Origin of the sequence: Puerhibacterium puerhi, assembly GCF_009846865.1 — a bacterium.
Taxonomy (GTDB): Bacteria; Actinomycetota; Actinomycetes; order Actinomycetales; family Cellulomonadaceae; genus Puerhibacterium; species Puerhibacterium puerhi.
This window is the reverse complement of sequence record NZ_WUWN01000011.1, coordinates 56,010-105,321: the sequence shown is the minus strand read 5'-3', so window position 1 is coordinate 105,321 and position 49,312 is coordinate 56,010. Positions and strand designations below refer to the sequence as shown.

The following is a 49,312-nucleotide window of genomic DNA, read 5'->3' as shown; positions in this document are numbered from 1 at the left end:
GGGCCCGGCGCGGGCCCGGCGCGGGCCCGGCGCGGGCCCGGCGCGGGGGTCAGTGGGGCGGCAGCAGGTGCAGCCACCGCTCCGTGACCAGGTAGCCGAGCGCCTCGTTCGCCCGGCGGGAGGCCTCGTTGACGCCGGCGCCGCCGGTGCCGAACAGCTCGTGGCCCTGGGCCGCGAGGTCGAGCACCGCGGCGGCCTTGACGGCGGTCGCCAGGCCGCGGCCGCGCACGGCGGCGCGGGTCACGGTGAAGTCGGTCTCCACCATGGCCGCCTCCCGGCCCACCGACGGGTACAGCACCGTGACGGCGTCGAGCCTGCCGTCGGCGGCGGCCGCGCCGTAGGCCCACCGCGCGCCCGAGCGCAGGTCGCGCTCCAGCGCCGCGGCGTCGGGCACGTCATGACGGGTGGCCGCGGTGTCCGGGTAGTCGGCCGCGCACGCGGCGTCGAGGGCGACGACCGCCGCGGCGTCGTGCGGGCCGAGGACGAGCAGCTCCCAACCGGCGTCGGTCGCCGCGGTGACCGCCGCGGCGCACCGCCCCAGCACGGCCGCGGTGACGCGCAGCCGCGCGCCCCAGGACTCCGCCGCGACCGTCCAGCCGTCGGCCGAGAGCGCCGCCACGGCGGGGTCGCCGTCGCGCAGGACCCGCACCTCGGCGCCGGCGGGGGACGCGGCCCCGGCCGCGGGGGCCGGCGAGCGCGGCGCGCTCACGCCTTCGCGGTGGTGCGCCGGCTGCCGGACGTCGCCGCGGCGACCTTCTTCTTGCCCGCCTTCGCGCCGCCCGCCTCGCCGGCGCGGCCCGCGGCGGGCGCCTTGCGGGCGCGGCGCGGCCGGGCGGGCTGCTCCACCGGCGGGTGCGCGGCGAGGACCTCGGCGAGGAACCGGCCGGTGTGGCTGGCCTCGACGGCGGCGACGTCCTCGGGCGTCCCCTGGGCGACCACCGTGCCGCCGCCGGAGCCGCCCTCGGGGCCCATGTCGATGACCCAGTCGGCGCTCTTGATGACGTCGAGGTTGTGCTCGATGACGATCACCGAGTTGCCCTTGTCGACCAGCCCCTGGAGCACGCCGAGGAGCTTGCGGATGTCCTCGAAGTGCAGGCCCGTCGTCGGCTCGTCGAGCACGTAGACCGTGCGGCCGGTCGAGCGCCGCTGCAGCTCGCTGGCGAGCTTCACGCGCTGCGCCTCGCCGCCCGAGAGGGTCGGCGCGGGCTGGCCGAGCCGCACGTAGCCGAGGCCGACGTCCACGAGCGTCTGCAGGTAGCGCGAGATCGCCGGGAACGCCGCGAAGAACTCGGCGGCCTCGGAGATCGGCATGTCCAGCACGTCGGCGACGGTCTTGCCCTTGAAGTGCACCTCGAGCGTCTCGCGGTTGTACCGCGCCCCGTGGCACACCTCGCACGGCACGTAGACGTCCGGCAGGAAGTTCATCTCGATCTTCAGCGTGCCGTCGCCGGAGCAGGCCTCGCAGCGCCCGCCCTTGACGTTGAACGAGAAGCGACCCGGGCCGTAGCCGCGGACCTTGGCCTCCTCCGTCTCCGCGAAGATCTTGCGGATCCGGTCCCACACGCCGGTGTAGGTGGCCGGGTTGGAGCGCGGCGTGCGGCCGATCGGGCCCTGGTCGACGTGCACGACCTTGTCGAGCTGGTCGAGGCCGGTGACGCGCGTGTGGCGGCCCGCCACCTGGCGCGCGCCGTTGAGCTCGTTGGCCATGACCGTGTACAGGATCGAGTTCACGAGCGTGGACTTGCCCGACCCGGAGACGCCGGTCACCGCGGTGAGCACGCCGAGCGGGAAGTCGACGTCGACGTTCTTGAGGTTGTGCTCGCGCGCGCCGACGACCGTGACCTGGCGGTCGGGGTCGACCGGGCGGCGGGCGGCGGGCGCCGGGATCTGCCGGCGGCCCGACAGGTAGGCGCCCGTCAGCGACTCGGGGGCCTCGAGCAGGCCCGCGTAGTCGCCGGAGTGCACCACCCGGCCGCCGTGCTCGCCGGCGCCGGGGCCGATGTCGACGATCCAGTCCGCCGTGCGGATCGTGTCCTCGTCGTGCTCCACCACGATGAGCGTGTTGCCGAGGTCGCGCAGGCGCGTCAGCGTGTCGATCAGGCGCCGGTTGTCGCGCTGGTGCAGGCCGATGCTGGGCTCGTCGAGCACGTACAGCACGCCCACGAGGCCTGAGCCGATCTGCGTGGCCAGGCGGATGCGCTGTGCCTCGCCGCCCGACAGCGTGCCGGCCGGCCGCTCGAGCGAGAGGTAGTCGAGGCCGACGTCGAGCAGGAACCCGAGCCGGGCGTGGATCTCCTTGAGCACCTCGGCGGCGATCTGCCGCTCCCGCTCCCCCAGCTCGAGCGTCTTGAGGAAGGCGGCGGCGTCCTCGATGGACATCCGGCAGATGTCCCAGATCGACCGGTCGCCGACCTTGACGGCGAGCACCTCGGGCTTGAGCCGCGCGCCCTTGCACACGGGGCACGGGACCTCCCGCATGAAGCCCTCGTACCGCTCCTTGGACCACTCCGACTCGGTCTCGGCGTGCCGGCGCTCCACGAACGTCACGGCGCCCTCGAAGCCGGTCGAGTACTGCCGCTCGCGGCCCCACCGGTTGCGGTACTTGACGTGCACCTCGTGGTTGCGGCCGTGCAGGATCGCCTGCCGGGCGCGCTCGGGCAGGGCACGCCACGGCACGTCCATGGAGAAGCTCATCTCCTCCGCGAGCGCCGTGAGCACCCGGGTGAAGTACTCGCTGGACGTCTGCGACCACGGCGCGACCGCGCCCTCGGCCAGCGACTTCTCCGGGTCCGGCACGATGAGCTCGGGGTCGACCTCGAGGCGGAACCCGATGCCGGTGCACTCCGGGCACGCGCCGTACGGGGCGTTGAACGAGAACGTGCGCGGCTCGATCTCGTCGAGCGTCAGCGGGTGGTCGTTGGGGCAGGCGCGCTTCTCGGAGAACTTCCGGACCCGGTCCGGGTCGTCGACGTCGGCGTCGACGAGCTCGATCATCATCAGGCCGCCCGCCAGGGACAGGGCGGTCTCGACGGAGTCGGTGAGCCGGCGCTGGACGCCCTCGCGGGACACCAGGCGGTCGACGACGACCTCGATGTCGTGCTTGAGCTTCTTCTCCAGCTGCGGCGGGCTGGACAGCTGCACGACCTCGCCGTCGACGCGGGCGCGCGCGAAGCCCTTGGTCTGCAGCTCCTTGAACAGGTCCGCGTACTCGCCCTTGCGGCCGCGCACGACCGGCGCGAGCACCTGGTAGCGGGTGCCCTCGGGCAGCTCGAGCAGCTTGTCGACGATCTGCTGGGGCGTCTGCGACTGCACGACCTCGCCGCAGACCGGGCAGTGCTGGGTCCCGGCCCGGGCGAACAGCAGGCGCAGGTAGTCGTAGACCTCGGTGATGGTGCCGACCGTCGAGCGCGGGTTGCGGTTGGTCGACTTCTGGTCGATGGAGACCGCCGGGCTCAGGCCCTCGATGAAGTCGACGTCCGGCTTGTCCATCTGCCCGAGGAACTGCCGGGCGTACGCCGAGAGGGACTCGACGTAGCGCCGCTGGCCCTCGGCGAAGATGGTGTCGAACGCGAGCGACGACTTGCCGGAGCCCGACAGCCCGGTGAAGACGATGAGCCGGTCCCTCGGGAGGTCGAGGTCGACGTTGCGAAGGTTGTGCTCGCGTGCGCCGGAGATGACGAGTCGGTTGCTCACCCCAGCATGGTAGTGGCCCCTCCTGACAGTCGTACAGACGTTCGAGGGAGTTCGCCGGACGGTGCGACCGATCTCACGCCGGGCGTGCTTGGATGGCGCCCATGCCCGTGTTCGCCGTCACCTACGTCTACGCCCCCGACAGCGCCGCGCGCCGCGACGTCGTCCGCCCGGAGCACCGCGACTTCCTGCGCGGGCTGCACGAGCAGGGCCGCGTGCGGCTCTCCGGCCCGCTGCCCGCGACGGGCGATCAGCCCGACGGCGCCCTGATCCTCGTCGAGGCCGACGACGCGGACGGCGCCCTGGCGCTGCTGGACGCCGACCCGTTCCGCCGCGAGGGCCTCGTGGGCACCCGCACCGCCCGGGAGTTCGTCCCCGTGATCGGCTCCCTCGCCGGCTGACACGCCCCGCCGCAGCCGAACCCCGCTGACGACGACGCAGGCCCGGCCCCCGTGCGGGGGCCGGGCCTGCGTGCGCCGCGGCCGGTCGTGCCGGCCGACGTGCCGAGCGCGGGGCTCAGGCGTCGACCGCGGCGGCCTCGCGCCGCGTCTTGGCCAGGCTCGCGACCGTGGCGATCGCGAGCGACGCGAGGATGACCACGAGCGAGAGCCAGATGGGCACCTCGGGCACCGCGTGGATGCCCTGGCCGCCGTTGATGAACGGCAGCGTGTTCTCGTGCAACGCCTCGAGGATCAGCTTGACGCCGATGAACCCGAGGATGACCGCCAGCGCGATCGGCAGGTAGACCAGCCGCTCGAGCAGCCCGCCGAGCAGGAAGTACAGCTGGCGCAGGCCCATCAGCGCGAACACGTTCGCGGTGAAGACGATGAACGGGTCCTTGGTGAGGCCGAAGATCGCGGGGATCGAGTCGAACGCGAACAGCAGGTCCGTCGAGCCGATGGCGAGGAACACCACGATCATCGGCGTCCACAGGCGCTTGCCGTCCACCGTCGTGCGGATCCTGCCCTCGTCGTAGTGCGCCGAGAGGGGCAGCACGCGGCGCAGCGAGCGGATGACGGCGTTCTCCTTGAACTCCTCGTCCTCCTCGCCGCCGGCGACCAGCTTGACGGCCGTGTAGATGAGGAACGCGCCGAACAGGTAGAAGACCCACACGAACTGGTTGATCACCGCGGCGCCGACCAGGATGAAGATCGCGCGCAGCACCAGCGCGGTGATGATGCCGACCATCAGCACCTTCTGCTGGTACTGCCTCGGCACGGCGAACTTCGTCATGATGATGACGAAGACGAAGAGGTTGTCGACGCTGAGGGAGTACTCCGTCAGCCAGCCGGCGAAGAACTCGCCGGCCGGCGCTCCCCCGCCGACGAGCCACACCACGACCCCGAAGACGATCGCCAGCGCGACGTAGAAGGCGACCCAGAGGCCGGACTCCTTCATCGAGGGCACGTGGGGTCTGCGCCCGACGATGAGGAGGTCGGCGGCCAGCAGGACCACCACGGCGACGAGGGAGGCGGCCTCGAAGACGTAGGGCAGCTCGTGGGTCATTCAGCGTCCTTCGTGAGTGCGGCGGGGTCCGCCGCCCTGCGGTTCGCGCGGTCGCGCAGCAGGGAGGCGACCGTCGTGATGGCCAGCACCACGACGATGAACCCGAGGGAGAGCGAGGTGGGGATCTCGGGGATGGCGTGCACCGCGTGACCGCCGTTGATGAAGGCGAGCTCGTTGGTGTGCAGCGCGTGGATGACCAGCTTGACGCCGATGAACCCCAGGATCGCGGCCAGGCCGTAGCTGAGGTACACCAGGCGGTCGAGCAGGCCGTCGATGAGGAAGTACAGCTGGCGCAGGCCCAGCAGCGAGAAGGCGTTCGCGGTGAAGACCAGGTAGGTCTCCTGGGTCAGGCCGAAGATCGCGGGGATCGAGTCGACGGCGAACAGCAGGTCGGCCGAGCCGATGGCGACCATCACGATGAGCATCGGCGTGACGAACCGCTTGCCGTCGATCTTCGTGATCATCTTGTCGCCGACGTACGAGTCGGTGGTGGGCAGCAGCCGGCGGGTGAGCCGCAGGACGCCGTTCTCCTTGAACTCCTCGTCCTCGTCGCCCGCGTGCCGCGCCTGGGCGATCGCCGTCCAGATCAGGAAGGCGCCGAAGATGTAGAAGACCCAGGAGAAGTTCGCGATCATCGCGGCGCCGGCGACGATGAACGCCGTGCGCATGAGCAGCGCGATGGTGATGCCGATGAGCAGCACCTTCTGCTGGTACTCCCGGGGCACCCGGAAGCTGGTCATGATCAGGACGAAGACGAAGAGGTTGTCGACGCTGAGCGACTTCTCGGTCACGTAGCCGGCGAAGTACTCGCCGCCGTACCGGCCGCCCCAGACGGCCCAGACGACCAGGCCGAAGACGACGGCGATCGCGACGTACACGATCGACCAGCGGGTGGCCTCGCGCAGCGAGGGGGCGTGCGGGGTGCGGACGTGGCCGAGGTAGTCGACGGCGAGCATCGCGACGATGGCGGCGACGGTGACGACCCAGACCCAGACGGGCACGTTCATCGAGGGACCTCCGGTGGATAGCAGGATTCACCGGACGTCTTCTCCGCCTGCGCCGCGGCCCGTGCCACGGCGTCGGCGGGTGAGGCCGGACCGGCACCGACGCCGGTCGTGATGACGACCTCACCGCTCAGGGAGTACTCCCGCCCAACGGGGACCCAGCATACGGCACGGCGCCCTGGCGCACCGTCGGTGTCCGGCGGCGCGCCGGCGTGTCGCAGTGGCAGCGGGAGCGGCACGGCCGAGCCCACGGCGACGTCAGGCCGTGGCCGCCTGCATCTGCCGCAGCTCCTTCTTCAGCCCCGAGATCTCGTCCCGCAGGCGGGCGGCCACCTCGAACTGCAGCTCCGCGGCGGCGGTGTGCATCTGGTCGGTGAGCTCCTGGATGAGCTCGGCGAGGTCGCTCGCGGCCGCGCCGGCGAGCCGGTTGGCCGTCGTCGCGCCCTCCTTCGGCGCCCCCGGCACGGAGGCGGTCCCCTTGCCCCGGCGGCCGCCGTCCACCGGCTTGCGGTACCCGCCGGCCAGCAGCTCCTGGGTGTCGAGGTCCTCGCGGGCGAGCATGTCGGTGACGTCGGCGATCCGCTTGCGCAGCGGCGTCGGGTCGATCCCGTGCTCGGCGTTGTAGGCGAGCTGCTTCTCGCGGCGGCGGTTGGTCTCGTCGAGGGCGTACCGCATCGCGGGCGTGGTCTTGTCCGCGTACATGTGCACCTGCCCGGAGACGTTGCGGGCCGCGCGGCCGATCGTCTGGATCAGCGAGCGCTCCGAGCGCAGGAAGCCCTCCTTGTCCGCGTCCAGGATCGCCACCAGGGACACCTCGGGCAGGTCCAGGCCCTCGCGCAGCAGGTTGATGCCGACCAGCACGTCGTACTCGCCCATGCGCAGCTCGCGCAGCAGCTCCACGCGCCGCAGCGTGTCCACCTCCGAGTGCAGGTACCGCACCCGCACGTCCTTCTCGAGGAAGTAGTCGGTGAGGTCCTCGGCCATCTTCTTGGTCAGCGTGGTGACCAGCACGCGCTCGTTGCGCTCCACGCGCTGGCGGATCTCGTGCAGCAGGTCGTCGATCTGGCCCTTGGTCGGCTTGACCACGACCTCGGGGTCCACGAGGCCGGTCGGGCGGATGACCTGCTCCACGACGCCGTCGGACAGCGACAGCTCGTAGTCGCCTGGGGTGGCGGACAGGTACACCGTCTGGCCGATGCGCTCGGTGAACTCCTCCCACCGCAACGGCCGGTTGTCCATGGCCGACGGCAGGCGGAAGCCGTGCTCGACGAGCGAGCGCTTGCGCGACATGTCGCCCTCGAACATCGCGCCGATCTGCGGCACCGTCTGGTGCGACTCGTCGATGACGAGCAGGAAGTCCTCGGGGAAGTAGTCGAGCAGCGTGTTCGGCGGCGAGCCGGCCTCGCGGCCGTCGATGTGCCGCGAGTAGTTCTCGATGCCGTTGCAGCTGCCGATCTGCCGCATCATCTCGATGTCGTAGGTGGTGCGCATGCGCAGCCGCTGCGCCTCGAGCAGCTTGTTCTGGCGCTCCAGCTCGGCCAGCCGCTCGGCCAGCTCCGCCTCGATCGAGGCGATGGCACGCTCCATGCGCTCCGGGCCCGCCACGTAGTGGGTGGCCGGGAACAGGTAGATGCTCTGCTCGCTGCGGACCACCTCGCCGGTCAGCGGGTGCAGGGTCTGGATCGCCTCGATCTCGTCGCCGAAGAACTCGATCCGCACGGCGAGCTCCTCGTAGACCGGGATGATCTCCACGGTGTCGCCGCGCACCCGGAAGGTGCCGCGCGTGAACGCCATGTCGTTGCGGGTGTACTGCATCTGCACGAACCGGCGGAGCATCTCGTCGCGGTCGACGACGTCGCCGACGTCGAGCCGGACCATGCGGTCGACGTACTCCTGCGGCGTGCCCAGGCCGTAGATGCACGACACCGAGGCGACCACGACGACGTCGCGCCGGGTCAGCAGCGAGCTGGTGGCCGAGTGCCGCAGCCGCTCGACCTCGTCGTTGATCGACGAGTCCTTCTCGATGTAGGTGTCCGTCTGCGCGATGTACGCCTCGGGCTGGTAGTAGTCGTAGTACGACACGAAGTACTCGACGGCGTTGTTGGGCAGCAGCTCGCGGAACTCCGAGGCCAGCTGCGCCGCGAGCGTCTTGTTCGGCGCCATGACCAGCGTGGGGCGCTGCAGCTTCTCGATGAGCCACGCGGTCGTCGCGCTCTTGCCGGTGCCCGTGGCGCCCAGCAGCACGACGTCCTTCTCCCCCGCCTGGACGCGCCGGGTGAGCTCGGCGATGGCCGCGGGCTGGTCGCCCGACGGCTCGTACTCGCTGATGACCTCGAACGGGGCCACCGCGCGCTGCAGGTCGGTCACGGGTCGCATGCCTCTACGGTAGGCCGACCCACCGACACTCGGGCACGGTGGCCGGGGTCCGCGAACGCCCGGCCGGCCGGACGCTACTCCTCGCCGACGCCGGCCTCCGCCGCGACCTCCGCGGTCACGCGGTCCCACAGGGCGTCCACCTGCGCCCGGAGATCCGTGTCGGTGCCGGTGCCGTCGAGCACGACGTCCGCGACGGCGAGCCGCGCGTCGTCGGACGCCTGCGCCGCGACCCGGGCGCGAGCGTCGTCGGCGGCCAGCCCGCGCGTCGCGACGAGCCGCTCGGTGCGCAGCGCCGCCGGCGCGTGCACGACGACGACCAGCCCGAACCGGTCGGCCTGCCCCGTCTCGACGAGCAGCGGGATGTCGTGCACGACGACGGCGCGCGGGTCGGCCGCGACCGCGGCGGCCTCGCGCTCGGCGGACAGACGTCGCACCTCGGGGTGCACGATCCCCTCCAGCCGGCGCCGCGCGGCCTCGTCGCCGAACACCACCGCACCCAGGGCCGGCCGGTCGAGCGAGCCGTCCGCCAGCAGCACCCCGTCCCCGAACGCCTCGACGACGCGCGCGAGCCCCACCGAGCCGGGCGCGACCGCCTCGCGGGCGAGGACGTCGTGGTCGACGACGACGGCACCCAGCTCGGCCAGGCGCCGCGCCGCCACGGACTTGCCGGCGGCGATGCCGCCCGTCAGGCCGATGCGGAGCATGGGCCCATCCTGCCCCAGCCGGGCTCAGCGGGCGGCGTCGTCGGCGGCCGCGGCGTCGGCGGCCGCCGCGGCGTCGTCGGCCTCGCCGCTGACCACCCGCAGCATGCGCAGCAGCTCCTCGCGCTCGGCGGGCTCGAGGCGGGCGAGCCGGGCCGCGGCGCCCTGGCGCCGCTCCGCCCACACCCGCGCCAGGGCCGCCCGGCCGGCGTCGGTGAGCTCGACGAGGCGGGCCCGCCGGTCGTGCGGGTCTGGCAGCCGGCGCACGTACCCGTCGCCCTCGGCCTGGTCCACCTTGGTGGTCACCGAGCGCGGTGCCACGTCGAGGCGCGCGGCGAGGTCGACGGCGCGCAGCGGGCCGTCGGCGTGGGCCAGCACGCGCAGCAGGCGCGCCTGGCCGGGCGTGAGCGGGTCGCCCAGCGCGGCGGCGTCGCGGCGCAGCCCCCGCAGCGTGGCGTGCAGGAGCTCCACGAGCGTCGCCGCGTCGTCGTGGACGTGCGGCGCGGCGTCGGGGGTCACGTCCCTCACGTCGGTCACGCGGCCAGCGTAGCCGATCTGGAGAGCCACACACATAGTGAGGTATGCTCAGCATCTGCTCGTGTCCCCGAACCCCTGGAGGCGACCGTGAGCATGCCCCACCCTGGCCACGGGATGCGGTCCTTCACCCAGGACTCCTCGGTGACCGAGCACCGGATCGCGCGCCGCACGCTGCGCCGGGTGCTGTCGTTCGCCCGCCCCTACCGCGGCCGGCTGGCCGTGTTCCTGCTGCTGCTGGCGCTCGACGCCGCCGCCGGCGCGGCCACGCCGCTGCTGTTCCGCCACCTCATCGACGACGGCATCGCGGCCGGCGACCGCGGCCTGATCGTGCTGCTCGCCTCCGGCGCGGCGGTCCTGGCCCTCGTCTCCGCCGGCCTGGCCGTCGCCGAGCGCTGGGTCTCCTCGCACGTCGGCGAGGGGCTCATCCTCGACCTGCGCACCGCCGTCTTCGACCACGTGCAGCGCATGCCGCTCGCGTTCTTCTCCCGCACGCGCACCGGCGCGCTCGTCCAGCGGCTCAACGGCGACGTGCTGGGCGCCCAGCAGGCGTTCACCTCCACCCTGCAGACGGTGGTCTCCAACGGCCTGACGATCGTCTTCACGCTGGCCGCGATGCTCGCGATGTCCTGGCAGCTCACCACGCTGGCCCTCGTGCTCGTGCCGCTCTTCGTGCTGCCGGCCCGCTGGTTCGGGCGGCGCCTGGCCACCATGACCCGCGAGGGCTACGAGCTCAACGCCGAGGCCGGCCAGCTCATGAACGAGCGGTTCAACGTCGCGGGGGCGCACCTGGCGAAGGTGTTCGGCGACCCCGAGCGCGAGAACGCCCGGTACGGCGAGCAGGTGCGCCGGCTGCGCGACCTGGGCGTGCGGCGCGCCCTGGTGAGCACCTGGTTCCGCGTCGGCCTCACGACGCTCGCCTCGGTCGCGATCGCCGCGGTGTACGGGCTCGGCGGCCTGCAGGCGGTCGCGGGCGAGCTGACCGTGGGCGTCGTCGTCGCGCTCACCGCCTACCTCGGCCGCCTGTACGGCCCGCTGACCGCGATGAGCAACGTGCAGGTCGACGTCATGACCGCGCTGGTGAGCTTCGAGAGGGTGCTCGAGGTGCTCGACCTCGTGCCCTCCGTCGCGCAGAAGCCCGACGCCGCCGACCTGCGCACCGCCGTCGCGACCCGCGGCGCGGGCGTGGAGCTCGACGGCGTGACCTTCCGCTACCCGAGCGCCGACGAGGTGTCGCTCGCCTCGCTCGAGTCGGTCGCCGCCCTGCGCACCGACCCCACCGGGGACACGCTGCGCGACGTGTCGTTCAGCGTGCCGGCCGGCGCGATGGTCGCGCTCGTCGGCCCGTCCGGCGCCGGCAAGACGACGGTCTCGCAGCTCGTGTCGCGCATGTACGACCCGACCGCCGGCGCGGTGCGCATCGCCGGCGCCGACCTGCGCGACGTCACGCTCGACTCGCTGCGCGCCACGGTGGGGGTGGTCTCCCAGGAGGCGCACCTGTTCCACGACACCATCGCCGAGAACCTGCGCTACGCCCGGCCGGACGCGACCGACGCCGACCTCGAGGCGGCGCTGCGCGCCGCCCGGATCTGGGACCTCGTCGAGCGGCTCCCGGACGGCGTCGAGACCGTCGTCGGCGACCGCGGCTACCGGCTGTCGGGCGGCGAGCGGCAGCGCCTGGCCATCGCCCGGCTGCTGCTCAAGGCGCCCGACGTCGTCGTGCTCGACGAGGCGACGGCACACCTGGACTCCGAGTCGGAGGTCGCGGTGCAGGCCGCCCTCGACGAGGCGCTGGTCGGCCGCACGTCCCTCGTGATCGCCCACCGCCTGTCGACGGTGCGCGAGGCGGACCTCATCGTGGTGCTCGAGCAGGGCCGCGTCGTCGAGCAGGGCACGCACCTGGAGCTGCTCCAGGCCAGCGGCCTGTACGCCGAGCTCTACCGCACGCAGTTCGCCCCGGCGGAGCCGGCCCCGGCCGCCTGACGACCGGCGGCCCCGCCGCACCCGGGCCGCCCGCCCGGCGGGCGCCCGGGCGGCTCAGGCGAGGCGGCCGAGGTGCGCCGCGGCGAACGCCAGCGCGGCGACCGTCTCGCCGTCGCGGAGCCGGCCGCCGGCGAGCATGGCCACCACGTCGGCGAACGGCACCCAGCGCGTGGCGCCGATGCCCTCCTCCTGCTGGGTGCGCGCGAGCTCGGGCCCGCCGACGGCGGGTCGCACCCCGCGGGCGAGGAACACGTGCTCGGGCGCGACGCAGATGCCGTTGAGCGCGTCCATGCGTCCCACCTCGGCCCAGTCGTCGGCCTCCAGCCCGGCCTCCTCGCGCAGCTCGCGCTGCGCGGCCGCGAGCGGGTCCTCGCCGTCGCTGCCGCCGGCCACGACCTCCCACGAGCGCCCGACCGTGTACCGGTCGACCTCGACCAGCAGGACGCGGTCCGCGTCGTCGAGCGCCACGACGAACACCGCCGGGTGGCGGACCTCCACGACGCCGTAGACGCCGTCCGCGCCGTCGGGCGTCACCACGGCGTCCTCGCGGACGCTGATCCAGGGGTTGGCGTACACGGTGCGCGACGAGCGGGTCTGCCAGGCCATGCCGTCACCCTACGGGCGCGCCCCGGGCCCGGCCGCGTGCGGGCCGCTCCGGCGGCCGCGTGCGGGCCCCGCGCCCGGACGACGACGGAGGCCCGCCACCCTCGCGGGTGACGGGCCTCCGTGGTGCGGCGCCGGACGCGGCCGGCGTCAGCGACCAGCCGTGACTCAGTTGCCGGTGAGCTTCTCGCGCAGGGCGGCGAGAGCCTCGTCCGACGCGAGCGTGCCCGTGGCCTCCTGGGCCGGAGCCGAGGAGTAGGTCGACGCCGACGCGGCCGGCGCGTCGCCCGAGGCCTCGGCGTCGGCCGCCTGGGCCGAGCGCACCTGCTCGCGGTGGGCCTCCCAGCGGGCGTGGGCCTTGGCGTACTCCGCCTCCCAGGCCTCGCGCTGCGCCTCGTAGCCCTCGAGCCACTCGTTGGTCTCCGGGTCGAAGCCCTCGGGGTACTTGTACTCGCCGTTCTCGTCGTACTCGGCCGCCATGCCGTACAGCGCGGGGTCGAAGTCCTCCGACTCGGGGTCCATGCCCTCGTTGGCCTGCTTGAGCGACAGCGAGATGCGGCGGCGCTCCAGGTCGATGTCGATGACCTTGACGAACACCTCCTGACCCACCGTGACGACCTGCTCGGGCAGCTCGACGTGACGCTGCGCCAGCTCCGAGATGTGCACGAGGCCCTCGATGCCGTCCTCGACGCGGACGAACGCGCCGAACGGGACGAGCTTGGTGACCTTGCCCGGCACGACCTGACCGATGGCGTGGGTGCGGGCGAAGGTCTGCCAGGGGTCCTCCTGCGTCGCCTTCAGCGACAGCGAGACGCGCTCGCGGTCGAAGTCGACGTCGAGCACCTCGACGGTGACCTCCTGGCCCACCTCGACGACCTCGGACGGGTGGTCGATGTGCTTCCAGGACAGCTCGGAGACGTGCACCAGACCGTCGACGCCGCCGAGGTCCACGAACGCACCGAAGTTGACGATCGACGAGACCACACCGGTGCGGACCTGGCCCTTCTGCAGGGTCTGCAGGAAGGTCGAGCGCACCTCGGACTGCGTCTGCTCGAGCCAGGCACGGCGCGAGAGCACGACGTTGTTGCGGTTCTTGTCGAGCTCGATGATCTTGGCCTCGATCTCCCGGCCGACGTACGGCTGGAGGTCGCGGACACGACGCATCTCCACGAGCGAGGCGGGCAGGAAGCCGCGCAGGCCGATGTCGAGGATGAGGCCACCCTTGACGACCTCGATGACGGTGCCGGTGACGACGCCGTCCTCCTCCTTGATCTTCTCGATCGTGCCCCAGGCGCGCTCGTACTGGGCGCGCTTCTTGGACAGGATCAGGCGACCCTCCTTGTCCTCCTTCTGGAGGACCAGGGCCTCGACGGCGTCACCGACGGCGACAACCTCGCCGGGGTCGACGTCGTGCTTGATGGAAAGCTCGCGCGAGGGGATGACACCCTCGGTCTTGTAGCCGATGTCGAGGAGGACCTCATCGCGGTCGACCTTGACGATCGTGCCCTCGACGATGTCACCGTCGTTGAAGTACTTGATGGTGGCGTCGACGGCGGCAAGGAAGTCGTCCTCGGTGCCGATGTCGTTGACGGCGACCTGGGGCGCGGACTTCGTGGTGGAGATGGTCATGAAGTGAAAGCTCCGATGCGGACAGGTTGAGTCGAGCGGACAGGGACTGTGGTGGCTCGCGCACCTGCCCGCCGGACCTGATCGACGACCCGCCGAGGGAACCGCTGACGGGCGCACTGCACCGCATGCGATCTTAGCGGTGGCCAGTCGGGAGGGTCAACGCGCCGCCGGGCGCCCGCGCGCGGCGGCGGACCGGGGCAGAGGCCGACACGGAACCGGCACGGGCGACTGCGCAGGACAGGCGCGCCGATCCGCCCCGGACCGGCAGGATGGTCCCCGTGAGCGACGCCATCTCCCCGGACGAGGTCCACTCCGTCGGGTACCGCGACGTGCCCGACGACGCGGGCGGCGGCGCCGGGCGCCGCTGGTGGGACGCCAACGCCGCCGAGTACCTGGACGACCACCGCGACTTCCTCGGCGACGCCGGCTTCCGCTGGGGCCCCGAGGGCCTGACGGAGGCCGAGGCCGGGCTGCTGGGCGACGTCGACGGCGCGCGCGTGCTGGAGGTCGGGGCCGGCGCCGCCCAGTGCGCGCGCTGGCTCGCGACCCGCGGCGCCGCCGTCGTCGCCACCGACGTCTCGGGAGGGATGCTCGCGCAGGCGGCCCGCCTCGACGCCGCCACCGGCGTGCGGGTGCCCGCCGTGCAGGCGGACGCCCGCGCCCTGCCCTTCGCCGACGCGTCGTTCGACGTCGTCTTCACCTCGTTCGGCGCGATCCCGTTCGTGCCCGACGCCCACCGGGTGCACGCCGAGGCCGCAAGGGTGCTGCGCCCCGGCGGCCGCTGGGCGTTCGCGGTGACGCACCCGCTGCGCTGGGCGTTCCCGGACGACCCCACGGCGCGCGGGCTGACCGCCGTCCGCTCGTACTTCGACCGCCGCCCCTACGTCGAGCAGGCCGCCGACGGCGCCGTGCTCTACGCCGAGTACCACCGCACCCTCGGCGACCACGTGCGCGACGTCGTCGCCGCCGGCCTGCGGCTGCGCGACGTCGTCGAGCCGGAGTGGCCGGCGTGGAACGACCAGGTCTGGGGCGGCTGGGGCCCCGAGCGCGGGCGCCTGCTGCCGGGCACGGCGGTGTTCGTCGCGACGAAGGACTGAGCCACGGCGTCCGCCCCGCTGCGAGCACCGGACGCCCTGCCTAGCGTCGTGGGCACCACCCGTCCCCGACGAGCAGGAGCTTTCACCGTGCGCATCGGCTACACGCTCATGACCGAGCAGAGCGCTCCCCGCGACCTGGTGCGGTACGCGCAGGCCGCGGAGGACGTCGGCTTCGACCTCCTGGTCTCGAGCGACCACTACAGCCCGTGGATCACCGAGCAGGGCCACGCCCCGAACGCGTGGGTGACGCTGGGCGCTGTCGCCCAGGCGACCTCGCGCGCCGAGCTCATGACGTACGTGACGTGCCCGACCATGCGCTACCACCCCGCCGTCGTGGCGCAGCAGGCGGCCACGCTGCAGCTGCTCTCCGAGGGCCGGTTCACCCTGGGCCTCGGCGCCGGGGAGAACCTCAACGAGCACGTGGTCGGCGAGGGCTGGCCGAGCGTCGCCGTGCGCCACGAGATGCTCGCCGAGGCCATCGAGATCATCCGCGAGCTGCACACCGGCGAGCTCGTCACCTGGGAGGGCGAGTACTTCCGCGTCGACTCCGCGCGGATCTGGGACGCCCCCGACGACGGCGTGCCGCTCGGCGTGGCGGTCTCGGGGGCGCGCTCGATCGAGCGGTTCGCGCCGCTGGGCGACCACCTCGTCACGACCGTGCCGGACCCCGACATCGTCAGGCAGTGGTCGCAGAAGCACGACGGGCCCTCGCGCGTGATCGGCCAGCTGCCGGTGTGCTGGGACCCGGACAAGGACGCCGCGGTGCAGCGGGCGCACGAGCAGTTCCGCTGGTTCGCCGGCGGCTGGCACGTCAACGCCGACCTGCCGACGCCCGCGGGCTTCCACGCGGCCACCCAGTTCGTGCGCCCCGAGGACGTCGCGGAGTCCATCGCGTGCGGCCCGGACCTCGACGAGCTGGCCGAGAGCGCCCGGCCGTTCCTCGAGGCCGGGTTCACCGACCTGGCGATCGTGCAGGTCGGGGACGAGGGGCAGGAGCGGTTCCTCGCCGTGGCCGCCGGCCCGCGGCGGGAGGGGCGGCGCGCGCTCTGAGGCGCCGCCGGCACGGGACGCCGCGGGGCCCGGACCGTCCGGTCCGGGCCCCGCGGCGTCCCGTGCCGGCCGTCGGCGGGTCAGTGCCCCGCGTCGTGCCAGGTCGCGCCCGTGCCGACGGAGACGTCGAGCGGCACGTCGAGGGCGAACGCGGAGCCCATCTGCGTGCGCAGCACGTCCTCGGCCTCGTCCCGCTCCCCCGGCGCCACCTCGACGACGAGCTCGTCGTGCACCTGCAGCAGCAGGCGCGAGCGCAGGCCGCGGCGCTCCAGCTCGGCCTGCACGCGCAGCATGGCGAGCTTGATGATGTCCGCCGCGCTGCCCTGGATCGGGGCGTTGAGCGCCATCCGCTCGGCCATCTGGCGGCGCTGGCGGTTGTCGCTGGTGAGGTCGGGCAGGTAGCGACGGCGCCCGAGGATGGTGGCGGTGAAGCCGGTGGCCCGCGCCTCCTCCACGACGCCGTCGAGGTACTCGCGCACCCCGCCGAAGCGCGTGAAGTAGTCGTCCATGAGCGTCTGCGCCTCGCTCGTGGCGATGCTCAGCTGCTGCGACAGGCCGAACGCGGACAGGCCGTACGCCAGCCCGTAGCTCATCGCCTTGACCTTGGACCGCATCTCGGGCGTCACGTCCGCCGGCGCCACGTCGAACACCCGCGAGCCCACGTACCGGTGCAGGTCCTCGCCGGTGCGGAACGCCTCGATGAGCCCGGCGTCCTGCGACAGGTGCGCCATGATGCGCATCTCGATCTGCGAGTAGTCGGCGGTCAGCAGCGTCTCGTACCCGTCGCCCACCGCGAACGCCCGGCGGATGCGGCGGCCCGCCTCCGTGCGGATCGGGATGTTCTGCAGGTTGGGGTCGGTCGAGGACAGCCGGCCGGTCGCGGCGATCGTCTGCTGGAACGTCGTGTGGATGCGCCCGTCGTCGGCGACCGACTTGAGCAGGCCCTCGACGGTCGAGCGCAGCTTGCTGGCGTCGCGGTGCGCCAGCAGGTGCTCGAGGAACGGGTGGCCCGTCTTGACGAAGAGCTCCGCGAGCGCCGAGGCATCGGTGGTGTAGCCCGTCTTCGTCTTCTTCGTCTTGGGCATGCCGAGCTGGTCGAAGAGCACCTCCTGCAGCTGCTTGGGGCTGCCGAGGTTGACCTCGCGGCCGATGGCGGCGTAGGCCTCGTCGGCGGCGGTGGCCACCAGGTCGGCGAAGTGGTCCTCGAGCTCGCGCAGGTAGGCGACGTCCGCGGCGATGCCCGTGGCCTCCATGCGCGCCAGCACGTCCGCGAGCGGCAGCTCGACGTCCGTCAGCAGGTGACGCGCGCCGCGGTCGTCGAGCTGGCCCGCCAGGGCGTCGGCCAGCTCCACGACGGCCGCCGCCCGCGTGGCCTGGCGCGCGTCCTGGCCGCCGTCGTCGTCCAGGTCGAGGTCCAGCGCACCCTGCGCGGCGCCGTCGTCCTCGACGCGCAGCTCGCGGCCGAGGTGGCGGGCCACGAGGTCTCCGAGGTCGTAGCCCCGCTGGTCGGGGTAGCAGAGGTAGGCGGCCAGCTCCGTGTCGAACACCACCCCGGCCAGCCGCAGCCCGCGCGCGGCCAGGGCGTGCCAGGCGGTCTTGGCCCCGTGCAGCACCTTGGGGGCGTCCGCGTCGGCGAGCCAGTCGCCGAGCGCCTTCTCGTCGGCAGGGTCCATCCCGGCGAGGTCGTAGGCCACCGCGTGCCCGCGCCCGTCGGCGAGCGCCACCCCCCAGGCGTCCCCGGCGGTGGGCGTGCCCCGGCCGGAGACGTCGAGGCCGACGGTGACGCCCGCCCGCTCCGCGAGCCAGCCGGCCAGCCCGCCGGCCGGCGGCGTCGCGAGCTCGAGGTCGAACCCGGTGTCGGCGCCGGGCGCCGCCGCCGCCTCGTCCGCCGCGGGGTCCACGGCCAGCAGGCGGTCGCGCAGCGCGCCGAACTGCAGGGTGTCGGACACGCGGTGCACGGCCTCGCGGTCGAAGCCGTGCAGCGCCAGGTCGTCCGGGCCGAACGGCAGCTCGACGTCGCGCAGCAGCGCGTTGAGCTCGCGGTTGAGCCGCACCTGGTCGACCGCCGCGCGCAGGTTCTCCCCCGCCTTGCCCTTGAGCTCGCCGACGTGCTCCAGCAGGGCGTCCAGCCCGCCGTACTGGGTGATCCACTTCGCCGCGGTCTTCGGCCCCACCCCCGGCACGCCGGGCAGGTTGTCGCTCGTCTCGCCCACCAGCGCGGCGACGTCGGGGTAGCGCTCGGGCGGCACGCCGTACTTCTCCTGCACCGCCTCCGGCGTCATGCGCGTCATCTCCGACACGCCCCGGACCGGGTACAGCAGCGTCACGTCGGCGTCGACGAGCTGCAGCGAGTCGCGGTCGCCGGAGCAGACGAGGACCTCCATGCCGACGGCGGAGGCCTGCCCGGCCAGCGTCGCGATGATGTCGTCCGCCTCGAAGCCCTCGCGCTCGAGGGTCGGCACGCGCAGCGCCTCGAGCACCTCCTTGATCAGCGGCACCTGGCCGCGGAAGGCCTGCGGGGTCTCGTTGCGCGTCCCCTTGTACTCGCTGTACCGCTCGGTGCGGAACGAGCGGCGCGACACGTCGAACGCCACCGCCAGGTGGGTGGGCTGCTCGTCGCCCAGGAGCTTGGTGAGCATCGACGTGAAGCCGTACACGGCGTTCGTGATCTGGCCCGACGTGGTCGCCATGGTGTCTGGCAGCGCGAAGAACGCGCGGTAGGCCATGGAGTGCCCGTCGATGAGCAGCAGGCGGGGACGCGCCGGCGCGTCGCCGCCGGCACGGGATGGCGCGGTGGTGGTCACGGGTGCCAACCTATCCCGCATGACCGACACTCCCCCTGCCACCCCCGACCCCGCGGCCGGCCGTCCCGGCGACGGCGGCGCGCGGTCCCTGCCGGACTGGCGTGCCGCGGCCCGGGGCACGCTGATCGAGCGCATGGGGATCACCATCGAGACGCTCAGCGCCGAGCACGTGGTGGGCACGATGCCGGTGGCGGGCAACACCCAGCCGGCCGGACTGCTGCACGGCGGCGCCTCCGCCGCGCTCGCCGAGACGCTCGGGTCGTTCGCCGCGCAGGCGCACGCCGGCCCGGGGCGCACCGCCGTGGGGATCGAGCTGAACGCCACCCACCACCGCGGCGTGCGCGAGGGGGTCGTGCGCGGCGAGGCCCGCGCGGTGCACCTGGGCCGCTCGACCGCGTCCTACGAGATCGTGGTCACCGACGAGGCGGGACGTCGCGTCTGCACGTCGCGCCTGACCTGCATGGTCATCGGCTGACGGCCAGACGCCGGCGGGCGTCGCCCGGGGTCGGGACGGGGTCAGGACGCCGAGGGCGTCGCGTCGCCGCCGCGCACCTGCCGGGCCCGGTGCCGCTCCTGGAAGTCGCGCAGGTCCACCGGGCCGCTGGGCAGCCCGGCCTCCCGGGCGCGCCGGCGCCGGGCGATGACGTCCTCGATGGTGGCGCGCGTCGCCTCCCGGCGGCCGCGGACGCGCAGCTCGCGGCGGGGGCGCGGGGCGCCGTCGGACGTCAGGCGCCGCTGCAGGGTCGCGGTCGCCACCACGCGGTGGCCCGCGGCGGGCGCGAACCCGAGCCGGGCGAGGAAGCGCTGCATGCCGCGGTCGCCGGCGGGCGGGGTGCCGTAGACGTGCGCCGCCCCGGCCTCCTCGGCCAGCGCCGCGGCCCGCGCGAGGAGGGTGTGCCCGACGCCGCGGCGGCGGCTGCGCGGGTGCACGTAGAGCGTGTCCACCAGCAGCGCCGGCTCGTCGGCGAAGAGGTGCGGGCCGACGGTGCGCGCCAGCAGGAACCCGACGGTGCGGCCCTCGGTCTCGGCCACGAGGATCGTGCCGCCCGCGGCGAGGTAGACCGACAGGTGCGTCAGCAAGACGTCGGTGTTCGCCCCGTCGACGGGCATCCCGTACGGGGCGTCGGTCCGTGCGACGGCAGTGAGCTCCGCGACGACCGCCAGGTCCTCGGCACCGGCGGTCCGGACGTCGACCCCTGCGCTCATCACCACCTCCAGAATCAGGACGCCACCACCGCGACGCCCCGGACCGGGACACCGCGTGGCGACGATAGCGGCGTGCCCGGCCCCGTACAACGACGGGGACCGGGCACCCAGGGTGAAATGGCTGACAGGTGTGTCAGCTGCCGACCTGCTCGATCACCGCGTCGGCGACCTCGCGCATGGTGAGGCGGCGGTCCATCGAGGTCTTCTGGATCCAGCGGAACGCCTCGGGCTCGGACAGCCCCATCTTCGTCTGCAGCAGGCCCTTCGCGCGGTCGACACGCTTGCGGGTCTCGAAGCGCTCCTGGAGGTCGGCGACCTCCGCCTCGAGCGCACCGATCTGCTGGTACCGCGAGATGGCGATCTCGACGGCCGGCAGCAGGTCGGCCGGGGTGAAGGGCTTGACGACGTAGGCCATCGCACCGGCGTCGCGGGCCCGCTCGACGAGCTCCGCCTGCGAGAAGGCGGTCAGGAGCACCACCGGGGCGGCGTGCGCCTTGCCGATCCTCTCGGCGGCGGAGATGCCGTCGAGCTCGGGCATCTTGACGTCCATGACGACGACGTCGGGCTTGAGCTCCGTGGCGAGCCGCACGGCCGTCTCGCCGTCACCCGCCTCACCGACGACGTCGAACCCGGCCTCGCGGAGGGTCTCGACGACGTCCATGCGGATGAGGGCCTCGTCCTCCGCGACGACGGCGCGGCGCGCCGGCCGGGCGGAGGCGGACGGCTCGGGGGCAGGCTCCTGCTCGACCATCGGCGGCAGGTCCAGCGGCAGCTTTGCGGCGGGCTTCTCGGTCACGAACCACATCCTAGTCCCGCGCTCCCCCGCTCCCGCGCTGCGGGCCACCGTGCGGGACGTGCGGTTTCCCACGCCGGGCACGGTCCCGTGCCGACGGGGCGGGCGCGCGACGGGGACACCGACGGGGCTGCGGACGGGGCTGCGGGGGCGGTGCGCGGGGCGGTGCGGGCGCGTGCGGGCGGGGCGCCCCGCATGTGGTTCGATGGTCCACGCACGCCCCGGTAGCCCAACTGGCAGAGGCATCCGACTCAAAATCGGAGTGTTGCGGGTTCGAGTCCCGCCCGGGGTACCGGCCGCTCCCGGCCACCACCGCGCCGCGGAGACGACACGACGGCGGGCGTCAGGCGTCGTTCGCGCTGCCGACCTTGTGCACGAGGATCGAGTTGGTCGTGCCGGGCACGCCCACCGGGGCGCCGGACACGATGACCACGCGGTCGCCCGGCTCGGCCAGGCCGTTGGCCTGCAGGGTGGAGTCCACCTGGGAGACCATCTGGTCCACCGAGTCGACCTTGGGCACCTGGTAGGCCTGCGTGCCCCAGCTCAGCGCGAGCTGCGCGCGCACGTCGGGCTCCGGGGTGAAGGCCAGCAGCGGGATCTGCGAGCGCAGGCGCGACATGCGGCGGGCCGAGTCGCCGGACTGCGTGAAGGTCACGAAGTACTTCGCGCCGAGGTCGGCGCCGATGCCCGCCGCGGCGTGGGTGATGACGCCGCCGCGGGTGTGCGGGCGGCTGCCCAGCGGCGCGATGCGGTCGGCGCCGAGCTCCTCGGTGGCCGAGATGATCTTCGCCATCGTCTGCACGGTGACGATCGGGTAGTCGCCCACGCTGGTCTCGCCCGAGAGCATGACCGCGTCCGCGCCGTCGAGGACGGCGTTGGCGCAGTCGGAGGCCTCGGCGCGGGTCGGCGTGGGGTTGTTCGTCATCGACTCGAGAACCTGGGTGGCGACGATGACCGGCTTGGCGTTGCGGCGCGCCAGCTCGACGATGCGCTTCTGGACCAGCGGCACCTGCTCGAGCGGCATCTCGACGGCCAGGTCGCCGCGGGCCACCATGAACGCGTCGAACGCGGCGACGACCTCCTCGAGGTTCTCCACCGCCTGCGGCTTCTCGATCTTGGCGATGACCGGGACGACCCGGCCCTCCTCCTCCATGATCGCGCGCACGTCGTCGTAGTCCTTGGCGTTGCGGACGAACGACAGCGCGATGAAGTCGGCGCCCAGGCGCAGGCCCCAGCGCAGGTCCTCGGTGTCCTTCTCGGACAGCGCCGGCACGGAGACGGCCACGCCCGGCAGGTTGAGGCCCTTGTTGTTCGACACGGGGCCGGCCACCTCGACCACGGTGGTCACGCGCGGGCCCTCGACGGCGGTGACGCGCACGCGCACCTTGCCGTCGTCGATCAGGATCGGGTCCCCGACGCGGGCGTCGCCCGGCAGGCCCTGGTGCGTCGTCGAGACGAGCTCCTTGGTGCCCACGACGTCCTCGGTCGTGATGGTGAAGACGTCGCCCTCGTCGAGCCAGTACTTCTCGTCCTTCTCGAACTTGCCGAGGCGGATCTTCGGACCCTGGAGGTCCACCAGCACAGCCACGTTGCGGCCCGCGGCCTTCGCGGCCTCGCGCACGCCGTGGTACACCGCCTCGTGCTCCTCGACGGAACCGTGGCTGCGGTTGATCCGGGCCACGTCCATGCCCGCGTCGACGAGCTTGCGGAGGTTCTCCGGGCTCGCCGTCGCCGGGCCGATGGTGCAAACGATCTTCGCTCTGCGCATGTCTCCAGCCTCGTCGTCGATCGGCCCCGGTCGCACCCCGGGGCCTGCCGGCCACCCGAGGTGGCCGCTGTCGTGCGCGCCGTCCGGGACGGCGCCCAGGTCATCTTCCCCCCGGCGGGCGCCTGCCGCCTAACCTGCGACGACGCCCGCCGGTGTGCTCATGCTCTCAGCGCCACCGTCCGCGGCCCGACGGGGGCGGGCAGCTCCGTCGAGCCCTGGAGGTAGGCGTCGACGGCGGCCGCGCAGGCGCGGCCCTCCGCGATCGCCCACACGATGAGCGACTGGCCGCGTCCGGCGTCACCGGCGACGAACACGCCGGGCAGGGACGTGGCGTAGTCGTCGTCGCGGCGCACCAGGCCCCGGCTCGTGAGCTCGGTGCCCGTCTGCTCGACGAGCGCGCCCGTCTCGGGGCCGGTGAAGCCCATGGCGATCAGCACGAGGTCCGCGGGGATCTCGCGCTCCGTGCCCGCCTTGGGCACGCGGCGCCCGTCGGCGAGGTACTCGGTCTCGGCGACCTTCAGCGCGCGCACGCGCCCGGCGTCGTCGCCCACGAACTCGACGGTCGAGGCCAGGTACGCGCGCTCGCCGCCCTCCTCGTGGGAGGAGGAGACCTCGAACAGGATCGGGTCGGTGGGCCAGGGCTGGTCGGCCGTGCGCTCGAGCGGCGGCTTCTTGCCGATGGCCAGCGTGGTCACGCTCGCGGCGCCCTGGCGCAGCGAGGTGCCCAGGCAGTCGGAGCCGGTGTCGCCGCCGCCGATGATGACGACGTGCTTGCCCTCGGCCGACGGCGCGCCCTCGACCGGCTGCCCCGCCGCCGCCTTGTTGGCGGGGGTCAGGAAGTCCATGGCGAAGTGGATCCCGTCCAGCTCGCGGCCCGGCAGCGCCAGGTCGCGCGGCACCGTCGCGCCGGTGGCCACGACCACCGCGTCGAACCGGCGGCGCAGCGCGTCCCAGGTGATGTCCCTGCCGATCTCGACGCCCGGGCGGAACCGGGTGCCCTCGGCCTCCATCTGCGCCAGGCGGCGGTCGATGTGGTGCTTCTCCATCTTGAAGTCCGGGATGCCGTAGCGCAGCAGGCCGCCGATGGCGTCGTCGCGCTCGTACACCACGACCGTGTGCCCGGCGCGCGTCAGCTGCTGGGCGGCGGCCAGGCCCGCGGGGCCCGAGCCGACGACGGCGATCGTCGTGCCCGTCAGGCGCTGCGGCACCTGCGGCGTCACCAGGCCGCGGGCGAACGCCTCGTCGATGATCGAGACCTCGACGTTCTTGATCGTCACCGCCGGCTGGTTGATGCCCAGTACGCACGCCGACTCGCACGGCGCGGGGCACACGCGCCCCGTGAACTCCGGGAAGTTGTTCGTCGCGTGCAGCCGCTCGATGGCGTCGGCCCACTGGCCGCGCCAGACCAGGTCGTTCCACTCCGGGATGAGGTTGCCCAGCGGGCAGCCCTGGTGGCAGAACGGGATGCCGCAGTCCATGCAGCGCCCCGCCTGCTCCTTGAGGAACGGCTGGCCCTCCTCCAGGTGGGCGTGCACGTCCTTCCAGTCCCGCAGGCGCACCTCGACGGGTCGGCTCGGCGGCAGCTCCCGCTCGCGTACCTTCAGGAAACCCCGCGGGTCAGCCACGAGCCACCTCCATGATCCGGTCCCACACGTTCTCGTCCCAGGCGTCGTCGCCCACCATGCCCTGGCCCTCGGCGGCGGCCTCGGCCAGCGCGTCGCGCACGCGTGCCCAGCCCGTCGGCAGCACCCGGGAGAACCGGGCGCGCGCCGCGTCGGGGTCGGCCAGCAGCTCGGCGGCCGCGTTCGACCCGGTCTCCTCGGCGTGCCGGCGCAGGAGCGTCGCGACGACGTCCCAGTCGGCGTCGTCGAGCGCCCCGACCGCCAGCTCGCCGGAGGCCACCGCCGCGGAGTTCATCGCCTGCGGGCGCAGGTCCAGCACGTAGGCGGTGCCGCCGGACATGCCGGCGCCGAGGTTGCGCCCGGTCGGGCCGAGCACCAGCACGGTGCCGCCCGTCATGTACTCGCACGCGTGGTCGCCCACGCCCTCGACGACGAGCGTCGCGCCGGAGTTGCGCACGGCGAACCGCTCGCCGACCCGGCCGCGCAGGAAGATCTCGCCCGACGTGGCGCCGTAGCCGATGACGTTGCCGGCGATGACGTTCGCCGCGCCCTCGAGCACCGCCGCGCGGTCCGGCCGCACGACGATCCGGCCGCCGGACAGGCCCTTGCCGACGTAGTCGTTCGCGTCGCCGAACAGGCGCAGCGTGATGCCCCGCGGCACGAACGCGCCGAAGGACTGGCCCGCCGAGCCGGTGAGCGTCACGTCGATCGTCCCGTCGGGCAGGCCGGCGCCGCGGTAGCGCCGCGTCACCTCGTGGCCGAGCATCGTGCCGACCGTGCGGTTGACGTTGCGCACCGGCAGCTCGATGCGCACCGGGGTGCCCTCCTCGAGCGCCGGGCGGGCCAGCTCGAGCAGCTGGTTGTCCAGCGCCTTGGCGAGGCCGTGGTCCTGGTCCTTGACCTTGCGCAGCGCGGAGCCCGGCAGCGGCTGCGGCCGCTCGAGCACCGGCCCGAGGTCGAGCCCCTGGGCCTTCCAGTGGTCGACGGCCTTGCGGGTGTCGAGCACCTGCACCTGGCCGACGGCCTCGTCGAGGGAGCGGAAGCCGAGCGAGGCGAGGTGCTCGCGCACCTCCTGGGCGATGAACTCGAAGAAGTTCACGACGAACTCGGGCTTTCCCGTGAACCGCTTGCGCAGCTCGGGGTTCTGCGTGGCCACGCCGACCGGGCAGGTGTCCAGGTGGCACACGCGCATCATGATGCAGCCCGAGACCACCATCGGTGCCGTGGCGAAGCCGAACTCCTCGGCGCCGAGCAGCGCGGCCACGACGACGTCGCGCCCGGTCTTCATCTGCCCGTCGACCTGCACCGTGATGCGGTCGCGCAGGTCGTTGAGCACGAGCGTCTGCTGGGTCTCGGCGAGGCCGATCTCCCACGGCGTGCCGGCGTGCTTGAGGCTCGTCAGCGGGGACGCGCCGGTGCCGCCGTCGTGCCCGGAGATGAGCACCACGTCCGCGTGCGCCTTGGAGACGCCGGCCGCGACCGTGCCCACGCCGAACTCGGAGACGAGCTTGACGTGGATGCGCGCGGTCGGGTTGGCGTTCTTCAGGTCGTGGATCAGCTGCGCCAGGTCCTCGATCGAGTAGATGTCGTGGTGCGGCGGGGGCGAGATGAGCCCCACGCCGGGCGTGGAGTGGCGCACCTCGGCCACCCACGGGTACACCTTCGACGGCGGCAGCTGGCCGCCCTCGCCGGGCTTGGCGCCCTGGGCGAGCTTGATCTGGATGTCGTCGGCCTGCGTCAGGTACTCGCTCGTGACGCCGAACCGGCCCGAGGCGACCTGCTTGACCTTCGAGCGTCGCTCCGGGTCGTACAGGCGCTCGGGGTGCTCGCCGCCCTCGCCGGTGTTCGAGCGGCCGCCGAGGCGGTTCATCGCGATCGCGAGCGTCTCGTGGGCCTCGGCGGAGATGGACCCGTAGGACATCGCGCCGGTGTTGAACCGCTTGACGATCTCGCTGACCGGCTCGACCTCCTCGACGGGGATCGGCTCGCGCTCGGGGTTGAACCGCAGCAGGCCGCGCAGGGTCATCAGGCGGCGCGACTGCTCGTCCACCCGGCGGGTGTACTGCCGGAAGATGTCCATCCGGCCCGAGCGGGTCGAGTGCTGCAGGCGGAACACCGTCTCGGGGTCGAACAGGTGCTCCTCGCCGTCGCGGCGCCACTGGTACTCGCCGCCGGAGGTGAGCCGCTGGTGCGGGCGGTGGTTGCCCGAGCGCGGGTAGGCCTCGGCGTGGCGCGCGGCCACCTCGGCGGCGATGACGTCGAGCCCGACGCCGCCAAGCCGGCTGGTGGTGCCGGTGAAGTAGTCGTCGACGAGCTCCTGGGACAGGCCGACGGCCTCGAAGATCTGCGCCCCGCGGTAGGACATGATCGTCGAGATGCCCATCTTGCTCATCACCTTGAGCACGCCCTTGCCGAGCGCCTTGATGAGGTGGGCGACGGCGGTGGCGGGGTCGACGGTGAGGTAGCCGCGGCGCGCGAGGTCCTCGACGGTCTCCATCGCGAGGTACGGGTTGACCGCCGCCGCGCCGTAACCGATGAGCAGCGCGACGTGGTGCACCTCGCGCACGTCGCCGGCCTCGACGACGAGCGAGATCTTCGTGCGGGTGTGCTGGCGCAGCAGGTGGTGGTGCACCGCCGAGGTCAGCAGCAGCGACGGGATCGGCGCGAGCTCGGAGTTCGAGTCGCGGTCCGACAGCACGATGTGCGTGGCACCGGCGGCGATCTCGGCGTCGACCTCGGCGAAGATCTCCTCGAGCCGCCGCTGCAGGGCGGCGCCGCCGCCGCCCACGTCGTACAGGCCGCGGACCTGCACGGCGCGGAAGACGCCCTCGAGCCGCTCGTCACGGTCGATGCGCACGATCTTGGCCAGCTGGTCGTTGTCGAGCACCGGGAACGGCAGCACGAGCTTGCGCGCGTGCTCCGGGGTGTCGCTCAGCAGGTTCGGCTCCGGGCCGATGGCGCCGCCGAGCGAGGTGACGAGCTCCTCGCGGATGGCGTCCAGCGGCGGGTTCGTCACCTGTGCGAACATCTGGGTGAAGTAGTCGAACAGCAGCCGCGGGCGCTTGGACAGCACGGCGATCGGCGTGTCCGAGCCCATCGCGCCGAGGGGCTCGGCGCCCGAGTTCGCCATGGGGCTGAGGATGACCTTCAGCTCCTCGTCCGTGTAGCCGAACGCGCGCTGGCGCCGCTGGACGGACGCGGGGCTGTGCGCCACGTGCTCGCGCTCGGGCAGGGACTCCAGCGAGATCTGCTGCTCGGCGACCCACTGCGCGTACGGGCGCTGGGCGGCGAGCTGGCCCTTGATCTCGTCGTCCTCCACGATCCGGCCCGCGCCGGTGTCCACCAGGAACATCCGGCCCGGCTCCAGCCGGCCCTTGCGCACCACGGTGGCCGGGTCGATGTCGAGCACGCCCGACTCGGAGGCCAGCACGACCAGGCCGTCCTCGGTCACCCAGTAGCGCCCCGGGCGCAGGCCGTTGCGGTCGAGCACCGCGCCGATGAGCGTGCCGTCGGTGAAGGTGAGGCACGCGGGGCCGTCCCACGGCTCGATGAGGTTGGCGTGGTAGGCGTAGAACGCTCGGCGGGCGGCGTCCATCTCGGCGTGGTTCTCCCACGCCTCGGGCACCATCATCAGCACGGCGTGCGGCAGCGAGCGGCCGCCGAGGTGCAGCAGCTCGAGCACCTCGTCGAAGCTCGCCGAGTCGCTGGCGCCCTCGGTGCACACCGGCATCAGCGGCGCCAGGTCGCCCAGCTCCTCGCTCGCCAGCGTGCCCTCGCGCGCCGACATCCAGTTGCGGTTGCCGCGCACCGTGTTGATCTCACCGTTGTGGGCGATGAGCCGGAACGGCTGCGCCAGCGGCCAGGACGGGAACGTGTTGGTGGAGAACCGCGAGTGCACCAGCGCGATCTCGGAGGCGTACCGCGGGTCCGACAGGTCCGCGAAGAACGGCTCGAGCTGCGCCGTGGTGAGCATGCCCTTGTACGTGATGGTGCGCGCGGACAGCGACGCGAAGTACAGGCCCAGCTCGTTCAGGGCGCGCTTGCGCACGCGGTAGGCGCGGCGGTCGAGCTCCAGGCCCGACAGCTCGCGGGCCGGGTCGGCCAGGACGAGCTGGCGGAACAGCGGCATGGAGGCGCGCGCCGTCGGGCCGACCAGGTCGGCCGTGACCGGCACGTCGCGCCACGCCAGCACGTCGAGCTTCTCCTCGGCCGCGATCTCGTCGACGCGGCGCGCGACGGCGTCCGCCTCGTCGACGTCCTGCGGCAGGAACGCCATGCCGATGGCGTAGTGCCCGGCCGGCGGCAGGTCGACGCCCACGACGTCCCGGACGAACGCGTCCGGGATCTGGGTCAGGATCCCGGCACCGTCGCCCGAGCTCTCCTCGGCGCCCACGGCCCCACGGTGGTCCAGGTTCAGCAGCGCGGTCAGGCCCGCGTCGACGATGTCCCGTCCGGGCGTCCCGCGGAGCGTCGCCACGAAGGCGACACCGCACGCGTCGTGCTCGGCGGCAGGGTCGTAGAGGCCCTGCGCGCCGGGCACGGCGCCACGAAGCTGCGGCGTGGTCATCAACACCGTCCTCACGTGCGCCCGGTCCCCCGGGCGCGACTTCCTCGGTCAAGCTGGTCGGGACGCCGTCGGCCCGTCGGTCAGGTGGCGGCCCCGGGTGTCTCCCGGGTCCGCGTCAGGCGCGGGCCGCCGTGCCGGGGTCGGGCCCGGCGGCCTCCGCGGAGCGTTGGTCGTCCTTCTCCTCGACGTCTTTCGCGTCGACGTGTCTCGTGCTGTCGTCGGCTGCCGGCTCCGCGCCCGCGGTCCCCGCGCTCACGACGAGGGCCGGGTCGGTGGCCGTCTCGGGGGTCGCGTCCGGGGTGTCCTGCCCCGGCTCGCGGCGTGCGTCGGTCTCACGACCGGGCCGCAGGCGTCCGATGACGACGAATGCTGCCAGAGCACCGAGCCCTACCACGATCGACGTCCACACGTTGAGCCGGAGCCCCAGGACGTGCTCGGCAGTGTCGATGCGCAGCGCCTCGATCCAGCCGCGGCCCAGGGTGTAGAGCACGACGTAGAGCCAGAATACGCGACCATGACCGAGCCTGAACCGTCTGTCTACCCAGACGATGGCCGCGGCCATGGCGAGGTTCCACAGCAGCTCGTAGAGGAACGTGGGATGAAAGAGCGTCCCCTCGGCGTACCGCAGGCCGGTCGCGGGGTCGAGGGGCAGGTAGGCAGCGTCGATGCGCAGGCCCCACGGCAGGGTCGTGGGCGCGCCGAACAGCTCCTGGTTGAACCAGTTGCCCAGGCGCCCGACCGCCTGCGCCACCAGCAGCGCCGGCGCGATGGCGTCGGCGAACACGGGCATGCGGATGTTCTGGCGCCGGCACCCGATGTAGGCGCCGACGGCGCCGAGCGCCACGGCGCCCCAGATGCCCAGGCCGCCTTCCCAGACGTAGAGCGCCTTGACGGGGTCGCCGCCGGGGCCCCAGTAGGGGTCCGGCGTCGTGATGACGTGGTACAGCCGCCCGCCCACGATGCCGAACGGCACCGCCCAGAAGGCGATCTCGAGGACGTCGTCGGCGGTGCCGCCAGCCGTGCGGCGCACGAACCGGCGCGAGGTGATCCAGACCGCGAGCACGATGCCGGCGAGGATCGCCAGGGCGTAGGCGCGCACGGGGAACCCGCCGAGGTACCACGTGTGCTCGGGCGGGCTCGGGATGGCGGTCGGGACGACGGCGCCGAGCGACGCGAACCCGGTGGCCGCGAGGCCCGTCACGCCGCGCCCCCGCCGTGGGGGGCCCGCGCGCGGGCGACGCCGGCGGCGAGGTCCGCCGCGACCGCACGCACGGCGTCGAGCCGGCGCTCCCACGGCTCGTCGCCGAGCAGCGGGCGCACGAAGGCCGAGCCGACGATGACGCCGTCGGCGAAGGCGCCGACCTGGGCGGCCTGCTCGCCGTTCGACACGCCCAGGCCCACGCACACGCGCGGGGCGCCGGCGGCGCGGGTGTCCGCGACCAGCTGCTCGGCGCGGTCGCCCACCCGGGCGCGCACGCCCGTGACCCCCATGGTCGAGGCGGCGTAGACGAAGCCGCGCGACGCGGCAGCGGTCAGGCGCAGCCGCTCGGTCGTCGAGCTGGGCGCCACGAGGAACACCTTGTCCAGCCCGTGGGCGTCCGCGGCGGCGATCCACTCGGCGCCCTCGTCGGGGACGAGGTCCGGCGTGATGAGGCCGGCGCCGCCGGCGGCCGCGAGGTCGCGGGCGAAGGCGTCGACGCCGTAGCGCAGCACGGGGTTCCAGTAGGTCATGACCAGCACCGGCACGTGCGGGGCGTGCTCGGTCACCGCGCGCACGACGCGGAAGACGTCGGCCACGCGGGTGCCGGCGGCCAGCGCCTGCTCGGCGGCGCGCTGGATCACCGGGCCGTCCATCACGGGGTCGGTGTACGGGATGCCGAGCTCGACGACGTCGACGCCGGCGTCGACCATGGCCTTCACGGCCTCGATCGACCGCTCGGGCGTCGGGAAGCCGACCGGCAGGTAGCCCACGAGCGCGGGCCGGCCGGCCGCGCGCAGCTCCTCGATGCGCGCCGCGGTGCGCGAGCGCGGGGCGTCGGCCGGCGCGGCAGCCGGCGTGGTCGCCGGGGCGGGGCTCTGGGCCGGGATCGCGGGAGTGCTCACAGGTCCCCCTCCGTGGTCAGCGGGTCGACGTCGGCGTCCGGGCCCTCGCCCGTCTCGAGCAGGCCGAACCACCGCGCCGCGGTGGCCACGTCCTTGTCGCCGCGGCCGGACAGGTTCACGACGATCACCTTGTCGCGCTCCCCCGCCGCGGCGAGCTCGCGGCCCACCTGCATCGCGCCGGCGAGGGCGTGCGCCGACTCGATCGCCGGGATGATGCCCTCGGTCCGGCACAGCAGCCGGAAGGCCTCCATGGCCTCGTCGTCGGTCACCGGGCGGTAGGTCGCGCGACCGAGGTCGTGCAGCCACGCGTGGGCCGGGCCGACGCTCGGGTAGTCGAGCCCCGCGGAGACGGAGTGGCTCGGCAGCGTCTGGCCGTCGGCGTCCTGCAGCAGGTAGGAGCGGGCGCCGTGCAGCACGCCGGGCGCGCCGCCGGAGAACCGGGCGGCGTGCCGGCCGGAGTCGACGCCCTCGCCGCCGGCCTCGAAGCCGTACAGGGCGACGTCGGGGTCGTCGAGGAAGGCGTTGAACAGCCCGAGGGCGTTGGAGCCGCCGCCGACGCACGCGGCGACGACGTCGGGCAGCCGGCCGGTGCGCTCGAGCACCTGCTCGCGCGCCTCCTCGCCGATGATGCGGTGGAACTCGCGCACCATCTCGGGGAACGGGTGCGGCCCGGTGACCGTGCCGAGCAGGTAGTGGGTGCTCTCGACGTTGGCGACCCAGTCGCGCAGCGCCTCGTTGATGGCGTCCTTGAGCGTGCGCGAGCCGATCTGCACGGGCACGACCTCCGCCCCGAGCAGCCGCATGCGGGCCACGTTGAGGGCCTGGCGCCGGGTGTCCTCCTCGCCCATGTACACGACGCACTCGAGATCGAGCAGGGCGGCGGCCGTCGCCGTGGCGACGCCGTGCTGGCCGGCGCCGGTCTCGGCAATGACCCGCGTCTTGCCCATCCGCTTCACGAGCAGCGCCTGGCCCAGCACGTTGTTGATCTTGTGCGAGCCGGTGTGGTTGAGGTCCTCGCGCTTGAGGAACACCCGCTGCCCGCCGGCGTGCCGGGCGAACCGGGGCACCTCGGTCAGCGGGGAGGGCCGGCCGGTGTACTCCCGGTGCAGCCGGGCCAGCTCGGCCCGGAACTCCGGGTCGTCGAGCGCCTTGCGGTACTCCGTCTCGAGCTCGTCCAGCGCGGCGTACAGCGCCTCGGGCACGAAGCGGCCGCCGAACTGGCCGAAGTACGGCCCGTGCTGGTCGGCCAGGCGGGTCGCGGCGGCCTCGACCGGGTCGTCGGGGTGCTCGCCCAGGACCTGGTGGGCCAGGGTGTCGGAGAGCGCGTCGCTGACCGGCGTCGGCGAGCCGGTGGCGTGCGGGTCGGTCGAGGGCACGGGGACCTTCCCTTCCATGCGGTGGGTGGGGCGCGGGTGGGGGCGCGGGTCGGTGGGGCGCAGCGGGCTGGACGGGACGTCCGGGTCCGCGGCGTCCGGGGCGCGGCGGGCCGTCAGGAGTGCGCGGCCGGCCGCACGGACCACAGGGCCGGGTGCTGGCCCGCGGCCACGAGGTCGGCGACCGAGCGGCGCGGCGCGTCCCCGGTGACGAGCGCCTCGCCCACGAGCACGGCGTGGGCGCCGGCCCGCGCGTAGTCCATGACGTCGTGCGGCCCGCGCACGCCGGACTCGGCGACGCGGACGACGTCGTCGGGGATGAGCGGCGCGAGGCGCGCGAAGACCGACCGGTCCACCTGGAGCGTCTTGAGGTCGCGGGCGTTGACGCCCACGACCCGGGCGCCGGCGTCGAGCGCCCGGCGCACCTCGTCGGCGGTGTGGGCCTCGACCAGCGCGGTCATGCCCAGGGAGTGCACGCGCTCGACCAGCGAGGTGAGCACCGTCTGCTCGAGCGCGGCGACGATGAGCAGGACGACGTCGGCGCCGTGCGCGCGGGCCTCCCAGACCTGGTACGGCGTGACCACGAAGTCCTTGCGCAGCACCGGGACGTCGACCTTGGCGCGCACCGCGTCCAGGTCGGCGAGGCTGCCGCCGAACCGCCGCTGCTCGGTGAGCACGGAGATGACGCTGGCGCCGCCCCCGGCGTACTCCTGCGCCAGGGCGGCCGGGTCGGAGATCGAGGCGAGCGAGCCCTTGCTGGGGCTGGAGCGCTTCACCTCGGCGATCACGGCCACCGCGTCCTGCGCGCGCAGCCGGCTGACGACCTCGAGGGCGCCCGCGGCGCGCGCGGCGCGCTCCTTGAGCACGTCGAGCGGCGTGGCCGCCTGGCGCGCGGCGAGGTCCTCGCGGACTCCCGCGACGATGTCCTCCAGGACCGTCATGCTGGCCCCCTCCCCCGTCGTGAACGTACCGGATCCTGCCGGCCGTGCCGACACGGACCATCGTAGGGCCCGCGCCGGGGTGACCTTGACCACCCTCCGAGCGGTGAGACGACGACGGCGCCCGACCGCTGCGGTCGGGCGCCGTCGGGCGCGGTGCGAGGCTCGCCGGCTCAGCGCTGGGGGCGCTGGCGCGGGCCGCCGCCGGCGACCGGCTCGGGGTCCGGCTGGCCGAGGCCCATCCGACGCAGCACGAGCCCGACGACCAGCGCGACCGCGATGACGACCAGGCCCACGACGAACAGCACGACCGACGCGAGGACGACGGCGATCGCGGAGATCAGCGCGCCGACGGTGACGCCCGCCATGGCGGTCCAGGACGCGACCGTCTTGCCCTCGTTGTGGTGCGGCGCGGCCGGGGGCAGGTAGGCGTACTCGTTCGTGTTCTCGGCCATGGTGGTCATGGGGCCTTTCGTGACGTGCTGATGGGTGCCCGTGCTGGTTGGCGTCGGCGGGACCAGCCTAGCGGTCCGCCGTGGGATCGGTGCCGCGGGTGAGCGCGTCCCACGCGTCGTGGGCGTCGACGTCGCCCTCGTCGCCCGGCTCCCCGTCGGCCGCCGCCGGCTCCGCGGCGTCCGCGCCCGTGGGCGCGCTGCCGGCGGCGGCGCCTGCCGGCGCGCCGGCGGTCGCGCCCGCGCGCTCGTGCCGGCCGGACGTCGCGCTCCAGCCGCGGGAGGCGACCGCGGCGAGCAGCGCGACGACGACCGCCAGGACGCCGACGGCGGCGGTGAGCCAGGGCCACACCGCCAGCGAGACGGGGGCGGTGAGGTCGGTCACGCCGGCCGTCTCGCTCGCCCCCGCGACCGCCGCCGGCCGGGGGTCCGTGGCGACGGTGAGCGCCGACGCGGTCACCAGCACGCCCGCCCCGGCGGCGACGACGAGCACCACCCACCGGGCGACCCGGCCGCCCAGCGCGAGGGCGAGGCCCGCGGCCACGAGGACCAGCGCCCCGGCGCCGATCGCGGGTGCGGCGTCCGTGCCGGTGACCGTCACCGCGACGTGCGGGTCGAGCGCCGTCGCGACCTGCGAGCGCACCCACACCGGCGCGGCGGTCGCCAGCGCGGCGCCGCCGAGCAGGACGACGGCCCAGGTGGCCTGTGCGCGGGTCAGGGCGCGGGTCAGGGCGCCGCTCATGCGCCGGCCCCCCTGCGTCCCTCAGGTCCGCCCGCGCCAGGTCCCTCCGCGACCGCCGCGGCCGGCTCGGCCGCGCCGTCGGCGCCGAGGCGCGCGAACCGGGCGGCGAGCTGCACGGCCCGCACGGCCGCCGCGGCCTTGTTGCGCGACTCGGCGTACTCGAGCGCCGGCACCGAGTCGGCGACGATGCCGCCGCCGGCCTGGACCGAGGCGCGCCCGTCGCGCACGAACGCGGTGCGGATCGCGATGGCCATGTCCATGTTGCCGCCGAAGTCGAGGTAGCCGACCGTGCCGCCGTAGATGCCGCGCGAGGCCGGCTCGAGCTCGTCGATCAGCGCGATGGCGCGCGGCTTGGGCGCCCCGGAGAGCGTCCCGGCGGGGAACGTCGCCCGCAGCGTGTCCAGGGCCGTGCGGCCCGGGCGCAGCCGCCCGACCACCGTGGAGCACAGGTGCATGATGTGGCTGAACCGGCGCAGGACCATGAACTCGACGACCTCGACGGTGGTCGGCTGGCACACCTTGACCAGGTCGTTGCGCGAGAGGTCCACGAGCATGAGGTGCTCGGCGCGCTCCTTGGGGTCGGCGTACAGCTCCTCGGCCAGCGCGACGTCCTCCTCCACCGTGGCGCCGCGCGGGCGGGAGCCGGCGATGGGGTAGGTCGTCACGTGGCCGGCGTCGACCTTGACCAGCGTCTCGGGGCTCGAGCCCACCACCTGGAAGTCCCGGCCCTGGGGGTCGGTCAGGTGGAAGTAGTACATGTACGGGCTCGGGTTGATGGTCCGCAGCGCCCGGTAGACGTCCAGCGGGTCGGCCGGGCAGTCGAGGTCGAGCCGCTGGGACAGCACGACCTGGAAGACCTCGCCGTCGCGGATGGCCTCCTTGCCGGCGGCCACCGCCTCCTCGAACTCCGCGCGCGTCGAGCGGAACTCGAGCTCGGGCTCGGCGGCGTCGTCGCGCAGCACGGTGGCCACGCGCGGCGCGGGCGCGGCCAGCCGCGCGGCGAGGGCGTCGAGGCGCGCGACGGCGTCCGCGTGCGCCTCGTCGACACGCTCGTCGGTGTCGTCCATGTTGATCGCGTTGGCCACGAGCCAGACGGCGCCGGTGTGGTGGTCGATCGCGAGCAGGTCGGTGGCCAGGCACAGCGCGAGCTCCGGGGCGCCGAGCTCGTCGGGCGCGGTGGCGGGCAGGGTGGGCTCCCAGTGGCGCACGGCGTCCCAGCCCACCGCGCCCGCCATGCCGCCCGTCAGCGGCGGCAGGCCGGCGACCGGCGGGGTGCGCAGCGCCTCGAGCGTCGCCTCGAGCACGTCGACGACGTCGCCCGAGGTGGGGATGCCGGCGGGCACGTCCCCCGTCCACACCGCCTGCCCGTCGCGGGCCGTGAGCTGGGCGCGCGACGCGACGCCGACGAACGACCAGCGCGACCAGGCGCCCGAGGCGTCGGCGGACTCCAGCACGAACGTGCCCGGGCGGCCGTGCGCCAGGGCGCGGTACAGGCCCACGGGGGTGGCGTCGTCGGCCAGCACGCGGCGCACCACGGGGATCACCCGGCGGTCGCGGGCGAGCGTCCGGAACGTCGGCAGGTCCGGCCAGGTGGCGCCCCAGGGCAGGTCGGCGGGCAGGCGGACCTCGTCGGCCGGGGCCGCGCCCGGGGCGGCGGTCGGGGCTGCGGTCGGGGCTGCGGTCGAAGAGGTGGTCGGGGAGGTGGTCGGGGTCGCGGCGCTCACGCCTCCACCTCCGCGGGCTCGCCGACCACGGCGGGCAGCTCGCCGCCGGCCAGGAAGCACGTGCGCGCGCCGGTGTGGCACGCGGCGCCCACCTGGTCGACCTCGACGAGCAGCGCGTCGCCGTCGCAGTCGATGGACACGCCCTTGACCCACTGCACGTGCCCGGAGGTGTCGCCCTTGCGCCAGTACTCCTGCCGCGAGCGCGACCAGAAGGTCACGCGGCCGGTGGTCAGCGTGCGGCGGAGGGCCTCGTCGTCCATCCAGCCGAGCATGAGGACCTCACGGGTGTCGTGCTGCTGCACGATCGCGGCCACGAGGCCGTGCTCGTCACGCTTGAGGCGGGCGGCGATCTGCGGGTCGAGGGCGGTGTCAGGCACCCTGCCATCCTCCCACGCCAGGCCCCGTGCCGACCCCGCGCGCCACGCACCGCACCCGGCGGGACCGGCAGCGGCGGGCGGGATCGGCAGGGGCCGGTCAGCGGGTCTGCGCCACCCAGCTCGCGTGCATGCGGGCGTAGACCCCGCCGGCGGCCGCCAGCTCGGCGTGCGGGCCGACCTCGACGACGTGCCCGGCGTCGACCACGACGACGAGGTCGCTGGCCTCGGCCGTCGAGAGGCGGTGGGCGATGGTGATGGTCGTGCGGCCGGTGGTCAGCGAGTCGAGGGCGCGGGCGATGCGGACCTCGGTGGCCGGGTCGACGGCGGACGTGGCCTCGTCGAGCACGAGCAGGTCCGGCGCGGCGAGGTAGGCGCGCGCGATGGCGACGAGCTGCCGCTCCCCCGCGCTGAGGGCCTCGCCGCGCTGCCCGACGGGCGTGTCGAGCCCGGCCGGCAGGTCGGCGAGCCAGTCGGTCAGGCCGAGCGCGGCGAACGCGTCGCTCACCCGCGCGCGCACGGCCTCGGCGGGCAGGCCGGCCTCGCGCAGGCCGTAGGCGGCGTTGTCGGCGACCGTGCCGTCGAAGAGGAACCCCTCCTGCGGCACGAGCACCACCCGCTCGCGCAGCGAGGCGAGGGTGACCCGGCGCAGGTCCACGCCGTCGAGCAGCACCTGCCCGGCGGTGGGATCCATGAGGCGGGTGACGAGCTTGGCGATCGTCGTCTTGCCCGAGCCGGTCTGCCCGACCACGGCGACCTTGGCCCGGGCCGGCAGCACGAGGTCCACGCCGTGCAGCACCTCCGGGCCGCCGGGGTAGCCGAACCGCACGCCGCGCAGCTCCACGTGGGCCGGCCCGCGCGGGGAGGCGACGGCGTCGGGCGCCTCGGCCACGTCGACCGGGGTCTCCACGACGGCCAGCACCCGGCGCCAGCCGGCGACGGCGTTCTGCAGCTCGTTGAGGATCTCGGTGGCCATCTGCACCGGGCCGGTGAACAGCTGGACGAGGAAGAGGAACGCCACCACCTGCCCGGCGGTCAGCGCGCCGCCGACGCCCAGGTGGGCGCCGACCACCACGACGGCGGCGAGGGCGAGGTTGGACACCAGCGTGCCGCTCGAGAACGACGACGCCACGAGGAGCTGGGCGCGTCCCTGGGCGCGGCGGGTGGACTCGACGGCGGCCCCGACGCGGCGGCCGGTGCGCGCGCCGACGCCGTAGGCCCGCACCGCCTCCGCGCCGACCACGGCCTCGGAGACGGCGGCGAGCATCGCGCCGACCCGCTCGCGCACCCGCGTGTAGGCGGCGTTCACGTGCTTCTGCGCGAACCGCAGGATCAGGTACAGCGGCACGAAGCAGGCCCACACCACGAGCGTGAGCTGCCACGAGTAGACGAGCATCAGCGCGCTGGCGACCAGCAGCTGCAGCGTGGAGACGAGCAGCATGATGCCGCCCCACTGCACGAACAGCGAGATGGTGTCGACGTCGCTGGTGACCCGCGAGACGAGCGATCCGCGCCGCTCGGTGCCCTGCGTGAGCGCGGCCAGGTCGTGCACGTGCCGGAACGCCCGCACGCGCAGCGCCGCGAGGCCCGCCTCGGTGCGGCTGACGAGGCGCACGTTGACCAGCGCGGAGCACACCGCGGCGCCCAGCACGGCGAGCGCGGCCAGCCCCGCCAGCGCGGCCACGCGCCCGACGTCGGGCCCGCCGGCGGCCAGCACCCCGTCGTCGACCGTGCGCTGCACGGCCACGGGCACGACGACGCGCCCCACCGCCGCGAGCACGGCGAGCGCCAGCGTCCACCCGATGCCCTGGACGATCTGCGGGCTGATCTGCACCCCGCGGCGCAGGGTGGCCAGCACGCCGAGCGTGCTGGCCGACGCGATCGACGCCGACGCGGGCGTGCTCATCGGACCTCCTCGGCGGCCTCGTCGGTGCGGACGGCCTCCGCGGCCGCGTCGGTCTCCTGCGCCGCCAGGGACCCGAGGGCCTCGGCGTCGGCCGCGTCGGCGACCTCCCGCGCCCGGCGGGCGGCCTCGGCCTCGTACGCCGTCGCGATCGCGCGGTAGCCCGGGTCGCGCGCGAGCAGCTCGGCGTGCGTGCCGGTGTCGACCACGCGGCCGCCGTCGAGGTGCACGACGGCGTCGGCGAGCGCGACCGACGACATCCGGTAGGCGACCATGACGACGGTGGGCGCCTCGCCGGAGGCGCCGGCCTCGGCGAGGCCGGCGAGGATCTGCTGCTCGACGCGCGGGTCGACGGCCGACGTGGCGTCGTCCAGCACGAGCAGGCGCGGGCGGCGCACGAGGGCGCGGGCCACGGCGAGGCGCTGGCGCTGGCCGCCGGAGAGGTTGGCGCCGCGCTCGCCCAGCGGCGCGTCCAGGCCGCCCGGCAGCCCGCGGACGACCTCGTCGAGCCGCGCGAGCCGCAGCGCCGCCCACACCTCGTCGTCGGACGGCGCGGGCTCGCCCGGGTCGGCCAGCGTGACGTTGCCGCGCACGGTGTCCTCGAAGACGAACGTCTGCTGGGTCACGAGCGCCACCTGCGCCGGGATCTCGCCGGCGGCCAGCGTGCGCACGTCCGTGCCGTCGAGCAGCACGCGCCCGCGCGTCGGGTCGGACAGGCGCGACAGCAGCGAGACCAGCGTCGTCTTGCCGGCGCCCGTGGGGCCGACGACGGCGACGGTGCTGCCCGGCGCGACGTCCAGGTCGACGCCGTCGAGCAGCGTGGTGGTGCGCCCGGCCGGGCCGGGCACGTCGACGCCGACGGCCTCGAGCCGCACGGCCAGGCCGCCGGCGCGGCGCGGCAGCGCGGCGTCGCCGGGGCGCAGCGCGCCGCGGTGGTCGACGACGCGGGCGATGCGCTCGTAGCCCACGAGGCCGCGCGGCAGCTCGCCGAGCACCCAGCCGAAGGCGCGCACCGGCACCGCCATGACGGTGAGCAGGTAGCCGGCGGTGACGACGTCGCCGGCGTCCACCGCGCCGGCGCCGGCGCGCCACACGCCGACGCCGAGCACGAGCAGCGTGCCGAGGTTCGGCAGCGTGTCGATGACCGGGTCGAACACCGCCCGCACGCTCCCCGCCCGCACGTTGGCGGCGCGCAGCTCGTCGGTGCGCGCCGCGAAGCGCTCCTCCTCGCGGTCGGCGGTGCCGAGGGACTTGACCAGCAGCGCCGCCTCGAAGCTCTCGTGGGCGACGTCGGCGACCTCGCCGCGCAGCTGCTGGGCGCGGGTGACGGCGGGCGTCATGTACCGCTGGAACACGATGTTCGCCACGACGGTCAGCGGGATCACGACGAGCGCCGCGGCGGCCAGCCACGGGTCGACGGCCAGCAGCATCACGGTGGCCACGACGATCATCACCACGACGCCCAGGGCGAAGGGCACGGAGTTGAACACGCCGGTGGCGGCCTCGACGTCGGAGCTCGCGTGGGCGAGCAGCTGGCCGGCCGGGTGCGCCCGGTGCCACGACATGGGCAGGCGCAGGTAGGCGGCGGCCAGCCGGCGCCGGTGCAGCGCGCCGACGTCGACGTAGCCCCAGCCCGCCCACACCCGCCGGCCCCACACGCTGACGGCCAGGGTGAGCGCCACGGCGGCCAGCACGAGCCCGGCCTGCCAGATCCGCCCGCGGGCGGCGGCGTCGCCGGCGATCGCCGGGACGACGACCGCGTCCGTGGCCCACCCGACGGCGCGCGAGACGGCCACCGTGGCGGCGCCGAACAGCGACGAGAAGCCGATGGCCAGGACGTAGACCCAGGGGTCGGCGGCGATGCCGCGGCCGACGAGCTGCAGCGAGCGGCGCAGCCGCGAGCCCGTCAGCGCGACGGGGCGGGCGGGCTCGCCCGGCAGGTCCGCCAGGCCGGCTCGGGCCACGCTCAGCGCACCTCGACGCCGGCGGCGCGCATCGCGTCCTTGACCTGCCCGACCGTGAGGGTGCCGAAGTGGAACACGCTGGCCGCGAGCACGGCGTCGGCGCCCGCCTGCGCGGCGGCCACGAAGTGCTCCGGCTCCCCCGCCCCGCCCGAGGCGATCAGCGGCACCTGCACCCGCGAGCGCACGGCGGCGAGCATCTCCAGGTCGAACCCGGCGGTGGTGCCGTCGGCGTCCATCGAGTTGAGCAGGATCTCGCCGGCGCCCAGGCGGGCGGCGCGCTCGGCCCACTCCACGGCGTCGATGCCGGTGCCGCGGCGGCCGCCGTGGGTGGTCACCTCGAAGCCCGACTCCGTGACGGTGCCGCCGGTGACGCGGCGCGCGTCGACGCTGAGGGTGAGCACCTGGGAGCCGAACCGGTCGGCGATCTCGGCGATGAGCTCGGGCCGCGCGATCGCGGCCGTGTTGACGCCCACCTTGTCGGCGCCGGCGCGCAGCAGGCGGTCGACGTCGTCGGTGCTGCGCACCCCGCCGCCGACGGTCAGCGGCACGAACACCTGCTCGGCGGTGCGGCGCACGACGTCGACCATGGTCTCGCGCCCGCCGGAGGAGGCGGACACGTCGAGGAACGTGACCTCGTCGGCGCCCTCGGCGTCGTAGCGCGCGGCGAGCTCGACCGGGTCGCCGGCGTCGCGCAGGTTCGCGAAGTTGACGCCCTTGACGACGCGGCCGGCGTCGACGTCGAGGCACGGGATCACCCGGACGGCGACGGACATGCTGATGACTACCCTTCGGTGGGCGACGCGGACGGTTGCTGCTGCTCCGCGGTGACCTGCTGGTGCGCGTCGAGGATGTCCACGACGTACACGAGGGTCTCGTCCGCGAGCTCGCTGGCGGTCCCACCGTAGCCGAGCGACGGGGGCACCACGAGCATCACCCGCGAGCCGACCGTCTGCTCGAGCAGCCCCTGGTCCCAGCCCTCGATCACCTGGCCGACGCCGATCGTGGCGGACTGGGGGGGCTCGCCCTCGCTCCAGGTGGTGTCGAACACCGTCCCGTCGCCCCAGCGCACGCCGGTGAACCGGACGGTGACCACCTGGCCGACCTCGACCTGCGGGCCCGTGCCGCGCACGAGCGGCTGCACGACGAGGTCGTCGGGCGGGGTGGCGTCCTGCGGCACCGTGACGGTCGGGGCGCCGTCGTCGTCGGTCTCCACGGCGGGCAGCCCCTCGGCCGGCTCGACGGGGTCGCCGTCGGCGCGGGTGGGCAGCACGTCGACCACGAGCACCACCGGCACGCCCTCGTCCTGCTCGAGGTGGAGCAACCGCGCCCCGACGCGGGCGCCCGCGAGGGCCTCGTGGAGGTTGGCGCCCAGCGACTCGACGCTCATGGTGCGCCACTCGGGGGCGTCCCGGTAGGTGTTCTTCAGCACGGAGCCGTCGCGCCCGTCCTGGGCGTACAGGTGCAGCAGCACCGGTCCGCCCTCCTCGAGCGCCGCGCCCGTGCCCGGCCAGACGGTGCGGGTCTCCGGCGCGGTGACCCGCACGGGCCCGTCGAGCTCGACCTGCGGCGGCTCGCCCTCCTGGCCCGTGACCTGCACGGCGGCGGCCGAGGCGGAGGCGGCCGGGTCGGCGTCGCCGCCGGGGCCGCAGGCCGTCAGCAGCGCGAGCAGCGGGGCGAGGAGCAGGGCGAGGAGCCGGCGGCGGGACCGGGGCTGGGACTGGCGGTGGGACTGGCGGTGGGACTGGCGGTGGGACGCAGAGCGACGAGCGGGGCCGGGCACGCCGACGAGTGTCACATGCTCTCGATGAGCCGGTCCACGCGCTCGTCGACGCTGCGGAACGGGTCCTTGCACAGCACGGTGCGCTGGGCCTGGTCGTTGAGCTTCAGGTGCACCCAGTCGACCGTGTAGTCGCGGCGGGCCTCCTGCGCGGCGCGCACGAAGTCGCCGCGCAGCTTGGCGCGCGTGGTGGGCGGCGGCACCGCCGTCGACTCGAAGATCTCGACGTCGGTGGTGACCCGGTCGACCAGGCCGCGCGCCGCGAGCATGTTGTACAGGCCCTCGGTGCGCGAGATGTCGTGGTAGGCCAGGTCGAGCCGCGCGATCCGGGGGTCGTCGAGCTCGAGGCCGTGCTTGGCCCGGTAGCGCTCGATGAGCCGCAGCTTGATCACCCAGTCGAGCTCGCGCTCGACCAGGGACAGGTCGCCCGTGGCGATCGCGCGCAGCCCGCGCTCCCACAGGTCGAGCACCTGCTTGGTCACCGGTGACGGGTCCAGGTGGGCGTCCACGTACTCCCGCGCGCGCAGGAAGTACTCGGTCTGGATGTCGACGGCCGACATGGTGCGCCCGTCCGCCAGCTGCACGGGGTGCGTGCCGGTGCGGTCGTGGCTGATCTCGCGGATCGCCCGGATCGGGTTCTCCAGGGACAGGTCGCGCATCGGCACGCCGGCCTCGACGAGCCGCAGCACCAGGTCCGTCGCGCCGACCTTGAGCATCGTCGTCGGCTCGGCCATCGAGGAGTCGCCGACGATCACGTGCAGCCGGCGGTAGGACTCGGCGTCGGCGTGCGGCTCGTCGCGCGTGTTGATGATCGGGCGCGAGCGCGTGGTCGCCGAGGACACGGCCTCCCAGATGTGGTCGGCCCGCTGCGACAGGCAGTAGACCGCCCCGCGCGGGGTGGCGAGCACCTTGCCGGCGCCCACGAGCACCTGCCGGGTGATGAGGAACGGCACGAGGATCTCGCTGAGGCGGGCGAAGTCGCCCTGGCGGCGCACGAGGTAGTTCTCGTGGCAGCCGTAGGAGTTGCCCGCGGAGTCCGTGTTGTTCTTGAACAGGTGCACGGTGCCCGGCAGGCCCTCGTGGGCGAGCCGCTGCTGGGCGTCCGCCACCAGGCCCTCGAGGATGCGCTCGCCACCCTTGTCGTACGTGACCAGCTGGCGCACGTCGTCGCACTCGGCAGTCGCGTACTCCGGGTGGGAGCCGACGTCGAGGTACAGCCGCGACCCGTTGCGCAGGAACACGTTGGACGAGCGGCCCCACGCCACCACCTTGCGGAACAGGTAGCGCGCCACCTCGTCCGCGCTCAGACCACGCCCGTCGGGCGCGGCGCACGTGACGCCGTACTCCGTCTCGAGCCCGAAGATCCTGCGTTCCATGGCCGGCCTCCCTCGTCGGTGCCCTCGGGCCGCCTGTCAGCCCTCGTCCGGGACGTCGTCGCCGCCGGCGGCGCCCGTCGTCCCGGCGTCCTGCGTGCCGTGCCCGACCCCGAGCAGGTCGGCCAGCGCGGCGCCCTGCAGGCGCCGGAACGCGCGCCGCGCGCGCGAGCGGTCGAGCACCGCCACCTCGAGCTGGTTGGGCGTCAGCTCGCGCTCGGACCCGGCGGCCAGCACCTGGCCGTCGACGCCCACCGCGCCGAGCGTCCGCACCGCCAGGCGCAGCACCTCGGCCAGCGACAGGCCGGCGCGCCACGCGTCGGCCACGCGCGAGCCGAGCTGCTCGGCCTGCCCGCCCATGACGACGTACCCGTGCTCGTCGGCCACCGACCCGTCGTAGCTCAGCCGGTAGACCTGGTCCTCCGCCGGCGTCGCGCCCACCTCGGCCACGACCAGCTCGACCTCGAGCGGCTTGGACTCGGTGGTGAACACCGTGCCCAGCGTCTGGGCGTACGCGTTGGCCAGGCCCCGCGCGGTCACGTCGGCGCGGTCGTAGCTGTAGCCGCGCAGGTCGGCGTACCGCACGCCGGCCACGCGCAGGTTCTCGAACTCGTTGTACTTGCCCACCGCCGCGAAGGCGATGCGGTCGTAGATCTCCGAGATCTTGTGCAGCGCGCGCGAGGGGTTCTCGGTGGCGAAGAGGATGCCGTCGTCGTAGGCGAGCACGACGACGGACCGGCCGCGGGCGATGCCCTTGCGGGCGAAGTCCGCCCGGTCCTTCATCAGCTGCTCGGGCGAGACGTAGAACGGCATGGTCATGCGCGCGCACCTCCTGCTCGGCGCTCGGCGACGATGGCGTCGGCGATCTCCTCCAGCCGCGCGTCCGCGACGCGGCGGTACCCCTCGGCGCTGACGGTCGCGACGACCGGCCAGATCCGGCGCACCGCGTCGGGGCCGCCCGTGGCGCTGTCGTCGTCCGCCGCGTCGTACAGGGCCTCGACCGCCACCCGCACGGCGGCGTCGCCGTCCAGTCCGGGCCGCCACAGCTTCTTCAGCGACCCGCGGGCGAACACCGAGCCGGAGCCCACCGAGTGGTGGTCGTGCTCCTCGTAGCGCCCGCCGGTCACGTCGTAGCTGAAGATCCGCCCGGTCCCGCGGTCGAGGTCGTAGCCCGCGAACAGCGGCACCACGGCCAGGCCCTGCAGCGCGAGCGGCAGGTTGCTGCGCAGCATCGTCGACAGGCGGTTGGCCTTGCCGTCGAGCGACAGCAGCGAGCCCTCGATCTTCTCGTAGTGCTCGAGCTCCAGCTGGAACAGGCGCACGAGCTCGACGGCGATGCCCGCCGACCCGGCGATGCCCACCGCGGAGTACTCGTCCGCCGGGAAGACCTTCTCGATCTCCCGGCTGGCGATCATGTTGCCCATCGTGGCGCGGCGGTCGCCCGCCATCACGACGCCGGTGGGACCCGCGCCGGGCGCGCCGAAGGTCAGCGCCACGATGGTCGTGGCGTGCGGCGCGACCCCGCCGGCCCCGGCCCCGCCCGCGCCCTGCGCCACCAGGCGCCGCCCGGGCAGCAGGTCGGGCACGTGCTCGGCCACGAAGTCGACGAACGACGACGACCCCGGACGCAGGAACGCGTCCGGCAGCCGCCCGGAGGCCTGCGCGGGGTTCGCCGGATTCACTGGCCGCCCTTCTGGACGAAGCCGCGCACGAACTGCTCGGCGTTCGACTCCAGGACGTCGTCGATCTCGTCGAGCAGCTCGTCGACCTCGGCGTCCCTGTCCGAGGCCGCCGGCGCGGCGGGCGCGGGGACGTCGTCGCCGTCGTCGTCCGGCCTGCGGTCGTCGTGCTGCGGGTTGATGCGTTCGGTGCCGGCCATCGTCGCCTCCCATTCGCTCCGGGTGTCGCCCGCGAGCGCCCCGGTCGTGCCTCGATCTGAAGTCACCCTATGCGCCGGGGCGGCACCTGCGCGTCAGCGGCGCGTGCGCCCACAGCGGAATGGTCCGCCGCGGCCCCGCCGAGCCGCCTCACCTGCCCGTTCGCCCGGTCGCGCACGTGCGCGCTCACTCGCCGCGCAGGCCCCGCAGCAGCGCGGCCGCGTCGGGGCTGGCGTCCAGCAGCGTGCCGACGTTGGCGCGGGTGCCCCGCAGGGGGTCCAGCATGGGCACGCGCTGCAGCGCGGAGTCGTCGGCGACGTCGAAGATGACCGAGTCCCAGCTCGCCGCGGACACCTCGTCGGCGTAGCGGGCCATGACCTCCCCGCGGAAGTAGGCGCGCGTGTCGACCGGCGGGTGGTGCACGGCGTCCGCGACGAGGCGCTCGTCGACGACCCGCTCCACCGCCCCCTTCGCCAGCAGCCGGTGGTACACGCCGCGCTCAGGGCGCACGTCCGACCACTGCAGGTCCATCGCGTGCAGGCGCGGGTGGTCCCAGTCGAGCCGGTCGCGGCGCCGCAGCCCCTCGAGCAGGCGGCGCTTGGCCACCCACTCCACCTCGCGGGCGCACGAGGCCGGGTCCTGCCCCAGCCGGGCCACCACCGAGCGCCACCGGTCGAGCACGTCGTCGGAGGCCGCGTCCGTGCCGAGGGCGGCCAGCGCCCGCCCCACCACGTCGGCGTACGCCTCCTGGATCTCGAGCGCCGTCATGGTGCGCCCGTCGGCGAGGTCGAGCTTCGCGACGAGGTCCAGGTCGCGCGAGACGCGCTGCACGTCGCCGACCGGGTCGGCCAGGCGCAGCGCCGCGAGCTGGGCGCGCACGGGCTCGCCGGCGTCGGCGAGCGCGTCGAGGTGCTCGAGCACCCACAGCACGAGCGAGGTGGTGCCCAGCTTGAGATAGGTGGCCACCTCGAACAGGTTCGCGTCGCCGAGGATCAGGTGCAGCCGCCGCCAGCGCGTGCGGTCGGCGTGCGGCTCGTCGCGGGTGTTGACGATGGGGCGACGCAGCGTCGTCTCGAGGCCCACCTCGGCCTCGATGTAGTCGGCGCGCTGCGACATCTGGAACCCGGCCTCGCCACCGGTCTGGCCCAGGCCCACCCGGCCGGAGCCCGCGAAGACCTGCCGGGTGACGAGGAACGGCGTCAGCAGCTCGGCGAGCACGCCGAACGGCAGCGCGCGGTCGACGAGGTAGTTCTCGTGGGTGCCGTAGCTGGCGCCCTTGCCGTCGACGTTGTTCTTGTACAGGGCGACCTCGGAGCCCGGGACCTGCGCCAGCTCGCGCGCCGCCGCGAGCATGACGCGCTCCCCCGCGACGTCCCAGCGCACCGCGTCGAGCGGGCTCGTGACCTCGGGCGAGGAGTACTCGGGGTGCGCGTGGTCGACGTAGAGGCGCGCGCCGTTGGTGAGGATGCAGTTGGCCGCCGACGGGTCGTCGTACTCGTCGACGTCCGGGCGGGCGCGCTCCTGCGGCGTGACCCGCGGGCGCCGGCCGGGCGGCGTGCCGGCCCCGCCGACCAGGGCCGACGGCGGCACAGCGGGAGCCGCGGGCGACGTCGCGGCCCCGGGGCGCGCGGCGGGGCCCGACGGCGCGGGCCGGCTCGGGTCGTCGGTCAGCAGCGACGGGTGCGCCGACGCACGCTGCAGCCGGAAGCCGCGGGCGTCCGACAGCGGGTCCTCGTCGTCGTAGTCCCACCGGGCCGCGGGCCGCTCCCCCTGGCGCGCCACCAGGGCGCGGTACGTCGTCACCACCAGGCTCGACAGGAGCATGGGGTTCGCCCCCGGCCGGCCCGGCTGCAGCACGCCGTACTCGGTCTCGATGCCCATCACTCGACGCACGCTCACGCTGCCACCCTAGTCCGCATCGGTGACGTCCCGGCGGGCCCGGGACGGGCCGCGCGCGGGTCCCCGGAGGGCTCGCGCCCGGCGGAGGGGGCCCGGCGACCCGTCAGAGGTACTGGCCGGTGCTCGTGATCTGCTCGATGGTGCGCGGCGTCGCCCCCTCGCCCTTCTTCTGGACGATCGAGCGGATGAAGACGATGCGCTCGCCCTTCTTGCCGCTGATCCGCGCCCAGTCGTCGGGGTTGGTCGTGTTCGGCAGGTCCTCGTTCTCCTTGAACTCGTCGACGCAGGCCGACAGCAGGTGGTCCACCCGGATGCCCCGCTGGCCCGTGGCCAGGAAGTCCTTGATGGCCATCTTCTTCGCCCGGTCGACGACGTTCTGGATCATCGCGCCCGAGTTGAAGTCCTTGAAGTACAGGACCTCCTTGTCGCCGGAGGCGTAGGTGACCTCGAGGAACTGGTTGTCCTCGTCCTCGGCGTACATCCGCTCGACGACGGAGCGGATCATCGCGTCCACGGCCGCGGCCGGCTCGCCGCCGTGCTCGGCCAGGTCCTCGGGGTGGATCGGCAGGTCCGCCGTGAGGTACTTGCCGAAGATCTCGCGGGCGCCCTCGGCGTCGGGCCGCTCGATCTTGATCTTCACGTCGAGGCGCCCCGGCCGCAGGATCGCGGGGTCGATCATGTCCTCGCGGTTCGAGGCGCCGATGACGATGACGTTGTCGAGCCGCTCCACGCCGTCGATCTCGGCGAGCAGCTGCGGCACGATCGTGGTCTCGACGTCGGACGACAGCCCCGTGCCGCGGGTGCGGAACAGCGACTCCATCTCGTCGAAGAACACCACCACGGGCATGCCCTGGGAGGCCTTCTCGCGCGCGCGGGCGAAGATGAGCCGGATGTGCCGCTCGGTCTCGCCCACGTACTTGTTGAGCAGCTCGGGGCCCTTGACGTTGAGGAAGTAGCTGCGCACGTTCGGGTCGTCGCCCGAGCCGGCCACCATGGTGGCCAGCGACGCGGCGACGGCCTTGGCGATGAGCGTCTTGCCGCAGCCGGGCGGGCCGTAGAGCAGCACGCCCTTGGGCGGCCGCAGCCCGTGCTCCCGGAACAGGTCGGGGTGGGCGAACGGCAGCTCGACCGCGTCGCGGATCGCCTCGATCTGGGTGCCCAGGCCGCCGATGTCCTCGTAGCGGATGTCGGGCACCTCCTCCAGGACGAGCTCCTCGACCTCGGACTTGGGCACGACCTCGAACACGAACCCGCTGCGCACGTCCACCGTGAGCGAGTCGCCGACGCGCAGCGTGCGGCCGCGCACCGACCCGGCCAGGCGGACCACCCGCTCCTCGTCGGCGCGCCCCACGACGAGCACCCGCTCGTCGTCGAGCACCTCCTTGACGGTGACGAGCTCGCCGACGCGCTCGAAGCCGCCGGCCTCCACCACCGTCATCGCCTCGTTGAGCTTGACCTCCTGGCCGGGCTGCAGCGCGGCGACGTCGAGGTTGGGGCTCGCGCCCACGTGCATCTTGCGCCCGGCCGCCGAGACGTCGACCGACCCGTCGGGGTGGGCCTCGAGGAACGTGGCGTAGGTGCCCGGCGGCTTGGCCAGGTCGTCGATCTGTCTCTTGAGCTCGACGATCTGGTCGCGCGCGGCGCGCAGCGCCTCGGCGAGACGCTCGTTCTTGGCGGCGAGCATGGCGAGCTGGGCGTCCCGGCTCGGGCCTTGGTAGTCGGAGCGGACAGGGTTGACAGGGTTCTCGGCCATGCAGGTCCCCTCTCGTGCGGCTCCGGGTGCGGCCCTCTCGGGGGCGGGAGGGCTGTCCCGAATACAGCACCCTACGCAGCATCCCCACCGCACGGGAGGTGGCGCGCGAGGTTTCGCGCGGACCGGC

Annotated in this window: 38 protein-coding genes and 1 tRNA gene; 6 read left to right on the top strand and 33 right to left on the bottom strand. The window is 74.2% G+C overall.

The window, feature by feature from the left end; all coding sequences use genetic code 11:
- Positions 1–49 precede the first annotated feature (49 nt).
- Together GSF02_RS08535 and uvrA are read right to left on the bottom strand one after the other, a co-directional pair.
- Positions 50–709: a GNAT family N-acetyltransferase gene (locus GSF02_RS08535; RefSeq protein ID WP_159794709.1), complete on the bottom strand. Its 660-nt coding sequence runs from the start codon at positions 707–709 to the stop codon at positions 50–52.
- Positions 706–3,693: an excinuclease ABC subunit UvrA gene (gene uvrA, locus GSF02_RS08530; protein WP_159794707.1), complete on the bottom strand. Its 2,988-nt coding sequence runs from the start codon at positions 3,691–3,693 to the stop codon at positions 706–708. The genes GSF02_RS08535 and uvrA overlap by 4 nt, the downstream gene beginning before the upstream one ends.
- Before the next feature lie 101 nt (positions 3,694–3,794).
- Between uvrA and GSF02_RS08525 the strand changes: the two genes are divergently transcribed.
- On the top strand, positions 3,795–4,091 hold the full coding sequence (locus tag GSF02_RS08525; RefSeq protein ID WP_159794705.1) for a YciI family protein: 297 nt from the start codon (positions 3,795–3,797) through the stop codon (positions 4,089–4,091).
- Between the two features lie 115 nt (positions 4,092–4,206).
- Here the strand turns inward: GSF02_RS08525 and GSF02_RS08520 are convergent, their stop codons facing one another.
- From GSF02_RS08520 to GSF02_RS08500, 5 genes are all read right to left on the bottom strand, one after another.
- The gene (locus GSF02_RS08520) at positions 4,207–5,196 is read right to left on the bottom strand and encodes a TerC family protein (protein WP_159794703.1); all 990 of its coding nucleotides are present in this window, start codon (positions 5,194–5,196) and stop codon (positions 4,207–4,209) included.
- A complete protein-coding gene (locus GSF02_RS08515; RefSeq protein ID WP_159794701.1) occupies positions 5,193–6,203 on the bottom strand; it encodes a TerC family protein in 1,011 nt (336 codons plus the stop codon). The genes GSF02_RS08520 and GSF02_RS08515 overlap by 4 nt, the downstream gene beginning before the upstream one ends.
- A 255-nt stretch (positions 6,204–6,458) precedes the next feature.
- Positions 6,459–8,576: an excinuclease ABC subunit UvrB gene (gene uvrB / locus GSF02_RS08510; protein ID WP_159794699.1), complete on the bottom strand. Its 2,118-nt coding sequence runs from the start codon at positions 8,574–8,576 to the stop codon at positions 6,459–6,461.
- Between the two features lie 74 nt (positions 8,577–8,650).
- Entirely contained in the window at positions 8,651–9,280 is a 630-nt protein-coding gene (gene coaE, locus GSF02_RS08505; protein WP_159794697.1) for a dephospho-CoA kinase, read from the bottom strand.
- 24 nt (positions 9,281–9,304) lie between these two features.
- Entirely contained in the window at positions 9,305–9,814 is a 510-nt protein-coding gene (locus tag GSF02_RS08500) for a MarR family winged helix-turn-helix transcriptional regulator (RefSeq protein WP_159794695.1), read from the bottom strand.
- 93 nt (positions 9,815–9,907) lie between these two features.
- Between GSF02_RS08500 and GSF02_RS08495 the strand changes: the two genes are divergently transcribed.
- The gene (locus tag GSF02_RS08495; RefSeq protein WP_159794739.1) at positions 9,908–11,794 is read left to right on the top strand and encodes an ABC transporter ATP-binding protein; all 1,887 of its coding nucleotides are present in this window, start codon (positions 9,908–9,910) and stop codon (positions 11,792–11,794) included.
- A gap of 54 nt (positions 11,795–11,848) precedes the next feature.
- Here the strand turns inward: GSF02_RS08495 and GSF02_RS08490 are convergent, their stop codons facing one another.
- Both GSF02_RS08490 and rpsA read right to left on the bottom strand, forming a co-directional pair.
- The gene (locus GSF02_RS08490) at positions 11,849–12,400 is read right to left on the bottom strand and encodes an NUDIX domain-containing protein (RefSeq protein WP_159794693.1); all 552 of its coding nucleotides are present in this window, start codon (positions 12,398–12,400) and stop codon (positions 11,849–11,851) included.
- Between the two features lie 165 nt (positions 12,401–12,565).
- On the bottom strand, positions 12,566–14,026 hold the full coding sequence (gene rpsA, locus GSF02_RS08485; RefSeq protein WP_159794691.1) for a 30S ribosomal protein S1: 1,461 nt from the start codon (positions 14,024–14,026) through the stop codon (positions 12,566–12,568).
- Between the two features lie 269 nt (positions 14,027–14,295).
- On the opposite strand from rpsA, the gene GSF02_RS08480 reads away from it, so the two are divergent.
- Complete coding sequence (locus GSF02_RS08480) at positions 14,296–15,123, top strand: class I SAM-dependent methyltransferase (RefSeq protein ID WP_159794689.1); 828 nt, start codon at positions 14,296–14,298, stop codon at positions 15,121–15,123.
- 108 nt (positions 15,124–15,231) lie between these two features.
- A complete protein-coding gene (locus GSF02_RS08475; RefSeq protein ID WP_159794737.1) occupies positions 15,232–16,173 on the top strand; it encodes a TIGR03557 family F420-dependent LLM class oxidoreductase in 942 nt (313 codons plus the stop codon).
- Positions 16,174–16,253: 80 nt separating this feature from the next.
- Here GSF02_RS08475 and polA read toward each other — a convergent pair whose 3' ends face one another.
- On the bottom strand, positions 16,254–18,998 hold the full coding sequence (gene polA / locus GSF02_RS08470) for a DNA polymerase I (protein ID WP_159794687.1): 2,745 nt from the start codon (positions 18,996–18,998) through the stop codon (positions 16,254–16,256).
- On the opposite strand from polA, the gene GSF02_RS18850 reads away from it, so the two are divergent.
- On the top strand, positions 18,997–19,452 hold the full coding sequence (locus GSF02_RS18850; RefSeq protein ID WP_159794684.1) for a hotdog fold thioesterase: 456 nt from the start codon (positions 18,997–18,999) through the stop codon (positions 19,450–19,452). The genes polA and GSF02_RS18850 overlap by 2 nt on opposite strands.
- A 41-nt stretch (positions 19,453–19,493) precedes the next feature.
- Here the strand turns inward: GSF02_RS18850 and GSF02_RS08460 are convergent, their stop codons facing one another.
- Both GSF02_RS08460 and GSF02_RS08455 read right to left on the bottom strand, forming a co-directional pair.
- Positions 19,494–20,183, bottom strand: a complete 690-nt coding sequence (locus GSF02_RS08460; RefSeq protein ID WP_159794682.1) for a GNAT family N-acetyltransferase — start codon at positions 20,181–20,183, stop codon at positions 19,494–19,496.
- 133 nt (positions 20,184–20,316) lie between these two features.
- The gene (locus GSF02_RS08455) at positions 20,317–20,934 is read right to left on the bottom strand and encodes an ANTAR domain-containing response regulator (RefSeq protein ID WP_235915459.1); all 618 of its coding nucleotides are present in this window, start codon (positions 20,932–20,934) and stop codon (positions 20,317–20,319) included.
- A 260-nt stretch (positions 20,935–21,194) separates the two neighbouring features.
- Here GSF02_RS08455 and GSF02_RS08450 point away from each other — a divergent pair.
- Positions 21,195–21,268 (top strand) — tRNA-Leu (locus GSF02_RS08450).
- 51 nt (positions 21,269–21,319) lie between these two features.
- On the opposite strand, the gene pyk is transcribed toward GSF02_RS08450, so the two are convergent.
- The 21 genes from pyk to arc all read right to left on the bottom strand — a co-directional run bounded on the left by pyk (position 21,320) and on the right by arc (position 49,185).
- Entirely contained in the window at positions 21,320–22,744 is a 1,425-nt protein-coding gene (pyk, locus tag GSF02_RS08445; protein ID WP_159794680.1) for a pyruvate kinase, read from the bottom strand.
- Between the two features lie 158 nt (positions 22,745–22,902).
- A complete protein-coding gene (locus GSF02_RS08440) occupies positions 22,903–24,369 on the bottom strand; it encodes a glutamate synthase subunit beta (RefSeq protein ID WP_159794678.1) in 1,467 nt (488 codons plus the stop codon).
- A complete protein-coding gene (gltB, locus tag GSF02_RS08435) occupies positions 24,362–28,933 on the bottom strand; it encodes a glutamate synthase large subunit (protein WP_159794676.1) in 4,572 nt (1,523 codons plus the stop codon). Before gltB ends, GSF02_RS08440 begins: the two co-directional genes overlap by 8 nt.
- 115 nt (positions 28,934–29,048) lie before the next feature.
- Positions 29,049–30,134: a prolipoprotein diacylglyceryl transferase gene (gene lgt, locus GSF02_RS08430; RefSeq protein WP_159794674.1), complete on the bottom strand. Its 1,086-nt coding sequence runs from the start codon at positions 30,132–30,134 to the stop codon at positions 29,049–29,051.
- Positions 30,131–30,940: a tryptophan synthase subunit alpha gene (trpA, locus tag GSF02_RS08425; protein ID WP_235915458.1), complete on the bottom strand. Its 810-nt coding sequence runs from the start codon at positions 30,938–30,940 to the stop codon at positions 30,131–30,133. Before trpA ends, lgt begins: the two co-directional genes overlap by 4 nt.
- Positions 30,941–31,032: 92 nt before the next feature.
- A complete protein-coding gene (gene trpB / locus GSF02_RS08420; protein ID WP_235915457.1) occupies positions 31,033–32,331 on the bottom strand; it encodes a tryptophan synthase subunit beta in 1,299 nt (432 codons plus the stop codon).
- Positions 32,332–32,525: 194 nt separating this feature from the next.
- Complete coding sequence (trpC, locus tag GSF02_RS08415) at positions 32,526–33,350, bottom strand: indole-3-glycerol phosphate synthase TrpC (protein WP_159794670.1); 825 nt, start codon at positions 33,348–33,350, stop codon at positions 32,526–32,528.
- A gap of 170 nt (positions 33,351–33,520) precedes the next feature.
- Positions 33,521–33,811, bottom strand: a complete 291-nt coding sequence (locus GSF02_RS08410; protein ID WP_235915453.1) for an HGxxPAAW family protein — start codon at positions 33,809–33,811, stop codon at positions 33,521–33,523.
- A 58-nt stretch (positions 33,812–33,869) separates the two neighbouring features.
- The gene (locus GSF02_RS08405; RefSeq protein ID WP_159794668.1) at positions 33,870–34,541 is read right to left on the bottom strand and encodes a Trp biosynthesis-associated membrane protein; all 672 of its coding nucleotides are present in this window, start codon (positions 34,539–34,541) and stop codon (positions 33,870–33,872) included.
- A complete protein-coding gene (locus tag GSF02_RS08400) occupies positions 34,538–36,160 on the bottom strand; it encodes an anthranilate synthase component I (protein ID WP_159794729.1) in 1,623 nt (540 codons plus the stop codon). The genes GSF02_RS08405 and GSF02_RS08400 overlap by 4 nt, the downstream gene beginning before the upstream one ends.
- A gap of 101 nt (positions 36,161–36,261) precedes the next feature.
- Complete coding sequence (gene hisI / locus GSF02_RS08395; RefSeq protein WP_159794666.1) at positions 36,262–36,642, bottom strand: phosphoribosyl-AMP cyclohydrolase; 381 nt, start codon at positions 36,640–36,642, stop codon at positions 36,262–36,264.
- A 97-nt stretch (positions 36,643–36,739) separates the two neighbouring features.
- Complete coding sequence (locus GSF02_RS08390; RefSeq protein ID WP_159794664.1) at positions 36,740–38,545, bottom strand: ABC transporter ATP-binding protein; 1,806 nt, start codon at positions 38,543–38,545, stop codon at positions 36,740–36,742.
- Positions 38,542–40,506 carry an ABC transporter ATP-binding protein gene (locus tag GSF02_RS08385; protein ID WP_235915452.1) on the bottom strand — a complete coding sequence of 655 codons (1,965 nt, stop codon included), beginning with the start codon at positions 40,504–40,506 and terminating at the stop codon, positions 38,542–38,544. Before GSF02_RS08385 ends, GSF02_RS08390 begins: the two co-directional genes overlap by 4 nt.
- Positions 40,507–40,508: 2 nt before the next feature.
- Positions 40,509–41,279 (bottom strand): imidazole glycerol phosphate synthase subunit HisF, encoded by a 771-nt coding sequence (gene hisF, locus GSF02_RS08380; protein WP_159794662.1) that lies wholly within the window; start codon positions 41,277–41,279, stop codon positions 40,509–40,511.
- 8 nt (positions 41,280–41,287) lie between these two features.
- Entirely contained in the window at positions 41,288–42,286 is a 999-nt protein-coding gene (locus GSF02_RS08375; RefSeq protein ID WP_235915451.1) for an FKBP-type peptidyl-prolyl cis-trans isomerase, read from the bottom strand.
- A gap of 11 nt (positions 42,287–42,297) precedes the next feature.
- Positions 42,298–43,659: a Pup--protein ligase gene (gene pafA / locus GSF02_RS08370; protein ID WP_159794660.1), complete on the bottom strand. Its 1,362-nt coding sequence runs from the start codon at positions 43,657–43,659 to the stop codon at positions 42,298–42,300.
- Between the two features lie 36 nt (positions 43,660–43,695).
- Complete coding sequence (prcA, locus tag GSF02_RS08365; protein ID WP_159794658.1) at positions 43,696–44,475, bottom strand: proteasome subunit alpha; 780 nt, start codon at positions 44,473–44,475, stop codon at positions 43,696–43,698.
- The gene (gene prcB, locus GSF02_RS08360; RefSeq protein ID WP_159794656.1) at positions 44,472–45,338 is read right to left on the bottom strand and encodes a proteasome subunit beta; all 867 of its coding nucleotides are present in this window, start codon (positions 45,336–45,338) and stop codon (positions 44,472–44,474) included. The genes prcA and prcB overlap by 4 nt, the downstream gene beginning before the upstream one ends.
- The gene (locus tag GSF02_RS08355) at positions 45,335–45,535 is read right to left on the bottom strand and encodes a ubiquitin-like protein Pup (RefSeq protein WP_069983652.1); all 201 of its coding nucleotides are present in this window, start codon (positions 45,533–45,535) and stop codon (positions 45,335–45,337) included. The genes prcB and GSF02_RS08355 overlap by 4 nt, the downstream gene beginning before the upstream one ends.
- Before the next feature lie 184 nt (positions 45,536–45,719).
- Positions 45,720–47,414 carry a depupylase/deamidase Dop gene (dop, locus tag GSF02_RS08350; RefSeq protein ID WP_159794723.1) on the bottom strand — a complete coding sequence of 565 codons (1,695 nt, stop codon included), beginning with the start codon at positions 47,412–47,414 and terminating at the stop codon, positions 45,720–45,722.
- A gap of 121 nt (positions 47,415–47,535) precedes the next feature.
- Positions 47,536–49,185 (bottom strand): proteasome ATPase, encoded by a 1,650-nt coding sequence (gene arc, locus GSF02_RS08345; RefSeq protein WP_159794654.1) that lies wholly within the window; start codon positions 49,183–49,185, stop codon positions 47,536–47,538.
- Between the last annotated feature and the right edge of the window lie 127 nt (positions 49,186–49,312).

Bases quoted from the DNA above. Each gene is read 5' to 3' on its own strand.
- GSF02_RS08525 (WP_159794705.1), top strand. From the start codon at position 3,795: ATGCCCGTGTTCGCCGTCACCTACGTCTACGCCCCCGACAGCGCCGCG.
- GSF02_RS08520 (WP_159794703.1), bottom strand. From the start codon at position 5,196: ATGACCCACGAGCTGCCCTACGTCTTCGAGGCCGCCTCCCTCGTCGCC.
- GSF02_RS08515 (WP_159794701.1), bottom strand. From the start codon at position 6,203: ATGAACGTGCCCGTCTGGGTCTGGGTCGTCACCGTCGCCGCCATCGTC.
- uvrB (WP_159794699.1), bottom strand. From the start codon at position 8,576: ATGCGACCCGTGACCGACCTGCAGCGCGCGGTGGCCCCGTTCGAGGTC.
- coaE (WP_159794697.1), bottom strand. From the start codon at position 9,280: ATGCTCCGCATCGGCCTGACGGGCGGCATCGCCGCCGGCAAGTCCGTG.
- GSF02_RS08495 (WP_159794739.1), top strand. From the start codon at position 9,908: ATGCCCCACCCTGGCCACGGGATGCGGTCCTTCACCCAGGACTCCTCG.
- GSF02_RS08490 (WP_159794693.1), bottom strand. From the start codon at position 12,400: ATGGCCTGGCAGACCCGCTCGTCGCGCACCGTGTACGCCAACCCCTGG.
- rpsA (WP_159794691.1), bottom strand. From the start codon at position 14,026: ATGACCATCTCCACCACGAAGTCCGCGCCCCAGGTCGCCGTCAACGAC.
- GSF02_RS08480 (WP_159794689.1), top strand. From the start codon at position 14,296: ATGGTCCCCGTGAGCGACGCCATCTCCCCGGACGAGGTCCACTCCGTC.
- GSF02_RS08475 (WP_159794737.1), top strand. From the start codon at position 15,232: ATGACCGAGCAGAGCGCTCCCCGCGACCTGGTGCGGTACGCGCAGGCC.
- GSF02_RS18850 (WP_159794684.1), top strand. From the start codon at position 18,997: ATGACCGACACTCCCCCTGCCACCCCCGACCCCGCGGCCGGCCGTCCC.
- polA (WP_159794687.1), bottom strand. From the start codon at position 18,998: ATGCGGGATAGGTTGGCACCCGTGACCACCACCGCGCCATCCCGTGCC.
- GSF02_RS08460 (WP_159794682.1), bottom strand. From the start codon at position 20,183: ATGAGCGCAGGGGTCGACGTCCGGACCGCCGGTGCCGAGGACCTGGCG.
- GSF02_RS08455 (WP_235915459.1), bottom strand. From the start codon at position 20,934: ATGGTCGAGCAGGAGCCTGCCCCCGAGCCGTCCGCCTCCGCCCGGCCG.
- pyk (WP_159794680.1), bottom strand. From the start codon at position 22,744: ATGCGCAGAGCGAAGATCGTTTGCACCATCGGCCCGGCGACGGCGAGC.
- gltB (WP_159794676.1), bottom strand. From the start codon at position 28,933: ATGACCACGCCGCAGCTTCGTGGCGCCGTGCCCGGCGCGCAGGGCCTC.
- trpC (WP_159794670.1), bottom strand. From the start codon at position 33,350: ATGACGGTCCTGGAGGACATCGTCGCGGGAGTCCGCGAGGACCTCGCC.
- GSF02_RS08410 (WP_235915453.1), bottom strand. From the start codon at position 33,811: ATGACCACCATGGCCGAGAACACGAACGAGTACGCCTACCTGCCCCCG.
- GSF02_RS08405 (WP_159794668.1), bottom strand. From the start codon at position 34,541: ATGAGCGGCGCCCTGACCCGCGCCCTGACCCGCGCACAGGCCACCTGG.
- GSF02_RS08390 (WP_159794664.1), bottom strand. From the start codon at position 38,545: ATGAGCACGCCCGCGTCGGCGTCGATCGCGTCGGCCAGCACGCTCGGC.
- hisF (WP_159794662.1), bottom strand. From the start codon at position 41,279: ATGTCCGTCGCCGTCCGGGTGATCCCGTGCCTCGACGTCGACGCCGGC.
- pafA (WP_159794660.1), bottom strand. From the start codon at position 43,659: ATGGAACGCAGGATCTTCGGGCTCGAGACGGAGTACGGCGTCACGTGC.
- prcA (WP_159794658.1), bottom strand. From the start codon at position 44,475: ATGACCATGCCGTTCTACGTCTCGCCCGAGCAGCTGATGAAGGACCGG.
- GSF02_RS08355 (WP_069983652.1), bottom strand. From the start codon at position 45,535: ATGGCCGGCACCGAACGCATCAACCCGCAGCACGACGACCGCAGGCCG.
- dop (WP_159794723.1), bottom strand. From the start codon at position 47,414: ATGGGCATCGAGACCGAGTACGGCGTGCTGCAGCCGGGCCGGCCGGGG.
- arc (WP_159794654.1), bottom strand. From the start codon at position 49,185: ATGGCCGAGAACCCTGTCAACCCTGTCCGCTCCGACTACCAAGGCCCG.